Source organism: Bradyrhizobium sp. 44 (genome assembly GCF_023073095.1).
In the GTDB taxonomy this organism is placed as follows: domain Bacteria; phylum Pseudomonadota; class Alphaproteobacteria; order Rhizobiales; family Xanthobacteraceae; genus Bradyrhizobium.
On the sequence record NZ_JADPIY010000016.1, the window covers coordinates 57,672 to 113,228 of the forward strand.

The following is a 55,557-nucleotide window of genomic DNA, read 5'->3' on the forward strand; positions in this document are numbered from 1 at the left end:
CTGGTCGTGATACGGCGTCGGTCGTGGCAAGCGCGTTTGCGTCAGCAACGCGCTTGTTCGCTTCGTGGGCCGAGGCCGAGGGTGTCGTGCACGCGAGCATGGCCGCGAGCGCGAATCCCGCAAGGATGCAGGGTCCCGATCGATCAGGTTTGTTCGTCACGCTATGCCCCTCGAATGTCGGCCACTCACGCAGAGTCTACGCTTGCTTCTGCGTATTTCGCTGCGCGTCAGTAGCGCGCGGCGACGGGGCCGGGCGCCTTGCCGATCGGGGCCTTTCCAACCGGGCTCTTGCCAATCGGCATCTTGCCGATCGGCGCCTGCTCGGAATAGACGGGAACGGGCTGGCGGCGCGGTAGATCCGCAGCATTCGCAACCGTCACCAGAGCAAGCGTAGCACCCACGACAAATACAATCTTCTTCACAGTCATACCCCTAGAAGGTTTGGTCCAAACACGGCACCGCCGTGCCCCCAGACACGCCTCACAGAAGGGCGGCCGAATGCGTCCACAGTGCGGCATCCGCGCGACATGTTGGCGGCATCTGCCGGGCGCGCGGAGACGTGATGTGTCTGAATGTTCGCCTTCGCGCCGCTCGTTGGTCAGTGATCGGCGCTGAGGCGGAAATGCATCTCGATCTTCGCGGGTGACGCATCGCCCGCCGCGCGCCAGGGTGAAAAGCCAGGGGTGGGATCAGGATCGGAGGGGAGATCGATCGGCCAGCTCTGCGTCGGCGAACCCGGAAGCGTCAGGCTGACGGCGCGGTGACGCGTTTTGTACGTCAACGATGTGGAGGCAATGATCGCTTTGCGCTCGCCTTCATGCGCGCGCCAGTTCGGAGGCAAATTGGCACTGACATAACCTGTCGCTTCCTCGACCTCGATGTGCACATCCTCCGCCTTGTCCGGCAGCGTCATGCCGGCGGGAAGGCGAAACTCGATGTGGAGCGTCATGTAGCCGTGACTGAGATAGGGCGAGCGGATGAGTTCGTACCAGCCCCAATAGCCAAGGATTGCCGCGATGAGCAGAACGGTCAGAGCAAAGGGCGCAGAGAGCTGCGTGGTGCGGTGAGGCGTAGTGTCGGAGGTTTCCGTGGGCGGCTGTGGCGTTGCGTTCCGGACCAGGCCGAAGCGCACGAACAGCCAGATGCCGGCGATCAGGCCAACCACACCGCCGATCGGACCGATGTCGAAGAAGGCGCCCATGGCGATGCCGCCATCGCGGTCTGGCCCGGCCAGCGCGATCACCAGTGCGGCAAGGGCGGTCCAGCCGGCGAGCGCGCCGAGCAGGGCGGAGAAGAGGCCGAGGATCAAGCGCATGTCCGGATTGGTCGCGCGGATGGGGATCGCGGTTCGAACCATCCCGAAGGATCGGGTGCCTTCACCCGATCCGGTTCAGGCTGTTCCTGATGGTCGAGAAGATGCCGCCGATGTCTTTTCGCAGGCCGTCGAGCGCGTTGAAATTGTCGAAGATGCGGGCGAGGCGGTCCTCGACCTCGCGCTTGCTCTTGGTCAGCGCGTCGACGCGCGAGGCGAGGCTGACGTCGCCGCTCGCCTCGATCTCGCTGACGGTTTTGGCGAGGAGGTCGCGCGTCGTGCCGACGTCCGCGATCATGGCCTCGATTCCGAACACGGGCGCCTTCAGTGGGACGAGGTCAGCCTGCGACTTCGACAGCTCCGTCTTGAAGGCGTTCAGCGTCGCCAGCGTTTCCTGTAAGGCGCCGAGGCGCTGGCGCGACTGGAGAACAAAATCGTTCAGCGCATTCTGGCGGTCGGCAAGCGTCTTGCCCTCGGCGTCGATCTCGACACCGGCGAGCGAGCGTTCGAGCTGGGCCCGACGCTGGCCGAGTTCTTCGAAGTCGAGCCCGATCCCTTTCAGGATGTGGAAGCTGTCGTCGATGCGGGCCAGGCGCTGCTCGATCTCGACCTTGTTCTTCGACAGCGTCTCGACGCGGGTGCCAAGCGGCGCTTCGCCGACGGTTTCGAGCTCGTCGACGCTCTTGACGAGGCGCTCATGGCTGAGGCCCAGCTCGCCAATCAAGGCATTGAGGCCGGCGTCCGAGGCGCGCAGCGGCACCAGTTCGGCGTGGGACTTCGCCAGATCTTCCTTGTACTGGTTCAGAGTCGCAAAGGTGCCCTGGACCGTGCCGACCCGGGACAGCAACGTCGATACGTCGCGCGCGATGTCCTTGAGCCGGTCGGCGAGATTGTTCTTGCGGTCGTCGGTCTCGAGGTCGTGCAGCGAGCGTTCGAGCTGGTTCTGGCGGTCGCGGATCTCGGTGAAAACCGGCTCGACCGCGCGGCGCTGCTCGGCGACCTTGCCCACCATGTCGCGCAGTTCCTGCTGGCGGCGGCGGATTTCGGCGAGCTGGTCGTGCATGTCGGTGGATTCGTTGCGGCCCCGCTGCAGCAGGGCGCGCTGCTCGGTCTCGCCCAGCTTGTCATGGAGGGCGGAGACGGCCTCCCGGGGATCGCTCTCGATCAGGTGCTGGACGGTAGCGTCGAGGTGGTTCTGCAGGGCATGAGCGACGACGACGTCCTCGCGGGTCTTCTTGAGGCGGTCGCGCAATGTGTCGAGGCGCCGGTCCTGGCGCGAGAGCCGCCAGGCGGAGGCGCCGATCAGTGCCAGCGCCAGAGCCAGGATCGCGCCGGTCGCAAACCGCTGCGGGACAGGCAGGCCTCCGAACCAGGCAGGCAGGTGGCCGACATCGTAACCGAGCGCCTGCTGGGCGAAGATCGCGATGGCGGTGAGCAGAACAAACCAGGCAACCAGGAAAAACAGCCACATCGTGACTTCCTCACGCCGGCACACATTATCGCCATAATTGCTATTGGAGAGCGGAACCGAGATCAAGGGCGGCGGGGGCTTGCCGGATAGGTCCGGTCGCACGATCCACGGCTGAATGCGTCAGCCGATCGGTGGAGGAGAAGTTGGTTGCCGGGATTTCCCGAGCTTGGATGGAGTGTTCCGTAGCCTGGATGGAGCGAAGCGCAAGCCGGGTTCTGCAAGCCTTGCCAGCCCCGGATTTCGCTTCGCTCCATCCGGGCTACCGCACCGCGTTGGTGGCTACAGCCGAAACTCGTTGGTCAGCTCGCCGATGCCGTCGATCGCGACGGTCACGATGTTCACCGGCTCTTTCATCACGCCGACGCCGACCGAGGTGCCGACGGCAATGAGGTCGCCGGGGAGCAGGGTCATGTCGTGGGAGATCCTGCTGACCAGCTCCTGCGCGGAGAAGATCATGTCCGATATCGGATAGTTCTGCCGCTCCGCGCCGTTGAGGATGGTGCGGACCACCAGCTTTGCCGGATCGAGACCGGTGGCGATGACAGGGCCGAACGGGCCGTAATCGTCGATGCCCTTGGCCCGCGCCCATTGCGGGAAAGTGGGATCGCTGGTCAGGATGTCGTTGGCAGTGATGTCGTTGACGCAGGTGTACCCGAAGATGAAGCTGTCCGCGTCCGCCGGCGACACCCGGGCGCAGGTCTTGCCGATGACGATGCCGAGCTCGCCTTCATACGTGGTCTTGCCGTCGTAATAAGAAGGACGGCGGATCACGGCGCCTGGTGTCGTAATGCTGGTGGTGGCCTTCAGGAGGTAGAGCGGCTCGGGCGGCTCGGGCTGGTTGAGCTTGGCCGCGAGCGCGTGAAAATTGTTCCAGAGCGCGACGATCTTGCTGGGCGCGCAGGGCGCGAGCAGTTCGACCTCCGGCAGCGCCAGCGTCCTGCCGGTGGCCGCATGGCGGCCGAACATCTCGCCCTCGTGCACGCTGATGCCTGACGAATTCAGCGTGCCGAACCCGGTGGCACCGCTATTGCGGAAGCGGAGCCATTGTTTGATCTCGCGAGCCATCACGCCACCGCCAGTGCGCGCGGATCCGATCGTGTCGAGATGCCGTCGTAGAGACCGGCGATGCGGGCGCGCTGGGTCACCATCGCCAGCACTGAATCGAGCGCGGGGGTGGCGATGCCGGTGAGGCGGCCCATCTCCTGCACGACGGTGACGAGCGGGTCGATCTCCATCGGGCGGCCGCGCTCGAGATCCTGGAGCATCGAGGTCTTGTGCGCGCCGACCTTGCGGGCGCCTTCGATGCGGCGCTCGACGTCGACGCGGAATTTGACGCCGAACGTCTCGGCGATGCCTTGCGTCTCCATCATGATCGCGCGCGACAGCGCGCGGGTAGCCGGATCGGTGCAGATCACGTCGAGTGTTGCATGGGTGAGTGCGCTGATCGGGTTGAAGCAGACATTGCCCCACAGCTTGAGCCAGATCTCGTCGCGGATGCGGTCGAGCACCGGCGCTTTCAGCCCGGCTGCGACGAAGAGATCGGCGAGGCGTTGCACGTCCGGGGTGGTCTCGCCGGAGGGCTCGCCGAGCGGAAAGTTGTTGCCGTAGACGTGACGGATCACGCCGGGCGCCTCGATCTCGGTGGCGGGATAGACGATGCAGCCGATGGCGCGCTCGGCGCCGATTTCGCGCCACTGCCGTCCGCCGGGGTCGATGCTCTCCAGCGTCGAATTCTCGTATTGGCCGCCGTGCTTGTAGAAGTACCAATAGGGGATGCCGTTGACGGCGGTGACGATGCGGGTGTGGGGGCCGAGCAGCGGCTGCATTGTCTCGATCACGCCGGTGATCGAGTGCGCCTTCAGCGTGATGATGATGTAGTCCTGCACGCCGAGCTCGGCCGGATCGTCGGTGCAGCGCGGATGCACGGTGTGCTTCTCCTCGCCCGCGAGCAGCGTCAGGCCGCGCTCGCGCATCGCGGCAAGGTGCGCGCCGCGTGCGACCAGGCTGACGTCGGCGCCCGCGCGCGCGAGCTGAACCCCGAGATATCCACCGATTGCGCCGGCGCCGTAGATGCAGATCTTCATGGAATCCTCGCGGAGCAGCAGTAGCCGGATTTCGGGACGAAAGATCCGGTCCGGCTCGGAAGGGTCCGAGCCGGTGCCGGTAGTCGCAGGGGAAGTGAGGCGCTTTAAGCTGCTTGCGGCGTGCCGTTGAGTGCTTCGTCGATGACGGCCGCGATGTCGCGCATGCTGATGACCGAGACGAGGCTGTAATCGTCGATGACAGGCAGGTGCCGGATGTGATTCCGGTTCATCAGATGGCGGACGTGCTCGATCGTGTCGCTCGAGGTGCAGGACACGAGTTGCTGCACCGAGACGAGCTGCGAGACCTTGACGTTGACGGCATTGGCGCCGTGCTCAGCGACCGCGCGCACGACGTCGCGTTCGGTGAACATGCCGACCGCGGTGTTACCCTCGGAGCGGACCACGTCCTTCACCACCAGTGCGCTGATGTTGTTGGCGCGCATCAGCTTGGCGGCGATACCCACCGTTTCGTTCATTCGCACCGTGACAACGCGCGGTGTCTTCTTGCGCAGAATGTCTCCGACCAGCATTGCAACCTCCCTAGGTGAATGATGTGGCAAGTGTGGTATACATAATGCCAATCGTCAAGCGTCGGTTTGGCTGATCCAAAAAATCTTGCGGCAGCAATGCTGACATTTATCGTGAGCCAAAAAGAAAGGGGCGCATCGCTGCGCCCCTTCTCATCCGTGCAAGGTGCGTGTTCGTTATGCCGTCTCGGTCTTGGCGTTCCCCGTCGCGGCGTTGGCGCTCTCGGCTTCCTTGCCGAGGATGAAGGAGCGGCGCATCGGCTTGATCACGAACAGCGCCGTCAGGGCTGCCGTCGCGTTCAGCGCGACTGCGACCACGAACACGGCCTTCCAGCCATAGGTGGCCGAGATCACGCTTGCGAGCGGAACGAGCAGGGACGCCGTCCCCTTCGCCGTGTAGAGCATGCCGTTGTTGGTGGTTGCAAACTTCGAGCCGAAGGTGTCGCCGCACGTGGCGGGGAACAACGAGTAGATCTCGCCGAACACGCCGAAATAGACCGCGGTGGCGAGCACGAAGACGACGGGCACGTGGCCATAGGCCGATAGCGTCAGCAGCATCAGCGCGGCGGTGCCGAAGGCGATGAACATGGTGTGCTCGCGGCCGATCGTGTCGGAGACGAAGCCGAAGAAGGGCCGTCCGAAACCGTCGAAGATGCGGTCGAGCGAGATCGCGAACGTCAATGCCGCCATCTGGAAGCCGGCGAGCGTGACCGGCGTGTCGGCGATCTTGAAGTCGTGCGCGATCGGGGCGATCTGCGCCGCGGTCATCAGGCCGCCGGAGGCAACCATGACGAACACAAGATACATCACCCAGAAAACAGGGGTGCGCAGCACCTCGGGCGGGGTAAAGTCGATCTTGGTCTGCGGCAGATTGAGCTGCTTCTTCTTCGGCGGGATCGAAATCCGCGGCGGCTGGATGAAGAAGGCGAGCACGAAGACGATCACGCCCTGGCCGATGCCGAAGGTGAGAAACGCGTGCTGATAGCCGCTCGTTGCGATCATGGTCGCGATCGGCACGACGGTGAGGGCGGCGCCTGCGCCGAAGCCGGCGGCGGTCGCACCGGCAGCAAGGCCGCGGCGATCGGGAAACCATTTCAGTGCGTTGCCGACGCAGGTGCCGTACACCGCGCCCGCGCCCATGCCGCCGATGATCGCGGCCGCGTAAAGCAAGGTGAGGCTATCGGCATAGGAGTTGAGAATCCAGGACAGCGCGATCATGACGCCGCCGAACATGATGACGATGCGCGGGCCGTATTTGTCGACGAACCAGGCCTCGATCGGCACCAACCAAGTTTCGGTGACGACGAAGATGGTGAAAGCGAGCTGGATCGCGGCGCGTCCCCAATGGTGCGCGTGATCGATCGGATCGACGAACAGCGTCCAGCCATATTGCAGGTTGGCGATCATCGCCATGCAGACGATGCCCATGACCAGTTGGAGCCAACGGAAACCTGTGCGAAGAGGCGCGGCCGTGACAGCGCCATCGGTGCTGGAAATCATCAAAAACCTCCCGAGCGCCTGTCTGGTTCGACACCGGTCGCAAGATGACCTGATGTCGCAATATTGTGGCTTATCGTCGCAAGCGCGATGAGGACCTTGGTATACCATATTCCAGATTGCAAGCCCTATCTTGGCGCGCCACTGACAAAAATATGCGGGGTTCCGTTTGGGAACGGCGGACTCATGAAGACGTTGCGCAAAACGAAAACGCCCGGCCGTGAGGCCGGGCGTTTTGCACGAGAAGGCGCTTTGGAGCGCGTCAGACAGTCGATTGCGCGACCACCACCTTGCGCCAGGGCTTGAGCACCGCGATCGCCAGCGCCGAGGCCAGGATGTTGGCGCCGGCTGCGATGATGAACACGTTGTCCCAACTGCCCGACGACTGCTGCATGTAGTTGCCGATCGGGACCAGCAGCGCGGCCGTACCCTTTGCGGTGTAGAGCAGGCCGGCATTGGTGGTCGCGAACTTGGCGCCGAACGTATCGGTGCAGGTCGAGGGAAACAACGAGTAGATCTCACCCCAGGCGAAGAACACGAAGCCCGAGAGCAGCACGAACCAGAGCGGATCCTGGCCCCAGAGGTAGAGCATCCAAATGCCGATACCTTCCATGCCGAAGGCGATGAACATCGTGTTCTCGCGGCCGATCATGTCGGAGATCCAGCCGAAGAACGGACGCGTCAGGCCGTTGAGCACGCGGTCAATCGTGGCCGCGAAGGTCACCGCGGTCATGGTCACCGCCATCAGCGTGACCGGCACGTTGTCGATCTTCCAGTCGGCCGCGATCGGCTTCAAATTGGCCGTCACCATCAGGCCGCCGGCGCCGACGATCACGAACATGAAGTACATCAGCCAGAAGATTGGCTGACGCAGCACTTCGGTCGGCTGATAGTTGCGGCGGGTCTGTTGCAGATTGGCGTTCGCCACCACGCTGGGCACTTGGCCTGCCTTGGGCGCCAGCAGGAAGAAGGCGAGAATGCAGATGATGATGCCTTGTCCGAGGCCGAAATAGAGGAAGGTGGTCTGAAAACCGCTGTCCTTGATCATGGCCTGGATCGGCGCGACGGTCAGCGCAGAGCCTGCACCGAAGCCCGCGGCCGTGATGCCTGCGGCAAGACCGCGCTTGTCCGGAAACCACTTCAGCGCGTTGCCGACGCAGGTGCCGTAGACGCCGCCGGCGCCGATGCCCGCGATGATCATGCCGAGATAGTAGCCGTTGAGCGTGGTCGCCTGCGCGTTGATCGCCCAGCCGGCGGCGCAGAGCACGCCGCCGACCAGGACGACGAGGCGCGGACCGTATTTGTCGACGAACCATCCTTCGATCGGCACGAGCCAGGTCTCGAACAGCACGAACAGGGTAAAGGCCCATTGGATCGACGCGCGATCCCAGCCGAACTTCTTCTGGATGTCGGGGACGAAGAACGTCCAGCCGTATTGATAGTTGGCGATCATCACCATCGCCGCGACACCGACCGCCAATTGCGTCCAGCGATACGTGTCGCTAACGCGCGCGGCTGTCGGGGCGGTTGCTTGCACCATGTCCGTCATAAAGCCTCCCGTGGCGCCTCTCATTTTTCTGCGAGCGCTGGAACGGCATTCTTGTATGCATTATGCCAAGCTTCAAGCGCTGGTCCGGTCACCGTGCGCAAATGCCGCAGGACCTTGCCCGGTTGCGGCTGTGACTCAGGACAGCACAAGTAGAAATGGCCCCGTCATCCGGGGCCATTCATCAAAAGTAGTATGCGGACTGATCTAAAACCGTCTGCCGCTGTGCGCGCAGGGGCGGGAGGCTGCCCGGGTCACAGGCCAAAGCGCGGCAGGTCGCCGTTGTGATTCGAGATCCTGGCGCTCGCCATCAGGAGGCGGTCGATCGTGGCCATCAGACGGGCGAACAGCGAGGAGGACGGCGCGAGAGCGACGGAAGCGGTCTTGGACATCGAATTCCCTTTCTTGAGACGGTCAGTAGTGCTGTCTCATTTCGAAGGGGAATTTATGTATACCAGATGCCAATGTCTATGCATGCCATTGCATAGCAGCATTTAGCTCTTCGCATTGCAGCATAACAATCCGTTAAATGGGCCGGTTTGAGCGGGATATGCCCAAGACCGGCCGAAACTGAACCATTTGACCGTCGATGTCCAAAAACGGAGCCTTGGCAGCGGTACACGAAGCCGTTAGTGGTCTGCCCCCTTCCAATCATCTGTCAGAGTGGTTCATGTCGAGCGCCTCGCCCGCCGTCTCGATCGGCATCGATTTTGGGACCAGCAACACGGTCGTGGCCCTTGCGGCGGACGACCGCCGGGTCGAGGCCATCCGCTTCGACCATGGCGGACAGCGCCACAGCGTCTTCGTGTCGGCGCTGTGCTTCTGGGAGGACCGGCCGGGCGCCGGCGCCCAGGCCGAAGGCGGCCCGTGGGCGATCGAGCAGTTCCTCGAAGGACGACATGTCTACCGCTTCCTCCAGTCGTTCAAGACCTTCGCCGCGAGCTCCAGCTTCAACACCACCCAGGTGTTCCGGCAGCGCTACAAGTTCGAGGATATTTTGGCGGCGTTCCTGCGGACGCTGGCGCGTCATGGCGGCGATAAATTCGGCTTCGAGACGTCCACCATCACGGTCGGTCGCCCCGTCCGCTTCGCCGGCGGCAATCCCGACGAGGCGCTGGCGATGCAACGTTACCGGGCCGCGTTCGAGCGCCTTGGGGCCGGCCACGCCCGCTACGTCTACGAGCCTGTCGGAGCCGCGTTCTCCTTCGCCCGCCGGCTGGAGCGCGATGCGACCGTGCTGGTCGCGGATTTCGGCGGCGGCACCAGCGATTTCTCGGTGATGCGGTTCTCGCGTGCCGGCGGGGCCTTGCGCGCCGAGCCGCTCGGCCATGCCGGCATCGGGATTGCGGGCGACACCTTCGATTACCGCATCGTCGATCACGTCGTCTCGCCGCGGCTGGGCAAGGGCTCGAGCTTCCGCTCGTTCGACAAGGTGCTACCGATCCCCACCGGCCACTACACCAATCTCGCGCGCTGGCATCAGCTCGCGATGATGAAGAGCAACGGCGACCTGCGCGAACTCCGGGAGCTTGCGCGCACCGCGGTGAAGCCGGCTCTGCTCGAGGATTTCATCACCATCGTCGATCTCGACCTCGGCTTTGCGCTGTACCGCGCGGTGTCCGACGCCAAGGTCGCACTGTCGGCGCAGGACCAGGTAGAGTTCCGCTTCAAAGGCGGTGGCGTCGACATCGGCTCGACCATCACGCGGAAGAATTTCGAAGCCTGGATTGCCGACGATATCGCGAGGCTCGGGGCTACCGTCGACAAGGTGCTTGGCGAAGCCGGCATTACCGCGCGCGAGATCGAGAAGGTGTTTTTGACCGGCGGCACGTCCTTCGTGCCAGCCGTTCGAAGACTGTTCGCCGAGCGGTTCGGCAACGAACGGCTGATGTCGGGCGACCAGTTCGAGTCGATCGCCTACGGCCTTGCTTTGATCGGACATAGCCCGGATCCCGACCGCTGGACCGCAAGTGGCGGCCTCCAGTCGAGGGCGGGCGCGTAGCCTGCGGTACGCGCGGCCGCCCCTAAGTCCCGTCCGGTCGCTACTGCTTGATCTCAGGCTCGACGAGCTTCGCCAGATTGCGCAGCGATTCCTGCCAGCCGAGATAACATGCCTCCGGCGGGATGACGTCGGGGATGCCGGCCTGCGTGATATCCAGCTCAGTGCCGACGGATACTTTCTTCAGGATCACGGTGACCTGGATCTCGCCCGGCAGATTGGGATCGTCGAACCTGTCGGTGTAGCGGAGACGTTCGCCGGGGACGAGCTCGAGATATTCGCCGCCGAAGGCGTGGCTGTTGCCCGTCGTGAAGTTGCGGAACGACATCTTGAACGTGCCCCCGACCTTCGGCTCGAAATGATGGACGGTGCAGGTGAAGCCGTTCGGCGGAAGCCATTTCGCCAGCGCATCCGCCTCCAGGAAGGCGCGATAGACTTTCTCCGGGCTGGTCGTCAAAACGCGGTGCAGGCGGACAGTGCTGGGCATGATCAGTCTTCCTCGTGAAGCGCCGGGCTCGACGTCAGCGTCTATTGCCCGTTCATGTCCAGATGACGGACGAGGTACCGCCGATCCGACGGGGCATCTCTAATTTTTTGATGGATCCACGCATGTTGCGCTCGGCAGCCCTCCCAGAGCAGCTCGCCCGGGGGCGAACGATGAGCGCCGAATAGCGCACGTCCTTGTACCTACCGCCGGGCTCCCGGGCCGTTAAATTCGGCCAAGCCTTGCAAATAGCGAGGATGTGGTATACGTTGAGGCTGTTCGTTCAGCCGCTGTGCCTTGTTGAATGCGCCCGCGGGCTCCTTTTCCATAGACATCGACGAATAGAATTTGTTCTGCGTGACGAGCACGCGGAACCTGCGCGTATGCGCTTTGGAGAAGAAAATGACGACAGGTACTGTGAAGTGGTTTAACGGCCAGAAGGGCTTTGGATTCATTCAGCCGAACGACGGCGGCAACGATGTGTTCGTTCACATTAGCGCGGTCGAGCGGGCTGGTCTTGCAGGTCTCGCTGAAGGCCAAAAGGTCAACTTCGAGCTCAAGACCGACAAGATGCGGGGCAAGGTCAGCGCCGAGAATCTCTCGCTGGCCTAAAGCCTTGGTGCCGTTTCACGGATGTGCTGAAACGGCCATGCCACCCGCTCGATCCCAGGATTGAGCGGGTTTTTGTCCGTTGCAGAGCAGGGTGAATAATGAGCGCCAAGAGACCGGCCGAACCGTCACCCGAAAGCATCGCGCGTACTAACCGTCAGCGGTTGGCCGCAGAGGAAGGCGCTCGGGCGATGGTGGATGTTGGAAAGCAAGCCGTCGATGTTCGCAAGAACATGGCGCGGCTTCGAGAACTGCGCGAAGCCAAGGAAGCGGCAGACGCCGCCCTTCAGGCATCATTGCCCGCCGCCACCCCGACGAAGCGCAAGAAGAAGGTGACGCCATAGCTGGCTTCCATTGCGCCGACGACACCTCGGAGAGGGCCGATCACATGCCAAAGAGTGCGGGTCGTGCCTAGAATCAAGTCGGATGGCGGAGGCACCATCACCTTCTTTCTCGCGCTTGGCGCGGGACGACAGATGTGCCGTCTTGCGACGACCTTCCTGACGCAGAAGCAGGCTTTCAGTTATCTTCGCAAGAACCGGACCGAGTTCGAGCGCATGGCGCGGGCGCGGCTCGCTTCTGGTGCAGTCGAAGACGGAATCGTCGTGCTATCGATGCTGTAGGGCAGGCGCAGATTTCAGTGCCGCGCCTTCAGCGCAATCCGCGATCGGAGTCTGGGACCGACGCTCTTATTCGGAGCCGCTTCCCGGCTTCGCCTCCCGGGCCAATCGCTCCGCTTTCAGCCGTTCGCGATTCTCGTTGAAGGAGTTCTGGTCCTTCGCATAGTCATTGATCGGCTTCTGCGTTGTCGCAGGCTTGAACGCCTTGTTGGCTTCACGCTTGGCGCGATCAGAGGATTGATCTTTCGACATTTAAGCCCTCAATTTGATCAACGAGCGTGGTCCTGGCGAGTGCCGGACGCGACGCCACCTGTGCCCGAACTGAAAGGCCGACTTGCCATCCTCGGAAGCGGAGGCGACCAGTTCTTCAGCGTGGGGCAGGGTCTTTGCGAGGCGTGCTGCACTCGCCGTGGAGATCGCATGCTGGCTTTTCCGGGCATGCTCGCATTTCCGGGAGCACGCCGGTCGAGGAGTAACGGCCGGCCACCGCATCTGTTCCTCGCGAAACAATCTTTAATCCAGCCTTGGCGGCGCGGCAAGCGCGCCGATCGTGCGATGCAGCCTTTGCGCGCCAACAAAAAGGCCGCCGAAGCCGGCGGCCTTTCGCGTCGTGAGATAAGCCCGCTTACTCCGCGGCCTGCTTTTGCGGCGGATCGAGCGCGCCGGACTTGTGGATATCGGCGACCTGATGGTCCGAGAAGCCAAGCACGGTGCGCAGGATCTCGTCGGTGTGCTCGCCGAGCAGCGGGGAGCGCTCCACCTCGCTCGGGGAGTCCGACAGCTTGATCGGGTTGCCGACCGAGATGTACTTGCCGCGGGTGGGGTGGTCGACCTCGACCACGGTGCCGGTCGCGCGCAGCGACTGGTCTTCGGCGATCTCCTTCATCGACAGGATCGGGCCGCAGGGGATGTCGTCCTTGTTGAGGATTTCCATCGCCTCGAACTTCGTCTTCGTCATCGTCCACTGTTCGATGCGGCCGAAGATTTCGTTGAGGCGCGGCAGGCGGACGGCCGGCTTGGCGTAGTTCGGATCGGTCTTCCAGGAGGGCTCACCGATCACGTCGCAGATCTTCTCCCAGACCGGGGCCTGGGTGATGAAGTAGATGTAGGCGTTGGGATCGGTCTCCCACCCCTTGCACTTCAGGATGCGGCCGGGCTGGCCGCCGCCGGAATCGTTGCCCGCACGCGGCACGGCATCACCGAACGGAATGCCTTCGCCGAACTGGCTGTATTCCTTGAGTGGACCATGGGCGAGGCGCTGCTGGTCGCGCAGCTTGACGCGCGCGAGGTTGAGCACGCCGTCCTGCATCGCGGCCGTCACCTTCTGGCCCTTGCCGGAATGGGTGCGCTGATAGAGTGCGGTGACGATGCCGAGCGCCAGATGCAGACCGGTGCCGCTGTCGCCGATCTGCGCGCCGGTGACCAGCGGCAGGCCGTCGCGGAAGCCGGTGGTGGAGGCGGCGCCGCCGGTGCACTGTGCGACATTCTCATAGACCTTGCAGTCTTCGTACGGTCCGGGACCGAAGCCCTTGATCGAGGCGACGATCATCTTCGGGTTGATCGCCTGGATCTTCTCCCAGGGGAAGCCCATGCGGTCGAGCACGCCGGGACCGAAGTTCTCGACCAGCACGTCGCACTTCTTGATCAGCTCGGTGAGGACTTCCTTGCCCTTGGGGTTCTTGGTGTCGAGCGTGATCGAGCGCTTGTTGTGGTTGAGCATGGTGAAATACAGGCTGTCCACGTTCGGGATGTCCTGCAGCTGGCCGCGGGTGATGTCACCGACACCTGGACGTTCCACCTTGATCACGTCGGCGCCGAACCATGCGAGCAACTGCGTGCAGGTCGGCCCGGACTGGACGTGGGTGAAGTCGAGAATGCGAACGCCCTCGAGCGCTTTTGTCATCGTGTTGCTCCGTACTCTGATCTACCCCTGCACCCGCAGGGACCTTATGGGTTGAAGGGGAGTGCTTACTTCTTCTTCTGCAGAACGCTCTGCGGATTGAGGTTGCCGATGCGACCGCTTTCGGAACCGGCGGCTGGATCGATCACGGCGTTGATGAGCGTCGGCTTGCCCGAGGCCATGGCTTCGTTGACGGCGCGCTTGAGCTCGTCCGGCGAGGTCGCGTTCACGCCGATGCCGCCGAAGGCTTCCATCATCTTGTCGTAGCGGGCGCCCTTGACGAACACAGTCGTCGCCGGATCGGCGTTGACGCTGTTGACGTCGGTACCGCGATAGATGCCGTCATTGTTGAAGATGACGACGCAGATCGGCAAATTGTAGCGGCAGATGGTCTCGACCTCCATGCCGGAGAAGCCGAAGGCCGAGTCGCCTTCGACCGCGAGCACGGGATGGCCGGTCTCGAGAGCCGCCGCGATCGCCTGACCCATGCCAATACCCATCACGCCCCAGGTGCCGACGTCGAGACGCTTGCGCGGCTTGTACATGTCGATGACGCCGCGGGCGAGGTCGAGCGTGTTGGCGCCCTCGTTGACGAGGATCGCCTCGGGATGATCCTTGATGACGTTCTTCAGCACGCCGAGCGCGCCGTGATAGTCCATCGGCGATTTGTTGTTCATGAGCTTCGGCGCCATCTTGGCGACGTTCTCTTCGCGCTTGGTCGAAATCGCCTTGGTCCATTCGGCCGGCGGGGCGGTCCAGCCCGAAGCCATCGCCTGATTGAAGGCGGAGACGACCGAGTCGATGTCGCCGACGACGGGCGCGACGATCTCGACGTTGGAGTCCATTTCCCTGGGCTCGATGTCGACCTGGATGAACTTCTTGGGCGCTTCGCCCCAGTTCTTGCCTTTGCCGTGCGAGAGCAGCCAGTTCAGCCGGGCGCCGATCAGCAGCACGACGTCGGATTCTTTCAGCACCGTCGAGCGGGCGGCGCCTGCGCACTGCGGATGCGTATCGGAGAGGAGGCCCTTGGCCATGCTCATCGGCAGGAAGGGGATGCCGCTCTTCTCGACGAAGGTTTTGATCTCCTCATCGGCCTGCGCGTAGGCCGCGCCCTTGCCGAGGACGATGAGCGGACGTTTTGCGCTCTTCAAAACATCAAGCGCGCGCTTGATCGAAGCGGGCGAGGGGATCTGCGCGGGAGCCGCGTCGATCACCTTGACCAGCGACTTTCGGCCGGCATCGGCGTTCATTACCTGACCGAACAGTTTTGCCGGAAGGTCGAGATAGACGCCGCCGGGACGGCCGGAGACGGCGGCACGGATGGCACGGGCAAGCCCGATGCCGATGTCTTGGGCGTGCAGCACGCGATAGGCTGCCTTGCACAGCGGCTTGGCGATGGCGAGCTGGTCCATCTCTTCGTAGTCGCCCTGCTGGAGGTCGACGATCTCGCGCTCGGAGGAGCCCGAGATCAGGATCATCGGGTAGCAGTTGGTGGTGGCGTGCGCGAGTGCGGTGAGACCGTTGAGGAAGCCGGGCGCGGAAACGGTCAGGCAGATGCCGGGCTTCTTGGTGAGGTAGCCGGCGATGCCCGCGGCATAACCGGCGTTCTGCTCGTGGCGGAACGAAATCATGCGAATACCGGCCGCCTGGGCCATGCGACCCAAATCCGTGATCGGGATGCCCGGCACATTGTAGATGGTGTTGATGCCGTTCAGCTTGAGCGCGTCGATGACGAGATGAAAACCATCCGTCAATTCCTGCTCGGTGCCCGGTGCTTCGGACTTGGTCGCGGTATTCAGCATGGGCCTTGTCTCCCTGGTCTCAAGATGCCGTTTCAGGCTTTTGGGGGCGATGCCTCGCCCTTCTGGTGAACGTTGCTGGCTAGAAGAGTTCCTGACCATGCGCTTCGACGTAAGCGGCAAGGCCAAGGGTGTGATCGCGGGCGCGCTTCTCGGCGAGTTCGGTATCGCGCGCCTCCAGGGCTTCGATCATGCCGAGATGCTCGGGTAACGACGTCGCGGTGCGGTCCTTGCGTCCGATGGTCAATTGCCGATAGCCACGCACGTGCAGCAGGAGGTCGTTGGTGAGATCGACCAGCACGGGTGATTCCGACAGCGAGATCAGCGCCTGGTGGAAGGCGATATTGGCGCGCGAATATTCCTCGACATGATCCTCGGGGAGGCGGTCTTTGCCAAAATCCTTGAAGTAGTCGCGCAGCGCCGTGATGTCTTTCTTGCGCGCCGTGGCGGTGATGAGACGGGCCGCCATGCTCTCCAGCGCCGCCCAGGCGCGGATCATGTCGACGATCTCGCTCTTGGTCCTTCGCACCACCATGATGCCGCGGCGCGGAACCGTCTTCACGAAGCCGTCCTGCTCGAGCATCGCGATGGCTTCGCGGATCGGCGTGCGGCTCACGCCCAGGCGTTCGGACAACGCGCGCTCGTCGAGCATCACCGGCTCGGGCGTCGAGTAGATGTCCATCTTGAGGATGGCTTCCTTCAAGGCGTCATACGCCTTGTTCTTGAAGCTCGACTCCGGGGCAATACGAACGATTGCGATATCTGCCTCGGCCATGTTCGGCAACGCCTTGGTTGGTTTCCGCAGTGACACGACGAATCTCCTCCAGTGGGAGTCGTCTTTTACAGGATTATTAACGGGAAAGTTTTTGGCATACCAAATACCAGAATGTCAAGCTGCCTATTTTTTGCAGCGTTCTAAGGTGCGCTGCAGCTTGACAAGTTGGCTTCTGGCATACCAAATGCCATCGCCAGCCATTTTTGATCCAAGCCGGCGGAGTAATCTCGGCTTTATGCCACTCCGTTCCGCGACATGGAACGGAGCGCGGCGAATGGAAAAGCATCACGGGCAGCCGCAACACGCGCGCGCTTTGAGAACGCAAGAACCAAGGTCAAGGGAGAAGCCACATGTCCAATTCCAAAGATGCCGTCCGCAAGGTGCTTGACCAGGTCAAGGCGGACAAGCGCACCAGCCTGACTGCGCCGGAAGGTAAGCTGGTCTGCGACGCCTATGGCATTGCGGTGCCGAAGGAGGGGGTGGCGAAGTCGGCCGGCGAGGCCGGCAAGATGGCCGCCTCGATGGGTTTCCCGGTGGTGATGAAGATCGTCTCGCCGGACATTCTCCACAAGACCGAAGCCGGCGGCGTCATCGTTGGCCTCAAGTCGGCCGAGGACGCCGAGAAGGCCTACGAGACCATTCTCGGCAACGCCAGGAAGTACAAGTCTGATGCCAAGATCGAGGGTGTCCAGGTGCAGCAGATGCTGGCCGGCGGCACCGAAGTGATCGTCGGGTCGATCACCGACGCCTCGTTCGGCAAGCTGGTTGCCTTCGGTCTCGGCGGCGTGCTGGTCGAAGTCCTGAAGGACATCACCTTCCGCCTCGCGCCCGCGACCAAGCAAGATGCGCTGTCGATGCTCGACGGCATCCAGGCGCACGAAATTTTGAAGGGCGTTCGCGGCGGTGAGCCGGTGAACCGCACCGCGCTCGCCGATGTCATCGTCAAGGTCTCGCAGCTCGTCACCGATTTCCCCGAGATCGTCGAGCTCGATCTCAACCCGGTGTTCGCGACGGCCAAGGACGCGATCGCGGCCGACGTCCGCATCGTCGTCGACTTCGCTTACGTGCCCAAGCCGAAGCCGCGCCCGACCGAAGAGATCGTCGCGGCGATGAGCCGCATCATGCAGCCGAAGGCGGTTGCCGTGGTCGGCGCTTCGGCCGAAGACGGCAAGATCGGCAATTCCGTGATGAAAAACCTCATCAACGGCGGCTACAAGGGTGACATCTACCCGATCCATCCCAAGGCCGCCGAGATCCTCGGCTACAAAGCCTACAAGAGCGTCAAGGACGTGCCCGGTGTGATCGACACCGCGGTGTTCGCAATTCCCGCGAAGTTCGTGGCCGCGGCGCTCACCGAATGCGGCGAGAAGAAAATTCCCGGCGCGGTTCTGATCCCGTCGGGCTTCGCGGAAGCCGGGGCGCCGGAACTCCAGGCCGAGATCGTCGAAGTCGGCAAGAAGTACGACATCCGCCTGATGGGACCGAACATCTACGGCTTCTATTATACGCCTGCCAATCTCTGCGCGACCTTCTGCACCGCCTATGACGTCAAGGGCCATGCGGCACTGTCTTCGCAATCGGGCGGCATCGGCATGGCCATCATCGGCTTCTCCCGTTCGGCCAAGATGGGCGTGTCGGCGATCGTCGGCCTCGGCAACAAGTCCGACATCGACGAGGACGATCTGCTCGCCTTCTTCGAGCAGGACCCGAACACCAACCTGATCGCGCAGCACTGCGAAGACCTCAAGGACGGCCGCGCCTTTGCGGAAGCGGCAAAGCGCGTCTCCAAGAAAAAACCGGTCATCGTGCTCAAGGCCGGCCGCACCTCCGCCGGTGCGAAGGCGGCCTCGTCGCACACCGGCGCGCTCGCCGGCAACGACAAGATCTACGAGGATGTCCTGGCGCAGTCCGGCGTGATCCGCGCCCGTAGCTTGCGGCAACTGCTCGAGTTCGCGCGCGGCGTGCCGGTGCTGCCGACGCCGAAGGGCGAGAACGTGCTGATCATCACCGGCGCCGGCGGGTCGGGCGTGCTGCTGTCGGACTCCTGCGTCGACAACGGCCTGTCGCTGATGGCGATGCCGGCGGATCTGGATGCGGCCTTCCGCAAGTTCATCCCGCCGTTTGGCGCGGCCGGAAATCCCGTGGACATCACCGGTGGCGAGCCGCCGATCACCTACGTCAATACGGTGAAGCTCGGCCTGACGGACGAGCGCATCCATTCGCTCATTCTCGGCTACTGGCACACCATCGTCACGCCGCCGATGGTGTTCGCCCGCAACATGGTCGAGGTGAAGAAGGAGATGGAGGCCAAGGGCTTCGTGAAGCCGATCGTCGCCTCGCTCGCCGGCGACGTCGAGGTCGAGGAGGCCGCCGAATATCTCTACCAGAACGGCATCCCGGCCTATGCATACTCGACCGAGCTGCCGGTGGAAGTGCTCGGCGCCAAGTACAAATGGGCGCGCGGGGCAGGGCTGCTCTGAGTCGACGATGCCGCTTCGCCTCTCCTCGCGTGCGGGAAGAGGCGAGAACAGTCAGGTCGCGATGAGCAGGAACGTGATCCGGCGCAAATCGATCGAGCCCCGATCGCCATCGGAGGCCGACCACGACGCGCGCGACGGCGGGGTGCAATCCGTCGACCGCGCGCTGTCGATCCTCGAGACATTGTCCGAGGACGACGAGGGCTATCGCCTCAGCGACCTCGCTGTTCGCACCGGGCTCTCCGCCTCGACCGTGCACCGCTTGCTCGCCACGCTGGAAAGCCGCCGCTTCGTCCAGTTCGACCGCGCCGAATCCAAATGGCATGTCGGCGTGCGCAGCTTCACGGTCGGCGCGAGCTTTGCGCGGCGGCGCAATTTCAGCGCCCAGGCCATCCCCTATTTGCGCAAGCTGCGCGATCTTACCCGCGAGACCGCTAATCTTGCCATGGTCGACGACGAGTTCATCATCGTGCTGACCCGCATGGAGAGCCGCGAGATCATGCGTTCGCTGACCCAAGTCGGCGGCCGCGTCCCCATGGTGACCTCCGGCGTCGGGAAGGCGGTACTCGCGACCTATTCCGACGAGGACGTCGGTGCCGTCATCCGCCATCACGGCATGCCACGCTTGACCGAGAAATCCATCGTGCGGCCGAGCGATCTGTTCAAGGAGCTCGAAAAGATCCGAAAGCAAGGCTACGCGCTGGATGATGAAGAAGCCTGCATGGGCCTGCGCTGCGTTGCCGCGGTGGTCTACAACGACTGCGCCGAGCCGCTCGCGGCGATTTCGGTCTCCGGCATGACGAGCCGGCTGACCGATCAGCGGTTACCGGAAATCGGGCAGATCGTCCGCGATGTTGCTGCCGAACTGACGGCCGCGCTCGGCGGGGCAGTTCCGACACCCCGCTAATCGGAAACCCGGGGTATGTCACTGGACAGTGTCGGCTGTTTTGGCTGATATGCGACCAAACGACACGATGCGGCAAACGTCCGCATGAGCCCGGAGACGTCCCATGTTTCAACTTCCCGCGCGCCTCGTCGGCGCAGCCGTCGCGCTGACCCTTGCGGCAGCGACGCCGGCCTTTGCCCAGCAGCTCGAGCTCAAGCTGATGGCACCGGCGGCGCCGGGCGGTGGCTGGGACCAGACCGCGCGCTCGATGCAGCAGGCGCTGGTCGCTGCCGGCGTCGCACGCAGCGTGCAGGTCACCAACGTTCCCGGCGCAGGCGGCAGCGTCGGCATCGCGCAGTTCGTCAACGGCGCCAAGGGTGACGGCAACCAGCTGATGGTCAACGGCTTCGTCATGGTGGGCGCGCTCGCCATGAACAAATCACCCGTCACGCTCGAACAGGTGACGCCGATCGCGCGCCTCACCGAGGAAATCCAGGTGATCGTGGTGCCGGCGAATTCACCGATCAAGACCGCGCAGGATCTGGCCGCAGCGGTGAAGGCCGACATCGCCAAGGTGACCTTCGCGGGCGGCTCGGCCGGTGGCGTCGATCATGTGATGGCGGCATTGTTCGCCGGCGCCGTTGGCGCCGACGCGAAGAAGATCAACTACATCCCGTTCTCGGGCGGCGGCGAGTCGCTCGCCGCCATTCTCGGCGCGAAGGTCACTGCCGGCATTTCCGGCCTCAGTGAATATGACGGGCAGATCAAGTCCGGCAAGCTGCGCGCGATCGGCGTGACCTCGGAGAAGCGCATTCCAGGCAGCGACATCCCGACCTTCAAGGAGCAGGGCATCGACCTCGTGATCGCCAACTGGCGTTCGGTGGTCGCGCCTCCCGGAATCACGCCGGAGCAGCGCAAGACGCTGAGCGACGCGGTCGAGAAGATGGTGAAGTCGGACGCCTGGAAGGACATCCTCAAGCAGAAGGGCTGGGAGGATGCGTATCTCGGCGGCGACGCCTTCGCCGACTTCCTGAAGAAGGAAACCGTGCGCGTCACCGACGTGCTGAGATCAGTCGGCCTGGTCAAGTCATGACCTCGGGCGATCCGGTCCAGCCGCCGCGGTGCGTTGATCGCGCCGGCGTCGTCATTGCTGCGTTGCTCGCAGGTCTTGCCGCGGTGCTGGTCTGGGACGCGCGCGGCCTGCAATCGACCACGATGTACGGGATGGGGCCGGAAGCCATGCCGGTCGTGATCGCCTCCGGCCTCGCGCTGCTCGCGATCGGCAATCTCATCGACGCGCTGCGCGGTCATTTGCCGGCGCGCGAGAGCGCCGATCCTGTGCCTGTGGTCTTGATCCTCGCTGGTCTTGCGCTGCTGATCGGCATCATTGGCTTCGGCGGCGGGTTCATCCTGGCGACGTCGGCGCTGTTCGTCACGACCTCGGCAGCATTTGGGCGCCGCGCCGTCCTGGTCGATTCCGCCATCGCCCTGGTGATGTCGATCCTTATTTACCTCGCGTTCGACCGGCTGTTGACGTTGAGCCTTCCCGCCGGCCCCCTGGAGCGACTGCTGTGATGGACACTTTTGCCGCGCTGGCGCATGGCATGGCGGTCGCCGTCCAGCCGATGAATCTCCTCTACGCCCTGATCGGCGTGTTCCTCGGCACCGCCGTGGGCGTGCTGCCCGGCATCGGCCCGGCGTTGACGGTCGCGCTGCTGCTGCCGGTGACGTACAAGCTCGATCCCGGCGGTTCGCTGATCATGTTCGCCGGCATCTACTATGGCGGCATGTATGGCGGATCGACCACGGCCATCTTGATCAACACGCCCGGCGAGAGCGCCTCGATGGCGACGGCGCTCGAAGGCAACAAGATGGCCAAGGCCGGCCGCGGCGGGCCGGCGCTCGCGACCTCCGCGATCGGGTCCTTCGTCGCGGGCACCATCGCCACCATCGGGCTTGCCTTTCTCGCGCCGTGGCTAGTCGATTTCGCCGTGCGCTTTGGCCCGGAGGATTATTTCGCGCTGATGTGCGTCGCCTTCGTCACGGTGTCGGCGACCTTCGGCGATTCCCCGATCCGCGGCCTGACCAGCCTGTTCATTGGTCTGACGTTGGGCCTCGTCGGCATCGACAAGCTGACCGGTCAGGCGCGGCTTGCGTTCGGCGTGCCCGAACTGCTCGACGGCGTCGAGGTGACGACGCTCGCGGTCGGCCTGTTCGCGGTGGGCGAGGCGCTCTACGTCGCGTCCCGCCGTCACCACACCGAGGAGAAGCTCGAGCCGGTGCGCGGCTCGCTGTGGATGACCAAGGAAGACTGGAAGCGATCGTGGAAGCCGTGGCTGCGCGGCACCATGTTCGGCTTCCCGATCGGTGCGCTGCCCGCCGGCGGCGCGGAGATCCCGACCTTTTTGTCCTATTCCTGCGAGAAGCGGCTGACCAAACATCCCGAAGAATTCGGCAAGGGCGCGATCGAAGGCGTCGCAGGACCGGAGGCCGCCAACAACGCTTCGGCTGCGGGCACGCTGGTGCCGCTCCTGACGCTGGGATTGCCGACCTCGGCGACGGCCGCGATGATGCTGGCGGGCTTCCAGCAATACGGCCTCAACCCGGGGCCGCTGCTGTTCGCCGAGCGGCCCGACCTCGTGTGGGGCCTGATCGCGAGCCTGTTCATCGCCAATTGCATGCTGCTGGTGCTCAATCTGCCGCTGGTTGGCCTGTGGGTGCGGCTGCTGGCGATCCCGCAGCCGTGGCTCTATGCCGGCATCCTCGTGTTCGCGACCATGGGCACCATCGCGGCAAAGCCGTCCGTGGTCGAACTGTCGATGCTGGCCGGCTTCGGCGTGCTCGGCTTTCTGATGCGGCGGTTCGATTTTCCGATCGCGCCCGTCGTGGTCGGCCTGATTCTCGGCCCGATCGCCGAGAGCCAGCTGCGTCGCGCGCTCGCGATCAGCCTCGGCGATCCCATGACGCTGCTCCAGAGCCCGATCTCGGCGACGCTGCTTGCGCTGGCGTTGATCGCGCTGCTGGCACCCTTCGTGCTGAAAGGGATGGGACGCTTCAAAGCGAACGAGGACTAGCCATCCCGACGCGAGCGTCTTCTAATGCTACGTTCATCTCGTGGGAAAAGTCATGCCGTCAGAGCTCCGTTCGCCCCGTCTCGCTGTCCTGATTGATGCCGACAATGCTTCGGCAAAGATCGCCGATGGACTCTTCGGGGAGATTGCCAAGATCGGCGAGGCCAGCGTTCGCCGCATCTACGGCGACTTCTCCAATGCCAGGTCGAGGGGCTGGGCCGACATCCTGTCGAAGCACGCCATCATCCCGCAGCAGCAGTTTGCCTATACGACCGGCAAGAATGCCTCGGACATCACCTTGGTCATCGACGCGATGGACCTGCTTCACAGCGGCCGTTTCGACGGCTTTTGCCTGGTGTCCTCGGACAGCGATTTTACCCGTCTCGCCGCCCGAATCCGGGAGCAGGGCATCGATGTCTTTGGGTTCGGCGAACAGAAGACGCCGGAGAGCTTCCGGCAGGCCTGTCGAAGGTTCGTCTACACGGAGAACCTGCTTCCCGCGCCGGCGAACACCCAGGACCCCGCCTCGAGATCGACGTCGCTTCAGCCGCTCGATGCCGCAACCCCCATCATCAAGAAGGTCATCACCCAGATGGAGAGCGAGGACGGCTGGGTGACGCTCGGGGAAGTCGGTCGCCAACTTGCCAATCTCGCGTCCGATTTCGATCCTAGAACGTTCGGCTTCCGCAAACTGAGCGACCTCGTGCGAAAGACCAATTCCTTTGAGATCGACGAGCAGAACGGGAGGTCGATGCGGATTCGGGTCAAGCCCGCTGCCGCACCGGCCCCGCGAAGGCGGAACTCGCGCAGACCCGCGAGGCCGGCGGCGGCAGGCGGTTCGACGCCTAAGGCGTAAGCAGGGCGTGCCGTTATATTTGCGCTTGCCCGGTCGGGCGCGGAGCGTAACCATCGCAGGGCCATAACGCCACGCGAGGGTCCTGATGACCAGACTTACCCGCTTCGCCGTCGCACCGTTGCATTCGATGACCCGGCGTCTCGCCGATGTGGCCTCGGCCCGTGTCGCGCCGGATCTCGTCGTCACCGGCGCGCGGGTGCTCTCGACCTATTCGGAGCGCATCCATCAGGGACGTGAGGTCTGGACCACCGGCGGCCGCATTGCGGCGGTGAAGCCGGCTGGAACGGCCAAGAAGGCCTGGAGCGGCGTCACAACCTACGATGCCGCTGGCGGCATTATCGCGCCGGGCCTGGTTGATCCGCACATCCACATCGAATCCTCGATGGTGACGGCCTGCGCCTATGCCGAAGCCGCATTGCTCAACGGCACCACTACGATCTTCTGCGACAGCCACGAGATCGGCAACGTCATGGACGTCGCCGGCGTCGAGGCGATGCTGGAGGACGCGCGCGAGGCGCCGTTGTCGATCTTTTTGACCGTGCCAAGCACGGTGCCGGCCACCTCGGCCGCACTCGAGACCGCGGGTGGCGATCTGACGCCCGATAAGATCGCCGGTCTGTTCGACCGCTGGCCGGAGGCTGTCGGGCTCGGCGAGAAGATGGATTTCGTGCCTGTCACCATGGGGGACGAGCGAAGCCACGCCATCCTCGCCGCCGCCCTGAAGCGCGGGCGGCCGGTATCCGGTCATGTTTATGGCCGCGAGTTCGTTGCGGCCTATGCGGCGAGCGGCGTCACCGATACGCACGAGGCGATCGACCGCGACATCGCCGACGATTTGCTCGATGCCGGCGTCTGGGTGTTCCTGCGCGGAGGACCGCCGACCACACCCTGGCACTCGCTGCCGCAGGCGATCCGCACCATCACCGAGCTCGGGGCCTCGCATAAGCGCACCGCAGTATGCACCGACGATCGCGACGCCGACGATCTCCTGCTGTTTGGGCTCGATTGGGTGGTGCGCGAAGCCGTGAAGGCGGGAATGTCGCCGGAGCAGGCCTGGTCGATGGGATCGCTGCATGGCGCCACGCGCTTCAACATGGACAGCGATATCGGCGGGCTCGGCGGCGGCCGCCGCGCCGATCTGGTGCTGATGGACGATAATCTGAAGCCGCAATGCACCTGGTACGGCGGCGAGCTGGTGGTCGAGAACCGCAAGATCACGCCGCGGCTCGATCAGGCATTGTCGCAGCGATATCAATACCCGCAGGCGGCCTACGCGACTGTGAAGCTGCCGGAGAAGCTGAAGCTGACGCCGGAACTGCCGGTGAAGGCCTGCACCGTCAACGCCATCAAGACCGCGTTGCCCGGCATCACGCTGATCCATGAGAAGATCGCGATCGAGCCCGCAAAGGACTGGCCGACGCTGTTTGCGCGCTACGGCCTGTGCTTTGTCACAGTGGTCGAGCGCCACGGCAAATCGGCCGGCAATGTCGCCTATGGCCTCTTGAAGGACTTTGGCCTCAAGCGCGGCGCGGTCGCCTCCAGCGTCGGCCACGACAGCCACAACATCATCGTTGCCGGCACCAACGAGGCCGACATGCAGGTCGCGGTCGCCGCCATCAAGGAGCAACAGGGCGCCGTCTGCCTCGTCGCTGACGGAAAGGTGAGGGCCCTGGTGCCGTTGCCGATCGCTGGGCTCTTGTCCGACAAACGCGTCACGGAGGTGGCGGAAGAGGTCAAAGTGCTGAAGAAGGAATGGGCGGAAGCCGGCTGCACCATCCCCTACATGGGCTTCAATCTGATTCCGCTGTCGGTTATTCCGGAAATTCGTATCACCGACAAGGGCCTTGTGCTGGTGCCGCAGATGCAGCTAGCGCCGCTGTTCGAGTGAGCGCTTTCACGCGAGTCTCGATCTAACCGATTGAGACCGCCGCGATTTTTCCACGGCTGCCGCATCGTGGAAAATAAAATCGATCTCGTTGAGTGCAGCCCTCGCGGGCCTGATGATCTCGCTCGAGCCAATGCAACTCAAGCGAGGTCCGATATGGCGAAGATGCGAGCCATCGATGCTGCCGTGCGAATTCTGGAGAAGGAAGGTATCTCGACTGCTTTTGGCGTTCCCGGGGCGGCGATCAATCCGCTTTACTCGGCGCTGAAGAAGCGCGGCTCAATCCGCCATATCTTGGCGCGGCATGTCGAAGGCGCCTCGCACATGGCCGAGGGCTATACGCGGGCCAAGGCCGGCAATATCGGCGTCTGCATCGGAACCTCGGGGCCGGCCGGGACCGACATGATCACCGGGCTCTATTCGGCGATCGCCGATTCCATCCCGATCCTCTGCATCACCGGGCAGGCGCCGCGCGCGCGGCTCTACAAGGAGGATTTCCAGGCCGTCGATATCGAATCGATCGCAAAGCCCGTGACCAAATGGGCGGTGACGGTGCGCGAGCCGGCGCTGGTGCCCCGCGTGTTCAGCCAGGCGTTTCACGTGATGCGCTCGGGAAGGCCCGGCCCGGTCCTGATCGACATGCCGCTCGACGTGCAGCTCGCCGAAATCGAGTTCGACGACGAGACCTACGAGCCGCTGCCGGTCTACAAGCCCAGCGCGACCCGCAAGCAGGTCGAGAAGGCGCTGGAGATGCTCAATGCGGCCGAGCGTCCGCTGATCGTCGCGGGCGGCGGTGTCATCAACGCCGACGCCTCGGATTTGCTGGTGGAATTCGCCGAGATCGCCAACGTGCCGGTTGTGCCGACGCTGATGGGCTGGGGCGCCATCCCCGACGACCACGTGCTGATGGCCGGCATGGTCGGTCTTCAGACCAGCCATCGTTACGGCAATGCCACCATGCTCGAATCCGATTTCGTGCTCGGCATCGGCAACCGCTGGGCAAACCGCCACACCGGCTCGGTCGAGACCTACACCAAGGGTCGCACCTTCGTGCATGTGGATATCGAGCCGACCCAGATCGGGCGCGTGTTCAATCCCGACCTCGGCATCGTCTCGGACGCGAAGGCGGCGCTCGAACTGTTCGTCGCCGTCGCCAGGGAGTGGCGCCGCTCAGGCAGGTTGCGCGAGCGCCAGGCGTGGCCCGCTTCCTGCCGGGACCGCAAGAAGACGATGTTGCGCAAGAGCCATTTCGACAACGTCCCGATCAAGCCCCAGCGCGTCTACGAGGAGATGACCAAGGCGTTTGGCCGCGACACCTGCTACGTCACCGTGATCGGCCTTTCGCAAATCGCCGGTGCGCAGTTCCTGGGTGTCTACAAGCCGCGCAACTGGATCAATGCCGGGCAGGCGGGGCCGCTCGGCTGGACCCTACCTGCGGCGCTCGGCGTGCGCGCGGCGTGCCCGGATCGCGATATCGTCGCGCTCTCGGGCGACTACGACTTCCAGTTCCTGATCGAGGAGCTCGCGGTCGGGGCGCAGTTCAACCTGCCCTACATCCACGTCGTCGTGAACAATTCCTATCTCGGCCTGATCCGCCAGGCCCAGCGCGGCTTCGACATGGACTATCACGTCCAGCTCTCCTTTGAGAACATCAACGCGCCCGAGCTCGGCGGCTACGGCGTCGATCACGTCGCCGTCGCCGAAGGGCTCGGCTGCAAGGCGATCCGCGTCACCGATCCCAAGGACGCGCAGGCCGCGTTCGCCACCGCACGCGAATGGATGGCGAAGTACCGCGTGCCTGTGATGGTCGAGTTCATTCTCGAGCGCGTCACCAACATCGCGATGGGCACGGAAATCGACAACGTCGTCGAGTTCGAGGAGGTGCTGGACCTGCCGCTCGACGAGGTGGCGACCGCGCGGCCGGGCGTGCTGCAGCCGGCGGAATAGGGGACCAGCATCATGCCGAAATTCGCCGCCAACCTCACCATGCTCTTCAACGAGATGCCGTTCATGGACCGTTTCGCCGCGGCCAAAGCGGCGGGCTTTTCCGGGATTGAGTACCTCTTCCCCTATGATTTCGAGAAGGCGCAGTTGCGCGAGCAGCTCGACAGCCTTGGGCTGACGCAGGTGCTGCACAATCTGCCGGCCGGCAATTGGGCCGCGAGCGAGCGCGGCATCGCGATCCTGCCGGATCGTGTCAGCGAGTTCAGGGACGGCGTGTTTCGCGCCATCGACTATGCCAAGGCGCTCGATTGCGAGCAGCTCAATTGCCTCGTCGGCATCGCGCCTGTCGATGCCGATCCGCGTGAGCTCAACGAAACGCTGGTCGGGAATCTGCGCTTTGCGGCGTCGACCCTGGCGCGGGAGAACATCAAGCTTCTGGTCGAGCCGATCAACACGCTCGACATTCCCGGCTTCTTCCTGAACGGCACCGAGCAGGCCGTGCAGCTGATCTCCGAGGTGCGCTCGAACAATCTGTTCATCCAGTACGATATCTACCACATGCAGATCATGGAGGGCGATCTCGCCCGTACCATGCAGGAATATCTCCCGCAGATCGCGCACATCCAGCTCGCCGATAATCCCGGCCGCCACGAGCCCGGCACGGGCGAGATCAACTATCCCTTCCTGTTCCGCCATCTCGACGCGATCGGGTATCGCGGCTGGATCGGTTGCGAATACAAGCCGCGCACCACGACGCTGGACGGCCTGTCCTGGCACGCGGCGCAGACTTTCGAGACCTGAGGAAACTTTGACATGATCGACATCGGCTTTATCGGACTTGGCACCATGGGACGGCCGATGGCCGGTCATCTTCTGGCCGCAGGCCATCGCGTTCTCCTGCACGATGTCGGGCCGGTCGCACCCGAGCTGATCGCCGCCGGCGGCGTTGTCTGCAAGTCAAGCAAGGAGGTTGCGGAGGAGGCGGATGCGGTCATCATCATGGTGCCGGATACCCCGCAGGTGGAGGCCGTGCTGTTTGGCAAGGACGGCGTCGCGGGCGGCATTTCCAAGGGCGAGATCGTGGTCGACATGAGCTCGATCTCCCCGCTGGCGACCAAGGAGTTTGCGAAGAAGATCGAGGCGCTCGGCGCGGACTATCTCGACGCACCGGTGTCAGGCGGGGAGGTCGGTGCCAAGGCGGCAAGCCTCACCATCATGGTCGGTGGCCCCGAGCGCGCCTTCAACACCATGAAGCCGATCTTCGACAGGATGGGAAAGAACGTCACCCGGGTCGGCGCCAATGGCGACGGCCAGACCACGAAGGTCGCCAACCAGATCATCGTCGCGTTGACGATCGAGGCGGTCAGCGAAGCGCTGCTGTTCGCGTCGAAAGCCGGTGCGGATCCGGCGCTGGTGCGGCAGGCCCTGATGGGCGGCTTTGCGTCTTCGCGGATTCTCGAAGTGCATGGCGAGCGCATGGTGAAGCGCAATTTCGATCCCGGCTTCCGCATCGAGCTGCACCAGAAGGATCTTAACCTCGCGCTTGAAGGCGCCCGCGCGCTCGGCCTGTCGCTGCCGAGCACCGCAGTGGCGCAGCAACTGTTCTCGTCCTGCGCCGCGCATGGCGGCAAGGGCTGGGACCATTCGGCGATGGTGCGCGCGCTGGAACTGATGGCGGGGCACGAGATCGCCGCGGCCTGAACTGTTACCGGGTAACAGTCTCCGTTGTGGTTCTGCCTAGATCGGGCGAGGGAACCGGAACAATGATCCGGCCCCGCGGTTGAAGGCGCACAACAATCACTGGAGACATAAGCACATGAAAACCCGTCTTGCGATTTCGTTGGCTGCCGCGTCGCTGCTGGCGTCGAGTGCAGCCTTTGCTCAGTCGACGACCGAAGAGGGCGCCAGGAACGGCGCACGCGCGGGCGGCGACATCGGCGGTCCGGTCGGTGCGATGGTCGGTGGTACCGTCGGTGCAGCCGTGGGCGCCGGCCTTGAAATTCCGAACGCGATCCTGGGCGGAATTCCGCGTGATGATTCCGTCGTGGTTCACGAGCGCGTCGTGGTCGGCGAGCCCCTGCCGCCGACCGTGGTGCTGCGGCCCGTGCCGAACTACACCGAGTATCGCTATGCGGTCGTGAACGATCGCCGCGTGATCGTGGAGCCGCGCACGCGCCGCGTCGTCAAGATCATCGACTGATCGATCGGAGCGTGAGCTTTGAAAGGCGGGCCCTGCGGAGCATCACTCCGCGGGGCCTTGGCTCGTCAGGGCCGAATTTGCGCGAAACCGCGTCAAGGCCCAATCGGCGACGGTCGCGAGGGCGAAGCCGATGCAGGTGGTGCCGGCATCGACCAGAAAGTCCTCCAGCCGCGCATGTCGTCCCGGTGCCCAGAATTGCATCAGTTCGAGCAGGCCGATCAGCACCACAGCGATGGCTGTAGCCGACAGGCGGCGGCGCGGATAGGCGAGGCCGAAGGCTAGTCCCACCAGGACGAAGGCGAGGGCGTGTTCACCGTCCTGGCCAAGGTCGGAATGGGGCCGCAGGCCGGGCGGGCCGAGGGTTGCAAAGGCGACGGCGGCGGCAAGCAGCCAGGCAGAGGAGCGAACCAAAATGGACATCCGCACCGCTTAGCATGGATTGCAGCAGCCTGCCGAGGGGCCGGGATCAGATCGCCGTGTAGTTAATGACAAAACGTTAAAGCGGCTCACGCACGCCCAGGCCGTGCATGAAGCGTTCCCGGATTTGTACGGGGTCGCGTCGGGTGGCGCCGACGCCAGACTTGTCATCGATACGAACGGCGATCAGGCTCGGCTCGCCGGCCGACATGGCTTCTTCGACCAGACGCTCGAAATCCTCCTCGTCCGCGGCCCAGGCGCTGTTGGTAAGCCCGGAGCCGGTCGCGATGGCGACGATGTCAGCCACGTTCGCGGCCGGTGTCGGCTGCGCGCCGGTGATCTGATAGATGCCGTTGTCCATTACGATCATGGTGAGGTTCTTCGGCTTCAACGCCGCAATCGTCGAGAGCGCGCCGAGCTGCATCAGCAGCGAGCCGTCGCCTTCGAGCGCGAAGACGCGCCGGTCCGGCTGCGCCAGCGCCACGCCCAGCGCGATCGGGAAGGCGAGCCCCATGCTGCCGAGCATGTAGAAATTCTGCGGACGGTGGCCGGCGGCCCAGAGGTCGAAATTGGTGTTGCCGATGCCGCCGATCACGGCTTCCTCGTGCTCGAGTTTCGCGATCAGGCGCGAGGTGACGTCGAAGCGGTTCATCACTTTGGTGTTGCGCGCGTCTGTATTCATTTGAGCCGGCCTCACTTGTCGAACACCTTGCCGCCCGTGAGCAGCGGGTTGAGGATCAGCGCGACCGGCGCCTGCGTCGTCATGGCCTGCTTGATCGAGCGGTCGGCAATGAATTCGAGCTCGTCGAGCCGGGTGATGGTGTGATGCTCCAGCGCCAGAGAATCCAGCACCGGACGCATGGTGCGGCAGACCAGTGACTGGCCGTAGTTGAATTCGCCGAGCGTGCCGCGTTCGGACACGAACATGATCAGCGGAATCTGGTAGGGCACCGCGAGCGAGGCCAGCACGTTGGCGAGCGTCGCAAAGCCCGAGGTCTGCATCAGCACCGCACCGCGCCGTCCGCCCATCCAGGCGCCCGAGACGATGCCGACGGCCTCCTCCTCGCGGGCGGTGGCAAAGGTGGTGAAGAACGGATCGGCGTGCAGGTTCTTGATCAGCGGCGTCAGCACGCGGTCGGGCACGTAAGGGACGAGGCTGATCTCGTTCCGCTTCAGGGTTTGCAGGACGATGCCGTGCCAGCTCTTGTCGCTGGAGGTCTGCGCCGCCTCGGACGAGGTCTGTTGCTCCGCAATCGCCATTGCGTTCTCCCTTCGGCCGCGCATGCTTCTTGGTGTTTTGCCTTTGTCGTGGCCATCGTCTTGGCCGTCGCGGCGGTCTGCCGAACTTGACGCAGGCAGCGGGATTGTCAACATGCCCGGGCTGCACCGTGATCTGCGCCAGACGACCTGCCGCGGCCGGTGCCGCCGTGTCATAAGCGGCAATAACAAGAGAACGGAGGAACGCATGACAGGAGCGCGCGAAGCGCTGGCCCTGCGGATCTCCTGGAGAGAGCCGGAAGGGTCCTGATGTCCGTCAACAGCAAGCGCGTCTTCTACGTCAAATATTTGGCCAACTCGATCTACATCGACATCCTGAAGGCGCGGCCCGACGTCCGGCTCGATCGCATCGAGAACGAGAGCCCCGAGGACTTTTTCGCGCCGATCATCGAAGCGGCTCATGTCTACCAGATCGGCGCCGCCCGCGACGAACTGGCCCCGCACTTCCATGTCGATGCTGCCTTCCTGAAGCGCGCGCCGAACCTGCTGCTGGTCTCCAGCAACGGCGCGGGATTCGATCCTGTCGACGTCGAGGCGTGCACCGATGCGGGCGTGCTGGTCGTCAACCAGTCCGGCGGCAATGCCCATTCCGTCGCCGAGCACGCGCTGGCGATGATGCTGACGTTGTCCAAGCGCATCATCCAGTCCGACCGCAAGCTTCGCAGGGAGGCCAACGTCAACCGCAACGAGCTCGTCGGCAACGAGGTCGAGCACAAAACGGTCGGCATCATCGGCCTCGGCAATGTCGGCCGGCGCATCGCCGCGTTGTGCCAGGGCCTGCTCGGCATGAAGGTGCTGGCCTATGATCCTTACCTCACGGCCGAGGTAATGGCCGAGCGGGGCGGCGAGAAGGTCGAGCTTGACGAGCTGCTGCGCCGCGCCGATTTCGTCTCGATCTCCTGTCCGCTCAACAAGGGCAGCCGCAACATGATCAGCGTGCGCGAGTTCGCGCTGATGCAGCCGCATGCTTATTTCGTCACCACGGCGCGCGGCTTCATCCACGATGAAGATGCGCTGCTCCAGGCGTTGCGCGAGAAGCGCATTGCGGGCGCCGGTCTCGACGTCTGGTCCAAGGAGCCGCCGCCGCCGGAGCATCCGCTGCTCCAGCTCGACAACGTGCTGGCGAGCCCGCATACCGCGGGCGTCACGGTCGAGGCACGGCAGAATATGGGTCGGATCGCCGCCGAGCAGGTGCTGCATACGCTCGACGGCAAGCGCCCGCCGCGCATCATCAATCCCGAGGTCTGGCCACGCTATGCGGAGCGATTCAAGCAGGCGTTTGGTGTGACGCCGGGGTAGTCGGAGGTCGCTTTGTCCTTCCGGTTTGCGATGCTGCTGCTGCCCGATCTGCCGGTCGCTACGACGCGCCATGGAATGACCGGCGGGCGGGAACCGCGCCCGACTTTGATCCGCGTCAAAATCTCCCTCCCGGATTCCGGCTAAATGGGATTAGAGTGAGCGCCGCCGGGGCAGGCAGGAGGTCCCATGTCAACTTATGTGGTCAGGTTCATGAAGGACGTGCTCGGCCAGTACGGCCGGCAGATCGAGGTGTGCCAGGGCACGCTCGAGGTCGACGCTTCCGACGAGGACGAAGCCAAAGAGCGGGCGAAGGCAAGGTTTTGCGCGGACCAGGCGTTGCACCACTGGTCGTTGCATGCCGACCGCATCCAGGTCAGACCGGCTGACTTTCCGTCGTGAGGGGCTTGGCGGCCGGGCGCCGTGAGGTCACGCTGGCGCCGAGCGGGACCGCTGCACCGTCTCAGTCGAGCAGCTTGTCCAGTGTGATCGGGAAGCGGCGGATGCGTTTGCCGGTGGCGTGATAGACGGCGTTTGCGATCGCCGCCGGGACGCCCACAATGCCGATTTCGCCAATGCCCTTGATGCCGAGCGCGTTGATATGCGCGTCCGGCTCGTCGACGAAGATCACGTCGATGTCGTGAACATCCGCATTCACCGGGATGTGGTACTCGGCGATGTTCGCGTTCATGATCCGGCCGAAGCGGTGATCCATCACCGTCTCCTCGTGCAGGGCCATCCCGATCCCCCAGACCACGCCGCCCATGATCTGGCTGCGGCCGGTCTTGGTGTTGAGAATCCGTCCGGCCGCGACTGCGCTCACGACCCGCGTCACGCGAATGACGTTTAGCTCTTCGTCCACCTTGACCTCGGCAAAGACGGCCGAATGGGTGTTACGCGCGTGCTTCTTGTCCTCGCCGAACTGGTTGAGCTTTTCCTTCTCGATACGCTCGACGCCGCCGTGGCGCATTGCGTCCGCGATCGAGACCGCGCGGTTGTTGTCGCTGGCCCTGGCAATGCTGCCGTCGGTCAGCACTGTATCGGCCAACTCGGCGCCGGCGAGCGGCGAGCCTGGCATCTTTCCGGCCAGATCTAACAGCTCCTTGCGCACCTCCTCGGCGGCGGCGAGCACCGCATGTGCGCTCGAGGCGGCCATCCAGGAGCCGCCCTCGACTGGCGCCTGCGGCAAGGTCGAATCAGCGAGCCTGACGCTGATGTTCTCGATCGGCAGGCCGAGTGCGTCGGCCGCGACCTGCGCCACAATGGTGTAGGTGCCGGTGCCGATGTCGGATGCCGCGCAAGACACCTCGGCATGTCCGTTCGACGTCAGCACGATACGGACGGCGACTGGCATCTGCAGTGCTTCCCACACACCAGTGGCCATGCCCCAGCCGACCAGCTCCTTGCCGTCGCGCATCGAGCGCGGCGCAGGATTGCGTCTGCTCCAGCCGAAGGCGTCCGCGCCGCGCGCGTAGCATGCCCGCAACTGCTTGCTGGTGTAGGGCAGGTTTTCGCTCTGGTCGCGGTCCGAGTAGCACTTCAGCCGCAGGTCGACCGGGTCGAGCTTGAGTGCGACGGCAAGCTCGTCCATCGCGCATTCGAGCGCGCAGACGCCCGACGCCGCGCCCGGTGCGCGCATGTCGCAGGGGGTGGAGACGTCAAGGTGGACCAGCTTGTGGGACAAGTGGCTGTTCGGGCTGCGGTAGAGCTGTTCGGCCCAGCCGGTATCGTTGCGGGCAAAATCCTCGTAGCGCGAAGTTACGGCAATGGCCTCGTGCGTGACCGCATGGAGCGTACCATCTGACTTTGCGCCGAGCCCGACGCGCTCGATTGTCATTGGCCGGTAGCCGAGCCCGTACATCTGCTGCCGTGTCAGCACGACGCGAACGGACCGTTTCAGCGCGAGCGCGCCGAGCGTTGCCAACACCACCTGATATTGCGGCCGCAGGCCGGAACCGAAGGCGCCGCCGACGTATGGCGAGATCACCCGAATGTCCTCCGGCTTCCTGTCGAACACGCCGCAGAGAAATTTGTGGACGTTCTGGACGCCCTGCGTCTTGTCATAGATCGTGAGCTTGCCATTGCTGTCCCAGACCGCCGTGGTCGCATAGAGCTCCATCGGGTTGTGATGCTCGGTCGGTATCACGTAGTCCGCCTCGTGGCGCACATCAGCTGCCGCAAGGGCGGCTGCGGCGTCGCCCCGCGGCTTGTGCGGCTTGTCCTTCTCGGCGGCGTTGCCGCGCTCGCCTTCGAGGTCGGTCGCAAAACCATGCTGCTCATAGTCGACCCGCACGAGCGTCGCGGCGAATTTCGCGGTTTCCCAGTCCTCCGCGACGACCAGTGCGATCGGCTGGCCATTGAACTTGATTTTGTCATCATAAAGCGGACGGAAAGGCGAGCCTTCCTCGGGCGCCACCTCGTCCTTCCACGCCTCGTCCTTATCGGCCAGCGGCGGACGGTTCGCATGCGTGAGCACGTCGAGCACGCCCTTGATCTGCAGCGCCGCATTGGTGTCGAGGCGGGCAATGCGCCCGCATGGAATGGTGGCCTCGACAACGAAGCCATGGAGGAGCCTGTCGGCCGGAAATTCGCCGGCGTATTTGGCGGCGCCGGTGACCTTGTCGCGGCCGTCGACACGCGACGTTGGCGTTCCGACATAAGCGTTCATGGGGTCCTCACGCGATCTTCTTGTGGGCCTGGGATTGCGGCGTGGCGTTCGCCGCCTGTGTGAGCGTCCGCACGATGGCGCGGCGTGCGAGCTCGACCTTGAAGCCGTTATGTGAGCGGGCCGTTGCTCCCTGGAGCAAGAGATCCGCGGCGTGCGAGAAGTGATCGGGCGTTGCGGCCTGGCCGCGCAACGCCGCTTCGGCTTCGAGGCTGCGCCAGGGCTTGTGCGCCACGCCGCCGAGCGCCAGGCGTGCCCCGCTGATCGCGTTGCCCTCCAATTCGAGTGCGGCGGCGACCGAGACCAGAGCGAAAGCATAAGACATCCGGTCGCGAATTTTTAGGTAGCTGTAGTTTGGTGCAAAGCCGCGCGGCGGCAGCTCGATCGCCGTGATGATCTCACCGGTGCCGAGATTGGTATCGACATGAGGCTTGTCGCCGGGCAGCCGATGGAAATCGGTCAGCGCGATGGTGCGTTCGCCGGAGGGACCCGCGACGTGCACGAGCCCGTCCAGCGCGGCAAGCGCCACGCTCATATCGGATGGATTGGTCGCGATGCAGGCGGCGCTCGTGCCCAGGATCGCATGGTTGCGGTTCAGCCCGTCCATCGCCGAGCAGCCGCTGCCGGGATGTCGCTTGTTGCAGGGCGTGGCCGTGTCATAGAAGTAGGCGCAACGCGTTCGCTGCATCAGATTGCCACCAACGGAGGCCATGTTGCGCAATTGCGCCGACGCGCCGGCTAGGATCGCGCTGGCGAGCAGGGGATAGCGCTGCTCGATCAATGGATGGTAGGCGAGGTCCGAGTTCGGCACCAGGGCGCCGATGCGCAAGGACCCGTCGGTCGTCTCCTGGACCTCCCGGAGCGGCAGGCGGGAGATGTCGATCAGCCGGGAGGGGCGCTCGACATTCTCTTTCATCAGGTCGATCAGATTGGTGCCGCCGGCAATCAGCTTGGCGCCGGGATCGGCGGCGAGCAGGCGGATCGCGTCGGCGACATCCGTGGCTCGGGCGTATTGGAAATTGTTCATGGCTGGCCCATTGCCTGCTGGATGGCGGCGACGATGTTCGGATAGGCGCCGCAGCGGCAGAGATTTCCGCTCATCAGTTCCCGGATCTCGTCGGCATTATGGGCACGGCCTTCGGCGAGCAGTCCGGCTGCCGAACATATCTGTCCCGGCGTGCAATAGCCGCACTGGAAGGCGTCATGGTCGATAAACGCCTGTTGCACGGGATGCAGTGTGGCGTCCTTGGCAAGACCTTCGACAGTCGTGATCTCCGCGCCGTCCTTCATGACGGCGAGCGTGAGGCACGAATTGACGCGCCGGCCATCCACCAGCACGGTGCAGGCGCCGCACTGACCATGGTCGCAGCCCTTCTTGGTGCCGCTCAGCGCAAGATGGTCCCGCAAGGCGTCGAGCAGCGTGGTCCATGGCACGAGATCGAGCGTGTGACTGACGCCGTTGACGACAAGATGGATCGGGATTCGTTCGGAAATCTGATGCGTGACATCGCCCATGTCCTGCTCCCTGCGACGGCGACCGTGCCGGACGTCAGCCGTGTTGACGCGGGGGCACGCCTCCGCCGGCCAATAGCGCCCAACGGACCACCGACCGGTTGGTTCCTTGCAGGCAGTTCGCCTTTCCGAGAGGTTGCGGTCAGCGCTTTGCTTCGCCGAACACCACATTCGGCACGGCGCGGTTGACGACCTCGCGCAGCGCGAAGCTCGATTGGACCCGCGCGACGCGCGGCAGGCGCGACAGCTCCATGCGGTGGATGCGCTCGAAATCCTGGATGTCGCGGGCGAGCACGATCAAAATGTAGTCGTCGGTCCCCGACATCAGGAAGCAGCGCACGACGGACGGGCATTTCACCACCTCCGCCTCGAACGCCTTCAACGCCTCATCGCTCTGGCTTTCCAGCGCGATGCGGACCAGTACCGTGGTGGTGAGGCCGAATTGCGCGAGGTCGAGCGTGGCCTGATAGCCTTGGATGTAGCCGTCGTCCTCAAGTGCCTTCTGCCGCCGCGCGAGCGCGGTGCTGGAGAGCCCAACCTTGTTGGCGAGCTCGGTGTGGCTGGCCCGCGCATTGGTCGTGAGTTCCGCGAGGATGGCGAGATCTTTCCGGTCCAGGGCCAAAGTTTCGTTTCCAGCGTGAAAGGGCGTTTGCGCGCCGGAAACCGGCGCAGGGACGCCAAAGCTAGCGGATATTTGCACGAAACCAAACCGGGCAGGTCGCTACGATCATGAGGTGAATCAAAAGGAGGCCCGGGATGCGCGTCGGTGTGCCCAAGGAAATCAAAGTGCAGGAATATCGCGTCGGGCTCACCCCGGGTGCGGTCCGCGAATATGTCGCGGCGGGGCACGAGGTGACGGTCGAGACCGGTGCGGGTGGCGGCATCGGCGCCTCCGACGAAGTCTACCGGCGGGCAGGGGCGATCATTGCCGACAGCGCACGCGACATCTTCGCGAACTCCGACATGATCGTGAAGGTGAAGGAGCCCCAGAAAAGCGAGTGGGCCCAGCTCCGCGACAGCCAGATCCTGTTCACTTATCTCCATCTCGCGCCGGATCCCGAACAGGCCAGGGGTTTGCTCGCCTCCGGCTGTACTGCGATCGCCTATGAAACCGTCACCGACGCGGCCGGTCACCTCCCCCTGCTTGCGCCGATGAGCGAAGTCGCCGGCCGCCTCGCCATCGAGGCCGCCGGCGCCGCGCTCAAGCGCTCGGCTGGGGGCCGCGGACTGCTGCTGGGCGGCGTTCCCGGCGTGCAGCCTGCGCGGGTCGTCGTACTCGGCGGCGGCGTAGTGGGAACGCAAGCCGCGCGCATGGCCGCGGGCCTTGGCGCGGAGATCACCGTGATCGACCGCTCTATTCCTCGGTTGCGGCAGCTTGATGATCTCTTCGCCGGGCGCGTACGCACCCGCTTCTCCACCATCGAATCAGTTGAGGGGGAGGTGTTCGCTGCCGACGTCGTGATCGGCGCGGTGCTGGTGCCGGGCGCGAGCGCGCCCAAGCTCGTCACGCGTGCGATGTTGACATCGATGCGACCGGGCGCCGTGCTGGTCGACGTCGCGATCGATCAGGGCGGCTGCTTCGAGACCTCGCACCCGACCACGCATGCCGATCCGACCTATCTGGTCGACGGCATCGTGCATTATTGCGTGGCCAATATGCCCGGCGCGGTGCCGGTGACGTCGAGCCAGGCGCTGAACAACGCGACGCTGCCGTTCGGCTTGATGCTTGCGAACAAGGGTTTTGCTGCAGTGCTGGAAAATCCACATCTGCGCAACGGGCTGAATGTGCATCGCGGCCGCATCACCAACAAAGCGGTGGCCGAAAGCCTCGGGCTGGAGTTTGCTCCGGTGGGGAGCGGGCTGGCGGCGTAGCGTTGCTGCTCATACCGGCTTGCGATGGCGGCTGCCGAGCGCGGCTTCGATCGTCTCAGGCTTCTCGATGCGTTCGATCAGCATGTCGATGCGGTCGCCGCCCCAGAACAGCTCGCCGTTGAATACCATGGTCGGCACGCCGAACACGCCGAGCGCTTCGGCCTCGTCGATGATGCGGTCATGCTCGGCGCGGGCGGGGCCATGGATGTAGGCTTTGAACTCACTGGCTGAACCACCGCAGGACGTGATGACGACCGTGATGGCGGCGAGATCGTCGATCTCGAGCTCATGGCTCCAGAAGCGCCGAAACACCGCATCGTGATACGGACGGAAGAAGCTGTGCTGTTGGGCGAACAGCATGCCGACGCTGGAATAGAACGCGTCGTAGATCCGCCGGGGCCCTTTCATGACGAGCCCTTGCGCATTGGCATAGCGCCGAGCGTCCATATAGGCGTAGCGCACCTTGCGCCAGAAATGCGGCGTGCGCTCTTCCACGGTCCCCATGAATTCGGCAACGCGCAGCGTATAGGGCAGCCATTCGAGCTCGACGCCGTGCGTCTCCTCGAGTTCGAACAGGCGCTTGTTGGCCACGAATGCGTAGGGGCTCTTGTAGTCGGTGTAGATGCGCACGCGGGGGTTTGGCATTGGCAGATTCCTTTCATACGCGCGGCGCTACCTGCTCGCCGTGGCTTCGGTGCTCAAATAGGCCGGAAGAAGAAAACTATTGCCCCGGGTCCGTCCGGCGGAAGGAGTTTCCTCTTCGGGAGGCAAAAAAGCCAATCGCTTCCATTGCTGTTTGGGGCCGAAACGACGACATTTCCTCCAGAAATTGATGGATTGACTGCCATGGAACGCACCAGGTTTGAGCCTTTCGGCGAGCAATTGGTGTCCGCAACGGACACCCAGCCGCGCTCGCGCGGGTCAAAGCTGCTGCTGCGGGTCGGCACCGGCCTGTTCTGGTCGCTGGTCGCCGGCATCGTGCTGGCGCGTGCGGCCTTCTTCGAGCCCGGCGTCTATGACGGCTTCAGCCGCGTCGCCTCGCTGGCCAAGAGCCTGATCTTCTAAGGCGCGCGCCTGACCTTCCAGGCCGGATTATCCCGGACTGAGGATAGAACTTCCCTGAGCCCTGATATGTCGAAAACTTATTTCCCAATCGGATGGCGCTGCGTATAAATCCTTCTCCTCGGGGAGAGATTTGTGTCGCAGAATCAAGCATCCAGTCCGGCCGACGCCAAGCCGACCACGGCCACTGGCCGCATTGTCGCGCTGATTCCCGGGATCCTCCTCTGCATCGCCGTGGCCGGTGTTTCGGCCCTGCTCGAACGGGCGGAATTGGGCGTCTTCGAACATCCCTATGTCGAGGCGCTGGTGATGGCGATCTTGCTCGGCATGGCCGTTCGCAGCTTCTGGAAGCCCGCGCCGCGCTGGCAGTCCGGCATCGCCTTCAGCGCCAAGCAGCTGCTCGAAGTCGCCGTCATGCTGCTGGGGGCCTCGATCAGCTTTGCTGCTATCGCGGCATCCGGCGTCGCGCTGTTGGCCTCGATCGCGGCCGTCGTTGTGGTCGCGCTCTGCGTTTCCTTCGGCATCAGCCGGCTGCTTGGTCTCTCGACGCGGCTCTCGATCCTGATCGCCTGCGGCAACTCGATCTGCGGCAACTCGGCGATTGCGGCGGTGGCGCCGATCATCGGCGCCAACAATGACGAGATCGCATCCTCGATCTCCTTCACCGCCATCCTCGGCGTGATGATGGTGCTCGGCCTGCCGCTGCTGATCCCGCTGCTGCAGCTATCGGCCACGCAATACGGCATCCTCGCAGGCCTCACCGTCTATGCCGTGCCGCAGGTGCTTGCGGCGACTGTGCCGGCGGGGCTCGTCTCGACGCAGATCGGCACGCTCGTCAAGCTGATGCGGGTGCTGATGCTCGGGCCGGTCGTCGTCGGCCTCTCGCTGACGGCCTCGCGCTGGCACAGCGACGCCAAGAAGACCAATGTCGGCTTTTTCCGCCTGGTCCCGTGGTTCATCCTCGGCTTCCTTGCGCTGGCGACCCTGCGATCCCTGGAGATCGTGCCAGGCACGGTGGTTGGTCCGGTGACGAAGATCACCAGCTTTCTCACGGTGGTGTCGATGGCGGCGCTGGGTCTGGGTGTCGACGTTCGTGTGCTGGCCAATGTCGGGGGCAGGGTGACGGCGGCCGTGACGCTGTCGCTGATGCTGCTGCTCGGCATCAGCATCGCACTGGTGCACTGGTTCAAGTGAAGGCGGCTGTAGCCGCGAACTCTTCTTCCTTCGCGCAAGGGGAGAAGGGAACTAAGAGGGTAAGCGTCGAGAAATCGCTAAATCACATCCGCGAGCGAATGCCCGTGCAGCTCGATGTTCAGCCCCTGCATGCCCATGTCGTTGAGCTCGCCGCCCATCGCTTTGATGCTCTCCTCGCGGATCAGCGACATCAGTCCGCGGCGCAGCGCCAAAAACTCCGATGACATCATCATCGCCTGCTGCCGCGGCCGCTCGAGCGGGATCGGAATCTCCGCCTTGATCGAGCCGGGGCGTGCGGTCATGCAGTAGACACGGTCGGACAGGAAGATCGCCTCGTCGATGTCGTGGGTGACGAACAGCACCGAAATCTTCAGCCGCTGCCACATGTTGGTGAGGATCTGCTGCATGATGACCCGGGTCTGCGCGTCGAGCGCGCCAAAGGGTTCGTCGAGCAGCAACACTTTGGGTCCCGTCGCGAGCGCGCGGACGATGCCAACGCGCTGCTTCATGCCACCTGAGAGTTTCTCGGGGTAATGCTTTTCGAAGGCTTCGAGGCCCGCGAGTCCCAGCAGCGTGCGCGCGGCGCGCTCGCGCTGCGAGCGTGGCATGCCGCGCATCTTCAGGCCGAACTCGACGTTCTCCCGCACGGTCTTCCAGGGAAACAGCGAATATTGCTGAAACACCATGCCGCGCTCCGCGCTGGGGCCGTTCACCTTCTCGCCGTCGACGGTGACGATGCCCGTGGTCGGCTTGAGGAAGCCGGCGACCGCGTTGAGCAGCGTCGACTTTCCGCAGCCGGAGGGTCCGACGATCGAGACGAACTCGCCAGGCTTCACATGAATCTGCGTATCGGTGACGGCTTCGACCGGCCCCTCGATGCTGTCGTAGCTGAGGGAGAAGTTCTTGACCTCGATATGGCCCTGCGGTGCCTTGACAACGATCTCACTCATCTTGACCTCCACGGCATCACCAATTGTCCGGCGCCTCGGATCAACATGCTCGATCCGAGGCCGAGCACGCCGATCGCGATCATGCCAAGCGCGATGTCGGCATACTGAACCAGCGAATAGGCCTCCCAGGTGAAATAGCCGATGCCGTACTGCCCCGAGATCATCTCGGCGGCGATCAGCGACACCCAGGCCACGCCCATGCCGACGGTCAGGCCGGTGAAGATGTGCGGGAGCGAGGCCGGAAAATACACATCGCGGAAGATCGAGCGCTCCCGCGCGCCGAGACATTGCGCGGCACGCACCAGCACGGGATCGACCAGCGACATGCCGTGCAGCGTGTTGACCAGGATCGGGAAGAACGAGCCGAGGAACGTGATGTAGACGATGCTCTGCTCGTTGGTCGGCCACAGCATGATCGCCATCGGCACCCAGGCGATCGCCGGGATCGGCCGCAGCACCTCCGCGACGGGGAAGATGATCTCGTGGACAAGCTTGAAGCGGCCCATGATCAGGCCGAGTGGCACGGCGACTATTGCCGCGAGCGAGAAGCCGAAGAAGATGCGCCGGCAGCTCAAGAGGACGTGCAGCAGGAATTTCGGATCGTGGATCGCCTTGGTGAAGCTCGCATAGACCGCGAGCGGCGAGGGCACGTTGGTGAAGCGCACGAATAACACGACGCGATAGGTCGTCAGCAGATGCCAGACCAGAAGAAAGGCGAGCAGCGAGATGATGCCGATCGCGGTCGCGCGCAGCCCGCCCCGGTTGAGCCGGTACCAGCGCAGTGCGAGCGTGCCGAAGGAGGGTGGAGACGCGGGTGGCGTGGAGGCGGGCATGGCGCTTGCCTCCGCGATTGCACTTGCCGGCATGCTGTCCTCGGAATGTCTGAGGAGGGCGGGACTGCTCACGTCTTGCTCCCGCTGACCGCCGCCTTCACCGCGTCGTCGAAGCCGAGCACCTTGCCGCTGATCTTGGCGGCATAGGCTTCGGCATCCTTCTTCAGCAGGAACGGCGCAACCTCGCCATTGCCGACCGCGAAGAAAGCCTGGTCTGCGAACAGCTTGATGCCGCGGGTGGTATCGAAGACGTAGGCGACGTTGATCTTCTTGCCCTTGGCCTTGTAGTCGGCATAGGCGCCGAGCGTGCAGCTGGCTGACGAGAAGGGCATGATGCCTGAATCGTCGACCCAGACCTCGCCGGCCTTGCGCGGATCGGAGATCGGTTTCTTGCAGAAGGAATCGTCGCCGGAGATCTCGTAATTCTTGGTGCTCGCAAGCTGCGAGTCATAGTCGAGCTTCATCTCGGCATAAGCTTTTCGGATGTAGCTGTCATCGACCCATTTCTTCGGGTCGAACTCCTTCATGTGGCCGAGGTTCTGCAGCACCTTGACGTCGGCCGTGGCGGCATCGATCAGCGCCGGCTTGACCGTGGGATCGGTGGTCATGTTGCCGCTGGGGCCGAGGAAGATGTAGACGACCTCCTTGCTGATGCCGGTCCATTCCTGGATCTTCTCGGCGGCGAGCTTGGGATCGTCTCGCAGCCATTGATTGGCGGCGATCACGGCCTTGAAGTAGGCGACGACGACCTCAGGGTATTTCTCGGCGAAATCGGTGCGGACCACGATGCCGTGGAAGGTCGGGAGATTGGTCTCGACGCCGTCGAAGATCTTTCGCGCAAAACCGCGGAACGGCAGCAACTCGGCGAACGGAACGAAGTCGGCATGAGCGTCGATCTTCTTCTCCTGGAGATTGGTCGAGCCGACCTCCGGGCTTTGGCTGACCAGCTGGAAGAAGTCCGACGCGTAGCCGCGGTCCTGCATCGCCTTCAGCACCATGCCGTGCGCGGCAGAGCCGAACGGCACGCTCACGAGCTTGCCCTTGAGATCGGCAAGATCGTAATAGGGCGAATCCTTGTGAACGACGATGCCGTTGCCGGAGCCCGACAGGCTGTAGGCGGCGATGCCGATCAGCCGGCTCTTGCTCTCCGGATTGCTGTCGAAAGTGAAGCCGTTCACGATCAGCGGATAGTCGCCCATCATGCCGATCTGCAGCTTGTTCGCCATCATCGCGTTGGTGACGGGCGGGCCGGAGGTGAAGTTCTGCCACTCCAGCTCGAACTTGATGTTGGCGTATTTGCCGTCCTTCGGCAGATATTTTTCGAGGAGATGGAGCTGGCGGATGACGACGCCGGCGGTCACCGTGTTGGTCGTGGTGTCCTGCGTTCCGATGCCGAGCGTGACGGTTTCCGCCGCGGCCGGCTGCGCGAGGAGAAGCGCCAGCGACGTCACCGACATCGCGATCGAGAGCGTGGGAAGATGGCGGACCATTCTCATCCTCATTCGGTTGGATGTGCTGTGGTTGCCATGATTGGGTGAGGGCGTGGGCAGGGCAAATCCGGAATGAGCGCCACAGTCGATTAGTTGCCGGGAAAAGTTGATTGCATACTCCTTGGGCAGTCCTGCACTATAAAGCTGCTTGCACGGGCACCGGCCCTAGTCAGACCCTTGCCCTCGCATCTCTTCCAGCACGTCGGGCCGGCAGACCACGATCTGCGAGCGCTTGGTCAGCACGATTCCCTTCTCCTGCATGCGTTTCAGGCTGATCGTGACCCATTGCCTGGTGGCGCCGACCATGTGGGCGATATCCGCATGGGTGAAAGCTGCGGCGATCACCCGGCCGTCGGCGTCCTCGACGCCATAGAGGTCGACGAGATGCAGCAACAGATGCGCAAGGCGCTGTGTGATCGAGCGCGTTCCCAGCATCTGGGCCAGCGCCGAATAGCACTTGCCCTTGAAGGTCAGGCCTTCGATCAGGCCGATCGCGAGGTTCGGAATCTCGACCGCAAGCGATCGCAACTCCTTTCCGGGCAGATGCACCACGCTGCAATTGCTGGATGCCACGCCGGACCATTGATGCACGGTGCCTTCGAACACTTCCGGCCCGCCGACGAAATTGCCGACATGCCAATAGGCCAGCGTGATCTCGCGGCCGAGCGGGGAGGTGTAGAACACCCGGATACGGCCGCTCTCGATCAGCCAGATACCGTCATGCTTCCCACCCTGGCTGAACAGCGTCTGGCCGCGGTTGAGCACTTTTCGGCGGCCCTGCTTCAGCACCAGCTCCCGCTCGCGCTGGCTGAGCTTGTCCATCAACGCCGGCGGTCCGCCGATCCATTGCTGGTTCTCGGTGAGCAGCAGCGAGGAACCGCCGGCAGGCCGGACCGTTGCGGGAACCGTCCCGCGAACCACATTGGCCGCTGCCTGCAACATCATCTGCCTCCGGAACGTTCAAACCGTTCTAAAGAGGAGCAATGTCCGTGCCAGATTCACTCCGCTGTCATCGCCCGGCTTGACCGGGCGATCCAGTATTCCAGAGACGTCAATGGGTTATCGAGAAGCCGCGGCGTACGGGATTCCCCGCCTGCCGCCTACGCTAAAAGCTTCGGCGCCCCTGGGCCTGAACCCCGGCGAAGCCTTGGCGTAGCCGGGTCGCGGGGAATGACAGCGGAGTTTGGAGGACGACCTGTGGCGTCTACCGCCCCGCCAGGCTCAACAAATACGGCTTCGGGTAAATCCCCCGATTGTGCCCATCCGAGAACGAGATGTTCAGCCCATAACCGAGATCGCCGATCTCGGTGATCGCGATGCCTGGAAATCGCTCGGGGAAGCGGCCGTCGAAGCGGGCGCGGGTGCAGTGGGCGCATTTGCAGGAGAGGCGGAGCGTTTCCGCCGGCAAGTCCAGCGTGTCGTCCTTAGCGGTGCGGACGCGGAGCGTCGCGAGGTCGGCGCTTGCTTCGTAATCTGCCACGGTCGGTGCCACCAAGGTCATGACGTGTCTCCGACCATTCTCTACGTTGCCGCAGCGCTGCTGCGATAGCAACTAATTGCCAGGCGCAGGTGCGCGACGCTGATCTTCGCTGCCTGCCGTTCGATCATTGCGCACGAAATGTGAAACTAATCGACCGGGAATTTCAGTTCGGCGTTGCCGGATTCCTGTCTCTCCGAAACCTTGTGCGCAATCGAGATCAGGAGAGACAATGAACGCATTTCAGAAGGAAACGGTCCTGTCGGTCAGGCACTGGACCGATAGCCTGTTCAGCTTCACCGCGACGCGCGATCCGGGCTTCCGCTTCCAGAACGGCCAGTTCGCGATGATCGGGCTGGAAGTCGAGGGCAAGCCGTTGCTGCGGGCCTACAGCATGGCGAGCGCCAATCACGAGGAGGCGCTCGAATTCTTCTCGATCAAGGTGCAGGACGGTCCGCTGACCTCGCGCCTTCAGAAGATCAGGGAGGGAGACGTCATCCTGGTCGGCCGCAAGGCCACGGGCACGCTGATCACCGGCAACCTCATTCCCGGCAAACGCCTGTTGCTGCTCTCGACCGGAACGGGGCTCGCGCCGTTCGCCAGCCTGATCAAGGACCCCGACGTCTACGAGAATTACGAGACCATCGTGCTCGCCCATGGCTGCCGCCAGGTCTCCGAGCTCTCCTATGGCGAGCACCTCGTCGAAGGCCTGCGCAATCACGAGTTCTTCGGGCCGCTGATCCGTGACAAGCTCGTTTACTATCCCACCGTTACCCGCGAGCCGTTCAGGAACCGCGGCCGCATCAGCGACCTGATCGCGTCGAACCAGCTGTTCGACGATATCGGTCTATCAGTCCTCGACATCGAGACTGACCGCATCATGCTGTGCGGTAGCCCGGCGATGCTGGAGGAACTTCCCGCGATGTTGTCCGCGCGCGGGTTTGCCGAGGGCAATCACAGCCGGCCCGGCCATTTCGTGATCGAAAAGGCCTTTGTCGAGCGCTGACGCGCAAATCGCAGCCCGGCGACAACTAATTGCTATCGCCGGGACGCCTGCTGAACAAATCTGATGCAAAGGCGCCGGATCTGCCGGCGGACCAGGAGCAAGCGATGTCACTAGATCAGATCGTCGACGGACTTTCGGAGGTTTCCTGCGACGTGCTCGTCATCGGCGGCGGCACGGCCGGCCCGATGGCGGCGTTGAAGGCGAAGCTGAAGAACCCGAAGGCCAACGTCGTCCTGCTCGAAAAGGCCAACGTCAAGCGCTCCGGAGCGATCTCGATGGGCATGGACGGCTTGAACAATGCCGTCATTCCCGGCTATGCGACGCCCGAGCAGTACACCAAGGAAATCACCATCGCCAATGACGGCATCGTCGATCAGAAGGCGGTCTACAAATACGCGCAAAATTGCTACTCGATCATCGAGGAACTCGACAGCTTCGGCATCCGCTTCCTGAAGAACGAGAACGGCGACTACTCCGTCAAGAAAGTGCACCACATCGGCACCTACGTGCTGCCGATGCCGAACGGCGAGACAGTGAAGAAGGCGCTGTATCGCCAGCTCCGCCGCGCCCGCATCCTGATCTCCAACCGCTATATGGCGACGCGCCTGCTCAAGTCCGCAGACGGCCGCATTGCTGGCGCGATCAGCGTCAATACCCGCACCGCCGAGATGCTGGTGATCAAGGCCAAGGCCGTTATCCTGTGCATGGGCGCCGCCGGCCGTCTCGGCCTGCCGACCTCCGGCTACATGTTCGGCACCTACGAGAATGCGGCCAATTCCGGTGACGGCTATTCCATGGCCTATCACGCCGGTGCGGCTCTGGCGAACCTCGAATGTTACCAGATCAATCCGCTGATCAAGGACTATAACGGGCCGGCCTGCGCCTATGTCGCCGGTCCCTTCGGCGCCTTCACCGCCAACAACGAGGGATCGCGCTTCATCGAATGCGATTACTGGTCCGGCCAGATGATGCTGGAGTTCTACAATGAGCTGCTGTCCGGCAAGGGCCCGGTGTTTCTCCAGCTCAAGCATCTCCATCCCGATACCATCTCGGAGATCGAATCGACCCTGCACAAGGTCGAGCGTCCCACGCGCGGCCTGTTCCAGCAGGGGCGCGGCGTCGACTATCGCAGCGAGTCGATCGAGATGCATATCTCCGAGATCGGCTTCTGCTCCGGCCACAGTGCGTCGGGCGTGTTCGTCGACGACAACGCGCGCACCACCGTGCCGGGCCTCTATGCCGCCGGCGACATGGCCAGCGTGCCGCACAATTACATGCTCGGCGCCTTCACCAACGGTTCGGTCGCCGGCATCGACGCGATGGAGTTCGCGGACAATCACGACTTCGCGGAATTCGACGCGGCCGATGTCGCCAGCGAACGTGACCGCGTGATGGCGCCGACCAAACGCGAGGACGGCATTCCGCCGAACCAGATCGAGTACAAGACCCGGCGTCTCGTCAATGACTATCTCCAGCCGCCGAAAGTCACGCGCAAATACGAGCTCGGCATGCGCCGGCTCGCTGAAGCGAGGGAAGACATGCAGGAGCGCATGATCGCGCGCAATGCGCACGAACTGCTCCGCGCGCTCGAAGTCCAGTCGATCATGGATTGCGCGGACATGGCCGTGCATGCCTCGCTCTACCGCGAGGAAAGCCGCTGGGGCCTCTATCACTGGCGGACGGATTTCCCGGAGAAGGACAACGAGAACTGGTTCTGCCACACGCTGCTCAGCAAGCAGGACGGCAAGATGACCAGCGAGAAGCGTGCCGTGGAGCCCTATATCGTGCCGATCGCCGACGACGAGAAGGATCTCTACGACAAGCAGCGCATCCGCGCCACCGCCTGACCCGCCGCACAAACAACAGGAGACATACGATGCCTCTCGCTTCTTATCAGACATCGGTTCCGGTGGTCGTCGACGACGCCAAATGCATCGCGGACAAGGGCTGCACCGTGTGCGTCGACGTCTGCCCGCTCGACGTGCTGCGTATCAGCGATATGACCAACAAGGCCTACATGGCCTATGACGAATGCTGGTACTGCATGCCCTGCGAGGCGGATTGCCCGACCGGCGCCGTCACCGTCAACATTCCATATCTCCTGAGGTAGTCATGTCGAGCCCGTTCGAATCCTACGACGATCTCGAAGATGCCGACGAGCGGCTCCAGGCCGCCGATCCAGGGGAGCGCCGCGTCGCCATCATCGCGCTCGGCCATTCCGGCGATCCCGCAGCGGTCGGCCATCTCGCCAAAATGGTTGCCGATCCCGATGCCGGCGTCCGCCAGCAGGTTGCGATGGCGCTCGGCGAGTTCGATGGGCCGGAGGCCGCCAGCGCGCTGGTCAAGCTGCTTGTCGACCCCGAAAGAATCGTCGCGGCCGCCGCGGCCGACAGCATGGCGGAGTTCAAAGATCCCGCCTGCGCCGAAATCATCCTGCCGCTGGTCAAGCATGCCCACGCCTTCGTCCGCATGGGGGCGTTGCGTGCGCTGAAGGAGCTGCGCTGCAAGAACACCTTGAAACCCGCGCTCGAAGCGCTCCAGGATTCCGATGCCGCCGTGCGGGTGCAGGCGATCGGCGTGATCGGGTTCCTCAAGCTGGAGGAATCGATTCCGGCGCTGACCGCGCTGATCAACGATCCGGACGCGCATGTGCGCCGTGCTGCGGTGAGCGCGCTCGCCTTCTCGCAGATGAAGCCCGCGGCCGAGATGATCACGCGCGCCTTGAAGGATTCGGACTGGATGGTGCGGGAGATGGCCGCGGAAACGCTGGGCCTCAATGTCAACGGATCGATTGCCGCCGACCAGCTCATCGCTTCGCTCAGTGACGATTTCTGGCAGGTGCGTCTGAAGGCAATCCGCAGCCTTGGCCGGATGAAGATCGAGCGCGCGGTTCGCCCGATTGGCAATTGCGTCAACCACGACCAGGCCAATTTGCGGAAAGAGGCGGCTGCTGCGCTCGGCGAAATCGCCCATCACGACGGCGAAGCCTTCCTTGCCGTCATCGCCGACGATCCCGATCCCGAGGTGCGCAAGAACGCGCGCTGGGCGCTTCAGCAGATTGCGGCGCTAAAAGCGCGGGCGGGGGCATAGAAGCGCGGCGGGCTGCCGCGCTGGACTTCCCGTCCCAGACGTTTATTGGTCTTCGCCAATGTGATAGGCCTCCGCGAGCGAGGCCGATCCGAAAAGAGCGAGGATGCGCCCATGACGACATTGACGGTTAAGGATCTTCTCCCCGAGGACGGCACGCGGGGAACGCTTGTCGGCCGCGTCTGGCTGCCGCAGGCGAATGGCCCGGCCGTGGTCGCCGTGCGTGGCGATGGTGTATTCGACGTCACCGCAAAATTCCCGACCGTCAGCGCACTCTGCGAGGAAGACAATCCGGCAAAGGCGCTTGCCGCGATCAAGGGCGAACGCATCGGCGATCTCGAGGCTATCGTCGCCAACACGCCGCCCGATCAGCGCGATGCGAAAAAGCCGTGGCTGCTCGCGCCGGTCGATCTCCAGACGCTGAAGGCGGCGGGCGTGACCTTCGCCATCTCGATGCTGGAGCGCGTGATCGAGGAGCGGGCGAAAGGCAATCCGGCCTCGGCCGAAGCGATCCGGCAAGAGGTGACGCGGCTGATCGGCGACGATCTGTCAAAGCTCAAGCCCGGTTCGGACCAGGCGATGCATCTGAAGCAGGTGCTGATCGACCAGAACGCCTGGAGCCAGTATCTCGAGGTCGGCATCGGCCCCGATGCCGAGGTCTTCACCAAGGCGCCGACCTTGTCGTCGGTCGGCACCGGCATGGATGCCGGGCTGCATCCGAAGTCGACCTGGAACAACCCCGAGCCGGAGCTGGTGCTGTTCGTCTCGAGCCGCGGCAAGATCGTGGGCGGCGCGCTCGGCAACGACGTCAATCTGCGCGACTTCGAGGGCCGTTCGGCGCTGCTGTTGTCGAAGGCCAAAGACAACAACGCCTCGTGCTCCATCGGCCCGCTGCTGCGCCTGTTCGACGACAGCTTTACCCTCGATGACGCCCGCAAGCTCGACATCAGCCTGAACGTGAAGGGGCAGGACGGTTTCGTCCTCGACGGCCATTCCTCGATCAGCATGATCAGCCGCGACCCGACTGATCTGGTCGAGCAGACCATCGGCAAGGTGCACCAATATCCTGATGGCTTCGTGCTGTTCCTCGGGACCATGTTCGCGCCGGTCAAGGATCGCGGCGCGCCGGGACAGGGGTTCACCCACAAGCGCGACGACATCGTCACGATCTCGGCACCCCAGCTCGGCAAACTCGTCAACCGCATGCGGACCAGCGACGAGTGCGAGCCCTGGACGTTCGGCATCGGTGCGCTGATGAAGAATCTGGCGCAGCGGAAGCTGATCTAGCTCACTGCCCGCCGGGTGTGGGGGACTCTCCACGAGTCGCCTTGCTCGATAGACGAAGAAGCTCTCCCCACCGTCATTGCGAGGCAAGCGAAGCAATCCAGAATCCCTCCGCGGAAAGACTCTGGATTGCTTCGCTGCGCTCGCAGTGACGGGGAGAGAGGTTGCGGGTACGTCTTTCACCGTCCTTGCAGAGGTGCCCTCATCCCAACCGCTGTACCATTTTTTCATCTCCGCGTTGCATCGCTGGAACAAAATCGCGCTGGGCGTGTCATACCCGAGCCTTCCTGCCAGCCATCGCACCGATCCAAATAGTCAGATAATATGACTAGTCGGAACCAAACTTCCGTGAAATAGTCCCTCCCGCCGGCCTCAAAGGTCGGCCTGTGGGTGCGATGCTACCAATCGGCGCCCCGGATAACATTTGGGAGATACGCCTGATGATCCTCAAAGCCCTCTTTGCGGCCAGCGCCACTGCCGCGTTGCTGCTCGCGCTGCCGGCGAACGCCGCCGAGCTCACCATCGGCTTCTCGCAGATCGGATCGGAATCCGGCTGGCGCGCGGCCGAGACCTCGGTTTCCAAGCAGGAGGCCACCAAGCGCAAGGTCAATCTCAAGATCGCCGACGCGCAGCAGAAGCAGGAGAACCAGATCAAGGCGATCCGCTCCTTCATCGCGCAGAACGTCGATGCGATCTTCCTCGCGCCCGTCGTCTCGACCGGCTGGGACTCGGTGCTGAAGGAAGCCAAGGAGGCCAAGATCCCGGTCGTGCTGCTCGACCGCGACATCGATCCCTCCGGGAAGGAGCTCTATCTCACCGCCGTGACCTCCGACAGCGTTCACGAAGGCGAGGTCGCCGGCGACTGGCTGGCGAAGACCGTCGGCGCCAAGGCCTGCAACATCGTCGAATTGCAGGGCACGGTCGGCGCCAGCGTCGCTGCCAACCGCAAGAAGGGTTTTGACACCGCCATCGCCAAGCATGCGAACCTGAAGGTGGTACGCAGCCAGACCGGCGACTTCACCCGCGCCAAGGGCAAGGAAGTGATGGAAAGCTTCATCAAGGCCGAAGGCGGCGGCAAGTCGATCTGCGCAGTTTATGCGCACAACGACGACATGATGGTCGGCGCGATCCAGGCGATGAAGGAAGCCGGCCTCAAGCCGGGCAAGGAGATCCTCACCGTCTCGATCGATGCGGTCCCCGACATCTTCAAGGCGATGGTCGCCGGCGAAGCCAATGCCACGGTCGAGCTGACGCCGAACATGGCTGGCCCCGCGCTCGATGCCATCGCCGCCTTCAAGGACAAGGGCACCGTTCCGCCGAAATGGATCCAGACCGAGTCGAAGCTCTACACGCCCGCCGATGATCCGCAGAAGATCTACAACCGCAAGAAGGGCCTCGGTTACTGAGGCCAGAGTGTCGCCGGACGGCCGTGTTTCGGCAGTCCGGCGATCCCGCTCGAAACCGCCGCGCGAACGAACAGGCTCCGTGTCCGCATCGTCAGCGGGCGCCGTTGGGAGTGAATTTGTCATGGAGAACAGCCCGGATTCCGCTGCTTCCCTGCTGGAGGTGCGTGGGATCAGCAAGAGCTTTGGCGCCGTGCGTGCGTTGCAGGAGGTCGACTTCACGCTTCGCGCCGGCGAGATCCATGCGCTGCTCGGTGAGAACGGCGCCGGCAAGTCCACGCTGATCAAGGTGATCACCGGTGTGTTCCCGCGCGATGCTGGCATCGTCAGGATCTGCGGCGAAGAGGTCGCGCCACGCTCGGCCAAGGCGGCGGTTCAGGCCGGCATTGCCACCGTCTACCAAGAGGTCAATTTGCTGCCGAATCTCTCGGTGGCGCAGAACCTATTCCTCGACCGGCAGCCGATGCGCTTCGGCATCGTGCGTGAAGGCGAGATGCGACGCCGCGCGAAGTCGCTGCTCGCGGATTTCGGTCTCGATATCGACGTATCAGCGCCGCTTGGCAATTATTCGGTGGCGATCCAGCATGTCACCGCGATCGCGCGCGCCGTCGACCTTTCGGCGCGCGTGCTGATCCTGGACGAGCCGACCGCGAGTCTCGATCGCCATGAGGTCGAGATCCTCTTTCGCATCATGCGTCAGCTTGCCAAGCGCGGCATTGGCATCGTCTTCGTCAGCCATTTCCTCGACCAGGTGTATGAGATCTCCGATCGAATCACCGTTTTGCGAAATGGTCGCCTGGTCGGCGAGCGCGAGACCGCGTCGCTGTCGCGGCTCGAGCTGATCCGGATGATGCTCGGCCGCGAGCTGGCCGAGACCACCAGCGCGCGGGCATCGGCAGGCGCACAGACGACGCGTGAAGTCTGTGCGAGCTTCGAGGGTTACGGCAAGGCCGGCTATGTCGCGCCGTTCAATCTCGAGCTGCGGCATGGCGAAGTGGTCGGTCTCGCCGGCTTGCTCGGCTCGGGCCGGACCGAGACGGCCCGGCTGGTGTTCGGCGCCGAGCGCGCCGATCGCGGACAGGCGAGGGTGGAAGGCGCGCCTGTCCGGCTTCAATCGCCGCGCGACGGCGTGCGCCACGGCTTTGGCTATTGCCCTGAGGAGCGCAAGACCGACGGCATCGTCGCCGAGCTCACCGTGCGCGAGAACATCGTGCTCGCGCTTCAGGCCAAGCGCGGTTTGCATCGGCCGCTGTCGCGGCGCGAGCAGGACGAGATCGCGAGCCGTTACGTCAAGATGCTCGACATTCGTCCGCCCGATCCGGAGCGTCCGGTCGGCCTGTTGTCCGGCGGCAATCAGCAGAAGGTGCTGCTGGCACGGTGGCTTGCGACCTCGCCGCGGCTCCTCGTGCTGGACGAGCCGACCCGCGGCATCGACGTCGGCGCGCACGCTGAGATCATCCGTCTGATCCGCGAGCTCTGCGACGACGGGCTCGCGCTGCTCGTGATCTCCTCCGAGCTCGACGAGATCGTGACCTATTCCGATCGCGTAGTGGTGCTGCGCGACCGCGCGCATGTCGAGGAGCTCGCGGGCGAGGCCATCGACGTCGGCAGCATTCTCGCCGCCATCGCCGCCGATGGCGCCAGTGTCGCGCATGAGGGCCGGGCATGACCGCGCTGTTGCCGCGCCGCGGCCTTGCCCAGATCCTCGCGTTGATCGTCATCCTGGCGGTCGATCGCGTGGTGTCGCCGCAATTCTTCGATTTGCGCCTTCAGGACGGCCGGCTGTTCGGCAGCATGATCGACGTGCTCAACCGCGGCACGCCGGTGGCGCTGCTCTCGCTCGGCATGGTGTTGGTGATCGCGACGCGCGGAATCGATCTGTCAGTCGGCGCTGTGATGGCGATCTCGGGCGCGATCGCGGCGAGCCTCGCCGACAGCCACAGTCTGGCCGTGGTGCTGGCGGCTGCGCTCGGCGCGGGCCTGATCTGCGGATTGTGGAACGGATTTCTCGTCGCGGTGCTCGGCATGCAGCCGATCGTGGCGACCTTGATCCTGATGGTGGCGGGACGCGGCATCGCTCAGCTCATCACCGAGGGACGCATCGTGACCTTCTCCTCGCCCGATCTGGTCTGGCTCGGCAACGGCTCCATCTTCGGCGTACCGGTGCCGGTCGCGATTGCGCTGGGCATGCTGATCCTCACCGGTGCGGTGGTGCGCGGCTCGGCACTCGGATTGCTGATCGAGGCAACCGGCGGCAATGCGCGAGCGAGCGAGCTTGCCGGCGTCGGCACGCGCGCGATGATCTTGGCGGTCTATGTCTGGTGCGGCGTTTGCGCTGCGCTTGCCGGCGTCATCGCAGCGGCCGACATCATGGGCGCGGATGCCAACAATGCCGGCCTCTGGCTCGAGCTCGACGCCATCCTCGCGGTGGTGATCGGCGGCACCTCGCTGTTCGGCGGCCGCTTCAGCCTCGTGCTGGCCGTACTCGGCGCGCTGATCATCCAGACCATGAACACCGGCATTCTGCTGTCGGGCTATCCGCCGGAGTTCAATTTGCTGGTCAAGGCGGTGGTGGTGCTCGCCGTGCTGCTGCTGCAATCGCCGAAGCTGTCCGGCTTTGCCGGCGTTGTGACGCGGCTGCGGGGGACCAAGGCATGAAAGGCCTGCCGCCCGTCCTCATCACGGCGATCGTGCTTGTCGCGGGATTCGTGCTCTGCGCGATGCAGTTTCCCAACATCGCCTCCACCCGCGTAGTCGGCAACCTCCTGACCGACAACGCCTTCCTCGGC

Annotated in this window: 57 protein-coding genes (2 of these 57 running past the window's edge); 29 read left to right on the forward strand and 28 right to left on the reverse strand. The window is 63.9% G+C overall.

Annotation, left to right across the window (positions count from 1 at the left end; genetic code table 11):
- From IVB41_RS16820 to IVB41_RS16865, 10 genes are all read right to left on the reverse strand, one after another.
- Positions 1-160 carry the start of a hypothetical protein gene (locus tag IVB41_RS16820; protein WP_027569137.1) on the reverse strand. Its footprint begins 491 nt before the window's first position, so only the first 160 of its 651 coding nucleotides appear in the window; its start codon is at positions 158-160; its stop codon lies beyond the left edge, outside the window.
- Between the two features lie 67 nt (positions 161-227).
- Positions 228-428 (reverse strand): hypothetical protein, encoded by a 201-nt coding sequence (locus IVB41_RS16825; protein ID WP_007608336.1) that lies wholly within the window; start codon positions 426-428, stop codon positions 228-230.
- Between the two features lie 170 nt (positions 429-598).
- Positions 599-1,357: a hypothetical protein gene (locus IVB41_RS16830; RefSeq protein ID WP_247433015.1), complete on the reverse strand. Its 759-nt coding sequence runs from the start codon at positions 1,355-1,357 to the stop codon at positions 599-601.
- A 19-nt stretch (positions 1,358-1,376) separates the two neighbouring features.
- On the reverse strand, positions 1,377-2,783 hold the full coding sequence (locus tag IVB41_RS16835; protein ID WP_247359830.1) for a hypothetical protein: 1,407 nt from the start codon (positions 2,781-2,783) through the stop codon (positions 1,377-1,379).
- 279 nt (positions 2,784-3,062) lie between these two features.
- Positions 3,063-3,848 carry a fumarylacetoacetate hydrolase family protein gene (locus IVB41_RS16840; protein ID WP_247288858.1) on the reverse strand — a complete coding sequence of 262 codons (786 nt, stop codon included), beginning with the start codon at positions 3,846-3,848 and terminating at the stop codon, positions 3,063-3,065.
- On the reverse strand, positions 3,848-4,867 hold the full coding sequence (locus IVB41_RS16845) for a 2-dehydropantoate 2-reductase (protein WP_247288860.1): 1,020 nt from the start codon (positions 4,865-4,867) through the stop codon (positions 3,848-3,850). Before IVB41_RS16845 ends, IVB41_RS16840 begins: the two co-directional genes overlap by 1 nt.
- 104 nt (positions 4,868-4,971) lie before the next feature.
- Positions 4,972-5,397, reverse strand: coding sequence for a CBS domain-containing protein (locus tag IVB41_RS16850; protein ID WP_027569141.1), 426 nt, complete (start codon positions 5,395-5,397; stop codon positions 4,972-4,974).
- A gap of 174 nt (positions 5,398-5,571) precedes the next feature.
- Positions 5,572-6,894, reverse strand: coding sequence for an oxalate/formate MFS antiporter (gene oxlT, locus IVB41_RS16855; RefSeq protein ID WP_027569142.1), 1,323 nt, complete (start codon positions 6,892-6,894; stop codon positions 5,572-5,574).
- A 259-nt stretch (positions 6,895-7,153) separates the two neighbouring features.
- Positions 7,154-8,440 (reverse strand): oxalate/formate MFS antiporter, encoded by a 1,287-nt coding sequence (gene oxlT / locus IVB41_RS16860; RefSeq protein ID WP_027569143.1) that lies wholly within the window; start codon positions 8,438-8,440, stop codon positions 7,154-7,156.
- Positions 8,441-8,691: 251 nt separating this feature from the next.
- Positions 8,692-8,829 (reverse strand): hypothetical protein, encoded by a 138-nt coding sequence (locus IVB41_RS16865; RefSeq protein ID WP_197031186.1) that lies wholly within the window; start codon positions 8,827-8,829, stop codon positions 8,692-8,694.
- A gap of 278 nt (positions 8,830-9,107) precedes the next feature.
- Between IVB41_RS16865 and IVB41_RS16870 the strand changes: the two genes are divergently transcribed.
- On the forward strand, positions 9,108-10,439 hold the full coding sequence (locus tag IVB41_RS16870) for an Hsp70 family protein (protein WP_247288867.1): 1,332 nt from the start codon (positions 9,108-9,110) through the stop codon (positions 10,437-10,439).
- A 40-nt stretch (positions 10,440-10,479) separates the two neighbouring features.
- Here IVB41_RS16870 and IVB41_RS16875 read toward each other — a convergent pair whose 3' ends face one another.
- On the reverse strand, positions 10,480-10,923 hold the full coding sequence (locus IVB41_RS16875; RefSeq protein ID WP_007593330.1) for an SRPBCC family protein: 444 nt from the start codon (positions 10,921-10,923) through the stop codon (positions 10,480-10,482).
- A gap of 399 nt (positions 10,924-11,322) precedes the next feature.
- Here IVB41_RS16875 and IVB41_RS16880 point away from each other — a divergent pair, with 399 nt between their 5' ends.
- The 3 genes from IVB41_RS16880 (at position 11,323) to IVB41_RS16890 (ending at position 12,152) form a co-directional block, all read left to right on the forward strand.
- Complete coding sequence (locus IVB41_RS16880; protein WP_007593324.1) at positions 11,323-11,532, forward strand: cold-shock protein; 210 nt, start codon at positions 11,323-11,325, stop codon at positions 11,530-11,532.
- Positions 11,533-11,630: 98 nt separating this feature from the next.
- The gene (locus tag IVB41_RS16885; RefSeq protein ID WP_007593322.1) at positions 11,631-11,873 is read left to right on the forward strand and encodes a hypothetical protein; all 243 of its coding nucleotides are present in this window, start codon (positions 11,631-11,633) and stop codon (positions 11,871-11,873) included.
- Positions 11,874-11,927: 54 nt separating this feature from the next.
- Positions 11,928-12,152, forward strand: coding sequence for a hypothetical protein (locus IVB41_RS16890; protein WP_027569146.1), 225 nt, complete (start codon positions 11,928-11,930; stop codon positions 12,150-12,152).
- Between the two features lie 66 nt (positions 12,153-12,218).
- On the opposite strand, the gene IVB41_RS16895 is transcribed toward IVB41_RS16890, so the two are convergent.
- The 4 genes from IVB41_RS16895 to IVB41_RS16910 all read right to left on the reverse strand — a co-directional run bounded on the left by IVB41_RS16895 (position 12,219) and on the right by IVB41_RS16910 (position 16,623).
- Positions 12,219-12,401, reverse strand: coding sequence for a hypothetical protein (locus IVB41_RS16895; protein WP_007608360.1), 183 nt, complete (start codon positions 12,399-12,401; stop codon positions 12,219-12,221).
- A gap of 373 nt (positions 12,402-12,774) precedes the next feature.
- A complete protein-coding gene (gene frc / locus IVB41_RS16900) occupies positions 12,775-14,052 on the reverse strand; it encodes a formyl-CoA transferase (protein WP_007608365.1) in 1,278 nt (425 codons plus the stop codon).
- Between the two features lie 65 nt (positions 14,053-14,117).
- Positions 14,118-15,851, reverse strand: a complete 1,734-nt coding sequence (gene oxc, locus IVB41_RS16905) for an oxalyl-CoA decarboxylase (RefSeq protein ID WP_247433018.1) — start codon at positions 15,849-15,851, stop codon at positions 14,118-14,120.
- A gap of 79 nt (positions 15,852-15,930) precedes the next feature.
- Positions 15,931-16,623: a GntR family transcriptional regulator gene (locus IVB41_RS16910; RefSeq protein ID WP_197031202.1), complete on the reverse strand. Its 693-nt coding sequence runs from the start codon at positions 16,621-16,623 to the stop codon at positions 15,931-15,933.
- A gap of 350 nt (positions 16,624-16,973) precedes the next feature.
- Here IVB41_RS16910 and IVB41_RS16915 point away from each other — a divergent pair, with 350 nt between their 5' ends.
- The 11 genes from IVB41_RS16915 to IVB41_RS16965 all read left to right on the forward strand — a co-directional run bounded on the left by IVB41_RS16915 (position 16,974) and on the right by IVB41_RS16965 (position 29,942).
- Positions 16,974-19,103: an acetate--CoA ligase family protein gene (locus tag IVB41_RS16915; RefSeq protein ID WP_247288877.1), complete on the forward strand. Its 2,130-nt coding sequence runs from the start codon at positions 16,974-16,976 to the stop codon at positions 19,101-19,103.
- 61 nt (positions 19,104-19,164) lie between these two features.
- Positions 19,165-20,007: an IclR family transcriptional regulator gene (locus IVB41_RS16920; RefSeq protein ID WP_027569149.1), complete on the forward strand. Its 843-nt coding sequence runs from the start codon at positions 19,165-19,167 to the stop codon at positions 20,005-20,007.
- A 103-nt stretch (positions 20,008-20,110) separates the two neighbouring features.
- Positions 20,111-21,079, forward strand: a complete 969-nt coding sequence (locus IVB41_RS16925; protein ID WP_018458586.1) for a tripartite tricarboxylate transporter substrate binding protein — start codon at positions 20,111-20,113, stop codon at positions 21,077-21,079.
- Positions 21,076-21,561 (forward strand): tripartite tricarboxylate transporter TctB family protein, encoded by a 486-nt coding sequence (locus tag IVB41_RS16930; protein WP_027569150.1) that lies wholly within the window; start codon positions 21,076-21,078, stop codon positions 21,559-21,561. The genes IVB41_RS16925 and IVB41_RS16930 overlap by 4 nt, the downstream gene beginning before the upstream one ends.
- A complete protein-coding gene (locus tag IVB41_RS16935) occupies positions 21,561-23,060 on the forward strand; it encodes a tripartite tricarboxylate transporter permease (RefSeq protein ID WP_027569151.1) in 1,500 nt (499 codons plus the stop codon). Before IVB41_RS16930 ends, IVB41_RS16935 begins: the two co-directional genes overlap by 1 nt.
- Positions 23,061-23,112: 52 nt before the next feature.
- Entirely contained in the window at positions 23,113-23,913 is an 801-nt protein-coding gene (locus tag IVB41_RS16940; RefSeq protein WP_027569152.1) for an NYN domain-containing protein, read from the forward strand.
- A gap of 85 nt (positions 23,914-23,998) precedes the next feature.
- A complete protein-coding gene (locus IVB41_RS16945) occupies positions 23,999-25,801 on the forward strand; it encodes an adenine deaminase (protein WP_247433021.1) in 1,803 nt (600 codons plus the stop codon).
- Positions 25,802-25,954: 153 nt separating this feature from the next.
- Positions 25,955-27,745: a glyoxylate carboligase gene (gcl, locus tag IVB41_RS16950; RefSeq protein WP_247288884.1), complete on the forward strand. Its 1,791-nt coding sequence runs from the start codon at positions 25,955-25,957 to the stop codon at positions 27,743-27,745.
- A gap of 12 nt (positions 27,746-27,757) precedes the next feature.
- On the forward strand, positions 27,758-28,543 hold the full coding sequence (hyi, locus tag IVB41_RS16955; protein WP_247359818.1) for a hydroxypyruvate isomerase: 786 nt from the start codon (positions 27,758-27,760) through the stop codon (positions 28,541-28,543).
- A 12-nt stretch (positions 28,544-28,555) separates the two neighbouring features.
- Positions 28,556-29,443 carry a 2-hydroxy-3-oxopropionate reductase gene (locus IVB41_RS16960; protein ID WP_247288886.1) on the forward strand — a complete coding sequence of 296 codons (888 nt, stop codon included), beginning with the start codon at positions 28,556-28,558 and terminating at the stop codon, positions 29,441-29,443.
- A gap of 115 nt (positions 29,444-29,558) precedes the next feature.
- On the forward strand, positions 29,559-29,942 hold the full coding sequence (locus IVB41_RS16965) for a DUF1236 domain-containing protein (RefSeq protein ID WP_007593296.1): 384 nt from the start codon (positions 29,559-29,561) through the stop codon (positions 29,940-29,942).
- 42 nt (positions 29,943-29,984) lie between these two features.
- Here the strand turns inward: IVB41_RS16965 and IVB41_RS16970 are convergent, their stop codons facing one another.
- The 3 genes from IVB41_RS16970 to IVB41_RS16980 form a co-directional block, all read right to left on the reverse strand.
- The gene (locus IVB41_RS16970) at positions 29,985-30,362 is read right to left on the reverse strand and encodes a VanZ family protein (RefSeq protein WP_247288887.1); all 378 of its coding nucleotides are present in this window, start codon (positions 30,360-30,362) and stop codon (positions 29,985-29,987) included.
- A gap of 76 nt (positions 30,363-30,438) precedes the next feature.
- Positions 30,439-31,041, reverse strand: coding sequence for a thiamine pyrophosphate-dependent enzyme (locus tag IVB41_RS16975; protein ID WP_247288888.1), 603 nt, complete (start codon positions 31,039-31,041; stop codon positions 30,439-30,441).
- A gap of 11 nt (positions 31,042-31,052) precedes the next feature.
- Positions 31,053-31,619 (reverse strand): thiamine pyrophosphate-binding protein, encoded by a 567-nt coding sequence (locus IVB41_RS16980; RefSeq protein ID WP_247359817.1) that lies wholly within the window; start codon positions 31,617-31,619, stop codon positions 31,053-31,055.
- Positions 31,620-31,886: 267 nt separating this feature from the next.
- Here IVB41_RS16980 and IVB41_RS16985 point away from each other — a divergent pair, with 267 nt between their 5' ends.
- Entirely contained in the window at positions 31,887-32,936 is a 1,050-nt protein-coding gene (locus tag IVB41_RS16985) for a hydroxyacid dehydrogenase (RefSeq protein WP_247359816.1), read from the forward strand.
- A 186-nt stretch (positions 32,937-33,122) separates the two neighbouring features.
- Complete coding sequence (locus IVB41_RS16990) at positions 33,123-33,335, forward strand: hypothetical protein (protein WP_247433024.1); 213 nt, start codon at positions 33,123-33,125, stop codon at positions 33,333-33,335.
- Between the two features lie 61 nt (positions 33,336-33,396).
- Here the strand turns inward: IVB41_RS16990 and IVB41_RS16995 are convergent, their stop codons facing one another.
- From IVB41_RS16995 to IVB41_RS17010, 4 genes are all read right to left on the reverse strand, one after another.
- Positions 33,397-35,601 carry a xanthine dehydrogenase family protein molybdopterin-binding subunit gene (locus tag IVB41_RS16995; protein WP_247433027.1) on the reverse strand — a complete coding sequence of 735 codons (2,205 nt, stop codon included), beginning with the start codon at positions 35,599-35,601 and terminating at the stop codon, positions 33,397-33,399.
- A gap of 7 nt (positions 35,602-35,608) precedes the next feature.
- Positions 35,609-36,625 (reverse strand): xanthine dehydrogenase family protein subunit M, encoded by a 1,017-nt coding sequence (locus IVB41_RS17000; RefSeq protein WP_247433029.1) that lies wholly within the window; start codon positions 36,623-36,625, stop codon positions 35,609-35,611.
- Positions 36,622-37,113 (reverse strand): (2Fe-2S)-binding protein, encoded by a 492-nt coding sequence (locus IVB41_RS17005; protein WP_247433032.1) that lies wholly within the window; start codon positions 37,111-37,113, stop codon positions 36,622-36,624. The genes IVB41_RS17000 and IVB41_RS17005 overlap by 4 nt, the downstream gene beginning before the upstream one ends.
- Before the next feature lie 139 nt (positions 37,114-37,252).
- Positions 37,253-37,732, reverse strand: a complete 480-nt coding sequence (locus IVB41_RS17010; RefSeq protein WP_027569165.1) for an Lrp/AsnC family transcriptional regulator — start codon at positions 37,730-37,732, stop codon at positions 37,253-37,255.
- Between the two features lie 134 nt (positions 37,733-37,866).
- Here IVB41_RS17010 and ald point away from each other — a divergent pair, with 134 nt between their 5' ends.
- Positions 37,867-38,982: an alanine dehydrogenase gene (gene ald / locus IVB41_RS17015; RefSeq protein ID WP_247433037.1), complete on the forward strand. Its 1,116-nt coding sequence runs from the start codon at positions 37,867-37,869 to the stop codon at positions 38,980-38,982.
- Between the two features lie 9 nt (positions 38,983-38,991).
- On the opposite strand, the gene IVB41_RS17020 is transcribed toward ald, so the two are convergent.
- Positions 38,992-39,627: a 2-hydroxychromene-2-carboxylate isomerase gene (locus IVB41_RS17020; protein ID WP_247433040.1), complete on the reverse strand. Its 636-nt coding sequence runs from the start codon at positions 39,625-39,627 to the stop codon at positions 38,992-38,994.
- Positions 39,628-39,828: 201 nt separating this feature from the next.
- Between IVB41_RS17020 and IVB41_RS17025 the strand changes: the two genes are divergently transcribed.
- The gene (locus IVB41_RS17025) at positions 39,829-40,047 is read left to right on the forward strand and encodes a hypothetical protein (protein ID WP_007593267.1); all 219 of its coding nucleotides are present in this window, start codon (positions 39,829-39,831) and stop codon (positions 40,045-40,047) included.
- A gap of 132 nt (positions 40,048-40,179) precedes the next feature.
- The gene (locus IVB41_RS17030) at positions 40,180-41,238 is read left to right on the forward strand and encodes a putative sulfate exporter family transporter (RefSeq protein WP_247288896.1); all 1,059 of its coding nucleotides are present in this window, start codon (positions 40,180-40,182) and stop codon (positions 41,236-41,238) included.
- 77 nt (positions 41,239-41,315) lie between these two features.
- Here IVB41_RS17030 and IVB41_RS17035 read toward each other — a convergent pair whose 3' ends face one another.
- From IVB41_RS17035 to IVB41_RS17055, 5 genes are all read right to left on the reverse strand, one after another.
- Complete coding sequence (locus IVB41_RS17035) at positions 41,316-42,188, reverse strand: ABC transporter ATP-binding protein (RefSeq protein WP_027569169.1); 873 nt, start codon at positions 42,186-42,188, stop codon at positions 41,316-41,318.
- Positions 42,185-43,093, reverse strand: a complete 909-nt coding sequence (locus IVB41_RS17040; RefSeq protein ID WP_407062486.1) for an ABC transporter permease — start codon at positions 43,091-43,093, stop codon at positions 42,185-42,187. The genes IVB41_RS17035 and IVB41_RS17040 overlap by 4 nt, the downstream gene beginning before the upstream one ends.
- Positions 43,090-44,511, reverse strand: coding sequence for an ABC transporter substrate-binding protein (locus IVB41_RS17045; RefSeq protein WP_247433046.1), 1,422 nt, complete (start codon positions 44,509-44,511; stop codon positions 43,090-43,092). Before IVB41_RS17045 ends, IVB41_RS17040 begins: the two co-directional genes overlap by 4 nt.
- Positions 44,512-44,676: 165 nt before the next feature.
- Positions 44,677-45,456 carry a Crp/Fnr family transcriptional regulator gene (locus tag IVB41_RS17050; protein WP_247433051.1) on the reverse strand — a complete coding sequence of 260 codons (780 nt, stop codon included), beginning with the start codon at positions 45,454-45,456 and terminating at the stop codon, positions 44,677-44,679.
- Positions 45,457-45,715: 259 nt separating this feature from the next.
- Entirely contained in the window at positions 45,716-46,012 is a 297-nt protein-coding gene (locus tag IVB41_RS17055; protein ID WP_027569172.1) for a gamma-butyrobetaine hydroxylase-like domain-containing protein, read from the reverse strand.
- A 208-nt stretch (positions 46,013-46,220) separates the two neighbouring features.
- On the opposite strand from IVB41_RS17055, the gene IVB41_RS17060 reads away from it, so the two are divergent.
- The 9 genes from IVB41_RS17060 to yjfF form a co-directional block, all read left to right on the forward strand.
- Positions 46,221-46,994 (forward strand): ferredoxin--NADP reductase, encoded by a 774-nt coding sequence (locus IVB41_RS17060; protein ID WP_247433054.1) that lies wholly within the window; start codon positions 46,221-46,223, stop codon positions 46,992-46,994.
- 104 nt (positions 46,995-47,098) lie between these two features.
- The gene (locus IVB41_RS17065; RefSeq protein WP_247433057.1) at positions 47,099-48,841 is read left to right on the forward strand and encodes a fumarate reductase/succinate dehydrogenase flavoprotein subunit; all 1,743 of its coding nucleotides are present in this window, start codon (positions 47,099-47,101) and stop codon (positions 48,839-48,841) included.
- A gap of 29 nt (positions 48,842-48,870) precedes the next feature.
- Entirely contained in the window at positions 48,871-49,104 is a 234-nt protein-coding gene (locus IVB41_RS17070) for a ferredoxin family protein (RefSeq protein WP_007593252.1), read from the forward strand.
- Between the two features lie 2 nt (positions 49,105-49,106).
- Positions 49,107-50,084, forward strand: a complete 978-nt coding sequence (locus IVB41_RS17075; RefSeq protein WP_247433060.1) for a HEAT repeat domain-containing protein — start codon at positions 49,107-49,109, stop codon at positions 50,082-50,084.
- Between the two features lie 111 nt (positions 50,085-50,195).
- Positions 50,196-51,368 (forward strand): fumarylacetoacetate hydrolase family protein, encoded by a 1,173-nt coding sequence (locus tag IVB41_RS17080; RefSeq protein WP_027569175.1) that lies wholly within the window; start codon positions 50,196-50,198, stop codon positions 51,366-51,368.
- 437 nt (positions 51,369-51,805) lie between these two features.
- A complete protein-coding gene (ytfQ, locus tag IVB41_RS17085; protein ID WP_249802689.1) occupies positions 51,806-52,771 on the forward strand; it encodes a galactofuranose ABC transporter, galactofuranose-binding protein YtfQ in 966 nt (321 codons plus the stop codon).
- Positions 52,772-52,892: 121 nt separating this feature from the next.
- Positions 52,893-54,437 (forward strand): sugar ABC transporter ATP-binding protein, encoded by a 1,545-nt coding sequence (locus IVB41_RS17090; protein ID WP_247433063.1) that lies wholly within the window; start codon positions 52,893-52,895, stop codon positions 54,435-54,437.
- Positions 54,434-55,426, forward strand: coding sequence for an ABC transporter permease (locus IVB41_RS17095; protein WP_247407702.1), 993 nt, complete (start codon positions 54,434-54,436; stop codon positions 55,424-55,426). Before IVB41_RS17090 ends, IVB41_RS17095 begins: the two co-directional genes overlap by 4 nt.
- Positions 55,423-55,557, forward strand: partial view of a galactofuranose ABC transporter, permease protein YjfF gene (yjfF, locus tag IVB41_RS17100; protein ID WP_247433066.1) — the start only. Its footprint extends 843 nt past the window's final position; the window shows 135 of its 978 coding nt (coding positions 1-135); it begins with the start codon at positions 55,423-55,425; its stop codon lies off the right edge, out of view. Before IVB41_RS17095 ends, yjfF begins: the two co-directional genes overlap by 4 nt.

Coding starts and splice junctions, on each gene's coding strand:
- IVB41_RS16825 (WP_007608336.1), bottom strand. CDS start 428: ATGACTGTGAAGAAGATTGTATTTGTCGTGGGTGCTACGCTTGCTCTG.
- IVB41_RS16830 (WP_247433015.1), bottom strand. CDS start 1,357: ATGGTTCGAACCGCGATCCCCATCCGCGCGACCAATCCGGACATGCGC.
- IVB41_RS16835 (WP_247359830.1), bottom strand. CDS start 2,783: ATGTGGCTGTTTTTCCTGGTTGCCTGGTTTGTTCTGCTCACCGCCATC.
- IVB41_RS16840 (WP_247288858.1), bottom strand. CDS start 3,848: ATGGCTCGCGAGATCAAACAATGGCTCCGCTTCCGCAATAGCGGTGCC.
- IVB41_RS16845 (WP_247288860.1), bottom strand. CDS start 4,867: ATGAAGATCTGCATCTACGGCGCCGGCGCAATCGGTGGATATCTCGGG.
- IVB41_RS16850 (WP_027569141.1), bottom strand. CDS start 5,397: ATGCTGGTCGGAGACATTCTGCGCAAGAAGACACCGCGCGTTGTCACG.
- oxlT (WP_027569142.1), bottom strand. CDS start 6,894: ATGATTTCCAGCACCGATGGCGCTGTCACGGCCGCGCCTCTTCGCACA.
- oxlT (WP_027569143.1), bottom strand. CDS start 8,440: ATGACGGACATGGTGCAAGCAACCGCCCCGACAGCCGCGCGCGTTAGC.
- IVB41_RS16865 (WP_197031186.1), bottom strand. CDS start 8,829: ATGTCCAAGACCGCTTCCGTCGCTCTCGCGCCGTCCTCCTCGCTGTTC.
- IVB41_RS16870 (WP_247288867.1), top strand. CDS start 9,108: ATGTCGAGCGCCTCGCCCGCCGTCTCGATCGGCATCGATTTTGGGACC.
- IVB41_RS16875 (WP_007593330.1), bottom strand. CDS start 10,923: ATGCCCAGCACTGTCCGCCTGCACCGCGTTTTGACGACCAGCCCGGAG.
- IVB41_RS16880 (WP_007593324.1), top strand. CDS start 11,323: ATGACGACAGGTACTGTGAAGTGGTTTAACGGCCAGAAGGGCTTTGGA.
- IVB41_RS16885 (WP_007593322.1), top strand. CDS start 11,631: ATGAGCGCCAAGAGACCGGCCGAACCGTCACCCGAAAGCATCGCGCGT.
- IVB41_RS16895 (WP_007608360.1), bottom strand. CDS start 12,401: ATGTCGAAAGATCAATCCTCTGATCGCGCCAAGCGTGAAGCCAACAAG.
- frc (WP_007608365.1), bottom strand. CDS start 14,052: ATGACAAAAGCGCTCGAGGGCGTTCGCATTCTCGACTTCACCCACGTC.
- oxc (WP_247433018.1), bottom strand. CDS start 15,851: ATGCTGAATACCGCGACCAAGTCCGAAGCACCGGGCACCGAGCAGGAA.
- IVB41_RS16910 (WP_197031202.1), bottom strand. CDS start 16,623: ATGGCCGAGGCAGATATCGCAATCGTTCGTATTGCCCCGGAGTCGAGC.
- IVB41_RS16915 (WP_247288877.1), top strand. CDS start 16,974: ATGTCCAATTCCAAAGATGCCGTCCGCAAGGTGCTTGACCAGGTCAAG.
- IVB41_RS16920 (WP_027569149.1), top strand. CDS start 19,165: ATGAGCAGGAACGTGATCCGGCGCAAATCGATCGAGCCCCGATCGCCA.
- IVB41_RS16925 (WP_018458586.1), top strand. CDS start 20,111: ATGTTTCAACTTCCCGCGCGCCTCGTCGGCGCAGCCGTCGCGCTGACC.
- IVB41_RS16930 (WP_027569150.1), top strand. CDS start 21,076: ATGACCTCGGGCGATCCGGTCCAGCCGCCGCGGTGCGTTGATCGCGCC.
- IVB41_RS16935 (WP_027569151.1), top strand. CDS start 21,561: ATGGACACTTTTGCCGCGCTGGCGCATGGCATGGCGGTCGCCGTCCAG.
- IVB41_RS16940 (WP_027569152.1), top strand. CDS start 23,113: ATGCCGTCAGAGCTCCGTTCGCCCCGTCTCGCTGTCCTGATTGATGCC.
- IVB41_RS16945 (WP_247433021.1), top strand. CDS start 23,999: ATGACCAGACTTACCCGCTTCGCCGTCGCACCGTTGCATTCGATGACC.
- gcl (WP_247288884.1), top strand. CDS start 25,955: ATGGCGAAGATGCGAGCCATCGATGCTGCCGTGCGAATTCTGGAGAAG.
- hyi (WP_247359818.1), top strand. CDS start 27,758: ATGCCGAAATTCGCCGCCAACCTCACCATGCTCTTCAACGAGATGCCG.
- IVB41_RS16960 (WP_247288886.1), top strand. CDS start 28,556: ATGATCGACATCGGCTTTATCGGACTTGGCACCATGGGACGGCCGATG.
- IVB41_RS16965 (WP_007593296.1), top strand. CDS start 29,559: ATGAAAACCCGTCTTGCGATTTCGTTGGCTGCCGCGTCGCTGCTGGCG.
- IVB41_RS16970 (WP_247288887.1), bottom strand. CDS start 30,362: ATGTCCATTTTGGTTCGCTCCTCTGCCTGGCTGCTTGCCGCCGCCGTC.
- IVB41_RS16975 (WP_247288888.1), bottom strand. CDS start 31,041: ATGAATACAGACGCGCGCAACACCAAAGTGATGAACCGCTTCGACGTC.
- IVB41_RS16980 (WP_247359817.1), bottom strand. CDS start 31,619: ATGGCGATTGCGGAGCAACAGACCTCGTCCGAGGCGGCGCAGACCTCC.
- IVB41_RS16985 (WP_247359816.1), top strand. CDS start 31,887: ATGTCCGTCAACAGCAAGCGCGTCTTCTACGTCAAATATTTGGCCAAC.
- IVB41_RS16990 (WP_247433024.1), top strand. CDS start 33,123: ATGTCAACTTATGTGGTCAGGTTCATGAAGGACGTGCTCGGCCAGTAC.
- IVB41_RS16995 (WP_247433027.1), bottom strand. CDS start 35,601: ATGAACGCTTATGTCGGAACGCCAACGTCGCGTGTCGACGGCCGCGAC.
- IVB41_RS17000 (WP_247433029.1), bottom strand. CDS start 36,625: ATGAACAATTTCCAATACGCCCGAGCCACGGATGTCGCCGACGCGATC.
- IVB41_RS17005 (WP_247433032.1), bottom strand. CDS start 37,113: ATGGGCGATGTCACGCATCAGATTTCCGAACGAATCCCGATCCATCTT.
- ald (WP_247433037.1), top strand. CDS start 37,867: ATGCGCGTCGGTGTGCCCAAGGAAATCAAAGTGCAGGAATATCGCGTC.
- IVB41_RS17020 (WP_247433040.1), bottom strand. CDS start 39,627: ATGCCAAACCCCCGCGTGCGCATCTACACCGACTACAAGAGCCCCTAC.
- IVB41_RS17025 (WP_007593267.1), top strand. CDS start 39,829: ATGGAACGCACCAGGTTTGAGCCTTTCGGCGAGCAATTGGTGTCCGCA.
- IVB41_RS17035 (WP_027569169.1), bottom strand. CDS start 42,188: ATGAGTGAGATCGTTGTCAAGGCACCGCAGGGCCATATCGAGGTCAAG.
- IVB41_RS17045 (WP_247433046.1), bottom strand. CDS start 44,511: ATGGTCCGCCATCTTCCCACGCTCTCGATCGCGATGTCGGTGACGTCG.
- IVB41_RS17050 (WP_247433051.1), bottom strand. CDS start 45,456: ATGATGTTGCAGGCAGCGGCCAATGTGGTTCGCGGGACGGTTCCCGCA.
- IVB41_RS17055 (WP_027569172.1), bottom strand. CDS start 46,012: ATGACCTTGGTGGCACCGACCGTGGCAGATTACGAAGCAAGCGCCGAC.
- IVB41_RS17060 (WP_247433054.1), top strand. CDS start 46,221: ATGAACGCATTTCAGAAGGAAACGGTCCTGTCGGTCAGGCACTGGACC.
- IVB41_RS17065 (WP_247433057.1), top strand. CDS start 47,099: ATGTCACTAGATCAGATCGTCGACGGACTTTCGGAGGTTTCCTGCGAC.
- IVB41_RS17070 (WP_007593252.1), top strand. CDS start 48,871: ATGCCTCTCGCTTCTTATCAGACATCGGTTCCGGTGGTCGTCGACGAC.
- IVB41_RS17075 (WP_247433060.1), top strand. CDS start 49,107: ATGTCGAGCCCGTTCGAATCCTACGACGATCTCGAAGATGCCGACGAG.
- IVB41_RS17080 (WP_027569175.1), top strand. CDS start 50,196: ATGACGACATTGACGGTTAAGGATCTTCTCCCCGAGGACGGCACGCGG.
- ytfQ (WP_249802689.1), top strand. CDS start 51,806: ATGATCCTCAAAGCCCTCTTTGCGGCCAGCGCCACTGCCGCGTTGCTG.
- IVB41_RS17090 (WP_247433063.1), top strand. CDS start 52,893: ATGGAGAACAGCCCGGATTCCGCTGCTTCCCTGCTGGAGGTGCGTGGG.
- IVB41_RS17095 (WP_247407702.1), top strand. CDS start 54,434: ATGACCGCGCTGTTGCCGCGCCGCGGCCTTGCCCAGATCCTCGCGTTG.